This is a genomic window from Teichococcus aerofrigidensis, assembly GCF_054073225.1.
Genome location: NZ_JBSXMU010000007.1, coordinates 1 through 56,922 on the forward strand (window position 1 = coordinate 1; position 56,922 = coordinate 56,922).

Genomic DNA, 56,922 nt, shown 5'->3' on the forward strand with positions numbered 1-56,922 from the left:
GGCCGGTGCTGCCCTTCGCGCCCGGCGAGGCGGCGCGCGCGGCGCTGGTGGTGGATGCCGTGCTCGGCGCCGGCCTGACGCGCGATCTGCCGGCGGAGGTCGCGGCGGTCCTGGGCGCGGCCGGCGGGCCGGTGGTCGCGGTGGATGTGCCCTCGGGCCTGGATGGCGCCACCGGCCAGCCACGCGGCCCCGTGACGCCGGCCGTGCTCACCGTCACCTTCTTCCGCCGCAAGCCGGGCCACCTGCTGCTGCCGGGGCGCGACCTCTGCGGCGAGACGGTGCTGGCGCCGATCGGCCTGCCAGAGGCGGTGCTGCCGGGCCTGGGCGTGCATTGCTTCCACAACGGGCCCTGGCTGTGGACGCTGCCGCGCCGCACATCGGGGAGCCACAAGTTCGCCCAGGGCCATCTGACGATTCCCGCCGGGGCGGAGATGCCGGGGGCGGCGCGGCTGGCGGCGGCGGCGGCGCGGCGCGCGGGGGCCGGGCTGGTCAGCCTCGCCACCGCGGATGCCACCACCGCCGCGCTGTTCCGCGCCGATGAGCCGGGCCATCTGGTAACGGAGTCGCCGCTCCAGGCGCTGTTGGCGGACACGCGGCGCCATGCCTGGCTGGTCGGGCCCGGCCTGCCGCCCTCGGCGGAGACGCTGGCGGTGCTGGCGCGTCTCCTGGCGGCCGGGCGCGCCGTGGTGGCGGATGGCGGGGCGCTCAGCGCGGCCGCCGGCGCGCCGGACCGGCTGCGTGGCGCCGCCATTCTCACGCCGCATGCGGGCGAGTTCGCCCGGGTCTTCGGCCCGCCCGGCGCGGATCGCCTGTCCGCCGCCCGTGGCGCGGCGGCGGCGACCGGCGCCGTGATGGTCCTGAAGGGCTCCGACAGCATCATCGCAGCCCCCGACGGCCGCGCCGCCATCAACGACAACGCCCCGCCCGCCCTGGCCACCGCCGGCAGCGGCGACGTGCTGGCCGGTCTCGCGGCGGGGCTGTCGGCACAGGGCCTGCCGGCCTTCGAGGCCGCCTGCGCCGCCGTCTGGCTGCACGGCGAGGCGGCCCGCCGCGCGCTCGGGGGGCGCTCTCCGGGGAGCCCGCTGATCGCCGAGGACCTGCTGCCCCACATCGCCGAGAGCTTCGCCTTCGCGCTTTCCCGGCGGGCTGGGATAGGGCAACCTCCTCACCATATATTTCGTTGAATTACAAAGCCCGGCCTGCCGCCGGGCCCGCTACCGAGGAACCCCCCATGTCCGATGTCGCCGTCGCGGAACCAGGCCTTTTTGACCGGGCGCTGAAGCGTGTCGCCCTGCTCTGGCGTGACATGGCCTCCTCCGTCTCGGCCCCGGCGGAGGATGCCTCCTGGGAGACGCGCCTGCGCGCCAGCCTGGAGGCGCCGGGCGGCGAGATCTCGGCGCGGAACCGCGCGGCGAGCCTGGCGCAATCCTACCTGGCCCTCGACCCGGCCGGGCGCATGGCCTTCTTCCGAGCGCTGGCGGGCTTCGATTCCGATCCGGTGGCGGTCGAGGCGGCGATGCGCGAGGTCAGCGCCGCCCGCGACGGCGCCGCGCGGGCGGCCGCCAAGGCGAAGCTGCGCCGCGTGCTGGAGCCGCCGCGCCTGCGCCTGCTGACCCAGTTCACCACCATCCCCGACGGCATGAAGTTCCTGGTCGATCTGCGGGCCGATCTGCTGCGGGTCATGGGCCAGGACCCGATGCTGCTGGCGCTGGACGCCGACCTGCGCGGCCTCTTCGCCAGCTGGTTCGACCTCGGCTTCCTGGAGCTGCGCAGCATCGACTGGCACTCGCCCGCCGCGCTGCTGGAGAAGCTGGTGGGCTATGAGGCGGTGCATCGCATCCGCACCTGGCGCGACCTCAAGAACCGGCTGGATTCCGACCGCCGCTGCTACGCCTTCTTCCACCCCCGCATGCCCGAGGAGCCGCTGATCTTCGTCGAGGTGGCGCTGGTGCAGGGCCTGTCCGGCTCGGTGCAGAAGCTGCTGGACGAGAAGGCGCCGGTGCAGGACCCGCGCAAGGCGGATACCGCGATCTTCTACTCGATCAACAACTGCCAGCGCGGGCTGGACGGCATTTCCTTCGGCAATTTCCTGATCAAGCGGGTGGTCGCGCTGCTGTCCCAGGACCTGCCGAACATCAAGGCCTTCTCGACCCTCTCGCCGATCCCGGGCTTCCGGCGCTGGCTGGAGGAGAGGCTGGCGGCGGAGGAGCCGAAGCTGCTCAGCGAGGAGGAAGCCCGGCAACTGGCGGAGGTTTCCGGCCTGGAGAGCGGCGAGGCCGCGCTGCGCGCCCTGCTGGCCTCGCCGAGGACGCTGCCGGCGCGCTGGGCGCCGAAGGCGGAGGCCATCCTCACCCGGCTCTGCGCCCGCTACCTGGTGCTGGAGACGGGACGGGGCGGCCGCCGGGCGCGCGATCCGGTCGGGCACTTCCATCTCTCGAACGGCGCGCGGGTCGAGCGCATCTGCTGGCGCGGCGACACCTCCGAGAAGGGCATGCGTGAAAGCCTCGGCTTCATGGTGAACTATCTCTACGACCCGGCGAAGATCGAGGACTATCACGAGGCCTATGTCGGCGAGGGCAGCCGGGCGGCGGCGACCAGTCTGCGCAAGCTGGCGCGCAGCGTCTGAGCCGACCCCGCCCCCGTCAGGCCGCCAGGCCGGGCAGGTGCTCGAAGCCGGGGCGGCCGAAGTAGTAGCCCTGGAAGAGCTGGATGCCGAGGTCGCGCAGGGCCTCGAATTCCGGCCGGGTCTCCACCCCTTCGGCAACCACGGCGATGCCGAGCTCGGCGCACATGGCGGCGAGGTGGCGCAGGATGACGCGGCGCGCCGGATCGGCGTCCACGCCGCGCAGCAGTTCCATGTCGAGCTTCACGATGTCGGGGCGGAAGCGGGTCAGCAGCACCAGGCCCGAGTAGCCGGCGCCGAAATCGTCGATGGCGATGCGGAAGCCCAGGGCGCGGCAGCCGTCCATCAGGGCCTGCAGCTGGGCCGGATGCAGCATCGCCTCCTGCTCGGTCATCTCCAGGATCAGGTGCCGCCGGGACAGGCCGGCGCGCCGCGCGGCGGCCAGGGTGGCGCGGATGCAGGCCTCGGACGCCGTCGCGGCGCCGGGCAGGATGTTCAGCGACAGGGCCGCCCCGGTCCCCGCCAGGCCGAGTTCCGCCGCCAGCTCGATGGCGCGGAGGCGGCAGCACCGGTCGAAGGCGAAGCGGTTGCGGTGGTTCACCTGTGCCATGACGCTGCCGGCGCCCTCCCCGGCGGGGCCGCGCACCAGCGCCTCGAAGCCGAAAAGTTCCCGTCCCGCGCCGCTCCAGCGCAGGATCGGCTGGAAGGCCATGGACAGCGGCGGCAGGGCCGGGCGCGGCTTCTGGCCGCCCCGGCAGGCGAGGGAGAGGTGGTCGGGCACGGGGACGGTCCCTTGGCGCAGGCAGGAGGGAAGTCTGCCTCCACCCGTCCTGCCGGGGAGTTAATGCCGCGACGCTTGGTGGATCGCCGGCCCGTCTGTAGCCTGTTCCGACAAGGTCCCAGGAAGGACGGAAGGGGAGATCCATGAACGCCACGCCCGACCCCCGCGCGCTGCGCCCCGAGCAGGACCCTTCCCGGCGGCTGAAGCTGCTGCAGGCGCTGGAGCGCAAGCTGCTCTGGCTCTCGGCCTGGACCATCCACAACGCCAATCACATCCGCCCCAACCGGGACGGGCTGAAGGTCGGCGGCCACCAGGCCTCCTCGGCCTCGGTCGCCGCCATCATGACGGCGCTCTACTTCGACATCCTGCGGCCGCAGGACCGCATCGCGGTGAAGCCGCATGCCGGGCCGGTGTTTCACGCCGTCAACTATCTGCTCGGCCGGCAGGAGCGGGAGAAGCTCGCGACGCTGCGGCAGTTCGGCGGCATCCAGCCCTATCCGAGCCGGGTGAAGGACGGGGCGGAGGTGGACTTCTCCACCGGCTCGGTCGGGCTCGGCGTGGCGCTGACCAGCTTCGCCGCGCTGGTGCAGGACTATGTCCACCTGCACGGCCTGGCGCGGCCGGGCATGCCCAAGGGCCGCCATGTCGCCATCGTGGGTGATGCGGAGCTGGACGAGGGCAATATCTACGAGGCCCTGCTGGAAGGCTGGAAGCACGACGTCCGCGATGTCTGGTGGGTGATCGACTACAACCGGCAAAGCCTCGATTCCGTGGTGCCGGACCGGCTCTTCGGGCGTATCGAGGGGCTGTTCCGCGACATGGGCTGGAACGTCGTCACGCTGAAATACGGGCGCAGGCTGGAGGCCGCCTTCGCCCGCGAGGAGGGCGAGCATCTCCGCCGCTGGATCGACGACTGCCCGAACAGCCTCTATGCCGCGCTCACCTTCCAGGGCGGCGCCGCCTGGCGCGCCGCCATCCTGGCCGAGCTCGGCCGCCTCCCCGGCATCCGCGCCATCATCGACCCCCTCACCGATGAGGAGCTGGGCGCGCTGATGACCAATCTCGGCGGGCACGACATCGAGACCCTGACCGAGGCCTTCCGCGCGCAGGAGGCGGCGGGCGACCAGCCGACCTGCTTCATCGCCTATACCGTCAAGGGCATGGGCCTGCCCTTCGCCGGGCACAAGGACAACCACGCCGGGCTGATGACCCGGGAGCAGATGCTCGCCTTCCGCGACGGGATGGGCATTCGGCCGGGCCATGAATGGGACCGCTTCGAGGGGCTCGACATCCCGGAGGCCGAGCTGGAGGCCTTCCTGGCCTCGGTGCCCTTCGCCGGGCCCCTGGCGGAGGAGGGGCGCAGCCTGACGGCGCCCGAGGTTCCGGTGCCGGCGGCGCTGGCGCCGCCGCGCCTGCCGCCCAACCGCATGCTCTCGACCCAGGCGGGCTTCGGCGAGATGATGGCCGAGATCGGCCGTGGCGGGCGGGAACTGGCGCCGATGGCGTCGCGCATCGTCACCACCAGCCCGGACGTCACCGTCTCCACCAGCCTCGGCCCCTGGGTGAACCGGCGCGGCATCTTCGACCGCCACCTGAAGAACGATGTCTTCCGCGACTCCAAGCTGGCCTCGGCGCAGCGCTGGGGGATGTCGCCCAAGGGGCAGCACGTGGAACTCGGCATCGCCGAGCAGAACCTCTTCCTCGTGCTGGGCGCGCTGGGCCTGGCGGACCGGATGCACGGGGCGCGGCTGCTGCCGGTGGGCACGGTCTACGATCCCTTCGTCAACCGCGGCCTCGATGCGCTGATCTATGCCTGCTACCAGGATGCCCGCTTCCTGCTGGTCTCCACCCCCTCGGGCCTGACCCTGGCGCCGGAGGGCGGGCAGCACCAGAGCATCAACACGCCGCTGATCGGCATGGCGCAGGACCGGCTGGCCGCCTACGAGCCGGCGCATACCGACGAGCTGGCCATCCTGCTGCGACATGCCTTCCACCACATGCAGCAGCCGGAGGGCTCGGCGGTCTGGCTGCGGCTCTCCACCCGCGGCATCGTCCAGCCGCAGCGCGACCTCGACCCGGCGGCGGTGATCGCCGGCGGCCACTGGGCCGTGCCGCCGGCGGAGGGGGCGGGGATCGCCATCGCCTATCAGGGGCCGGTGGCGCCGGAGGCGCTCGCCGCCTTCGAGGCGCTGCGCGAGGAGGAGCCGGGGGCCGGGCTGCTCGCCATCACCAGCCCCGACCGGCTGCATGCCGGCTGGCTGGCGGCCCGGCGCGCCGCGCGCCGCGCGCCGGGCGCGGCACCCTCGCATGTGGAACGGCTGCTGGCGCCGCTGGCGCCGGACGCGGCCCTGGTCACGGTGCTGGATGGCCATCCCTCCGCCCATGCCTGGCTGGGCGCGGTGCGCGGGCAGCGGGTGGTGCCGCTCGGCGTCGACCATTTCGGGCAGGCGGGCGACATCCCGGACCTCTACCGGGAGTATGGGCTCGACACCGATGCCATCCTGGACGCCTGCGCCCAGGCATTGCTCGGCTGAGGGCTTCAGCCCCGCGCGGGATGCGCGGCGAGGATGGCGTCGAACCGTTCGCGCCGCAGCCGCTCGTAATGCCGGCGGTGATGCGCGTCCACCGCCTCCAGCCGCGCCGGGTCCAGCGGATGGAAGGCGAAGGCCTCCGCCGCGACGATGCGGTGGCGGTCGAAGCCCATGGCGCGGAAATGCGCCGGCGAGAAGGAATTGCCGCGCTCCCCGATGTAGCGTCCGAAGCTGACCGTGGTCAGCACGCGGGAGAGGCCGAGCTCCAGGCAGGCGATGCTCTTGGCCGCGTCCTGGGAGGAGGCCTCGCTGGCGATGCTCAGCCCCTCCCACAGGCGGAAGATCCGCCCGTGGTCACGGTCGTTGTAGTCGCGGCCCTCCAGCAGCGCGTAGTAGGGGGCGAGCCAGTCGGCCATGCGCCGCCAGGCCCGGCGGTAGAGGCCGAAGCCCCAATGGTGCTCCAGGGGGATGTACTTCACCTCCGGCCCCGGATAGTCGCGCCGGTGATCGCCATAGGCGCCGAAATAGGCGATGCGCGGCTCGGCCTCGCTGCGGCGACGGAGCTGCTCCAGCGCCCAGAGGTAATGCGGGCCGGGCTCCAGATCGTCCTCGAAGAAGTAGGCCAGGGGCGCGTCGAGCGTCTCGAAGGCCAGGCGCTCGCCGCGCAGGATGTTGTGGGCCACGCCCAGATTGTGCGCGCTGTCCAGCACCTGCCCCGCCGGGAAGGCCTCGCGGAAGACGGCGATGCTGGCCGCGATGGCGGCCGGATCGCCGCGCCGGCGCCCGGTGTGCGGCGAGACGGCGCCGTCCTGCAGCAGCCAGATCCCGGCCGGATCGAGCCGCGCGCCCCGCTGCGCCCGCAGGCCGGCGCAGACCCGCCGCAGATAGTCCGGGCGGTCGAAGGAATAGAGGATGACCGGCGCCGCGACCTCGACGGGCTCGTCCTCCGGGCGGATCGCGCGCATGACACCTCCAGACTCGCGACTTCCGGCTGCGGAGGGGCCAGGATAGACAATCGCCGGCCCGGCGCCAGGGAACTCAGCGGCGGCGGAAGAACCCGTCCAGGCGGCGCATCGCCTCCCGCGCCAGCTCGGCATCGATGGCGAAGCAGAGGCGCAGCCGGCCCTGGCCGGCGGGGCCGAAGGCGGTGCCGGGCGCCAGCCCCACCTTGGCCTCGGTCAGCACCCGGCGCGCCAGGGCGCGGGCATCCGCCTCCCCGTCGACGCCGAACATCAGGTAGAAGGCCCCCTCCGGCGGCTGCAGCCGGATGCCGGGGAGGGCGCCCAGCCCCTCGCAGAAGATGCGCCGGCTCTCGGCGCAGCGGCCGACCATGGTGCGGATGAAGTCGTCGCCCTGCTCGAGCGCGGCGATGCAGGCATGCTGCACGAAGGTCGGGATCGAGGTGGTGTTGTACTGGCCGAGATTGTCGAAGACGGGGGCTAGCCCCTCGGGGAAGATCAGCCAGCCGGCGCGCCAGCCGGTCATCGCCCAGTTCTTCGAGAAGGTGTTGCTGACCAGCAGCTTGTCCGTGCCGTCGCAGATCTCCAAGAAGGACGGGGCGATGGCGTTGCCATAGGTGTAGTGGTTGTAGACCTCGTCCGAGAGCAGCCAGAGGTCCTTCTCCCGCGCCAGGTCGCGCAGCGCCACCATCTCCGCCTTCGGCATCACCCAGCCGGTCGGGTTGGAGGGGGAGTTGATGGCGATGAGGCGGGTGCGCGGGGTGAGGGCGGCGGCGATGTCCTCGAGCGCCAGGGTGAAGCCGCCGCCCTCGCGCTCGCGCAGCGGCACGTCCACCGGCACGCCGCCCAGCAGCTTCACGGTCTCGCCCAAGTTGGGCCAGTGCGGGCCCGGGATGATGACCTCGTCGCCAGGGCGCAGGATGGCCTGCAGCCCCTGCATGATGGCGTTCATGCCGCCGGCGGTGACGGTGAAGCGCCCGGCCGGCACCTCCACCCCCCAGTGGCGGCGGTGATAGTCGGACAGCGCCTGGCGCAGCCGCGGCAGGCCGAGGGCGTAGGTATAGCGGGTCTGGCCGGCCCGCATGGCGGCGGCGGCGGCCTCGGTGACGAAGGCGGGGGTCGGCAGGTCGCCCTCGCCGATCCAGAGCTTGATGACCTCGGGATCCTCCCGCGCCAGATCGGCGATCTCGGCGATCTGGTTGATCTCGATGCCCCGCACGCGCTCCGGGAGGCTTTCCAGGGGCGGGAGGGTGGCGGTGCTGGCCAGGCTCATACGGGTTCTCCGCGTCGTCGCCCTACTCTCTGCCGCCCCGGCGGGCGGGGCGCAAGCCGGCCTCCGGCGGGCGCCGCGACGGCCGCCCTTTCAATAAGGGCGCCGCTGCGCTAAACGCGCCGGCTCATGACAACGCCGGCCTTTGCGTCCGCGGGCGTGGTGGAATTGGCAGACACGCTGGATTTAGGTTCCAGTGGCGCAAGCCGTGGGGGTTCAAGTCCCTCCGCCCGCACCACCGGACCGCCGGCACGGAACTGATCTCAGGAGCGGGTAGAGCGACGATGCAGGTGACCGAGCTGGCAGCCGACGGGCTGAAGCGGGCCTTTACGGTGGTGGTTCCGGCGGCGGATATCGCCGCGGCGCGGGACCAGCGCCTGGCGTCGCTGGCCAAGGACATCCGCCTTCCGGGCTTCCGCCCGGGCAAGGTGCCCCTTGGCGTGGTGAAGCAGCGCTATGGCTCCGCCGTCATGGGCGAGGTGCTGGAGGAGCAGGTGCAGTCCGTCACCAAGACGGTGGTGGACGAGCGCGGCCTGCGCCCGGCCATGCAGCCCAGGATCGAGCTGGTGAAGTTCGAGGACGGCGCCGATCTGGAGTTCAAGATCGAGCTGGAGCAGCTGCCCGAGATCCCGCTGCCCGACTTCTCCGGCATCAGCCTGGAGAAGCCCGTCGCCAAGGTCGGCGACGAGGAGGTGACCAAGGCGCTGGAGGGCATCGCCGCCCGCAACCGCAGCCTGGAGGATGTCACTGAGGAGCGTCCGGCCGCCCAGGGCGACGTGGTGGTGACGGATTTCGTCGGCCGCCTGGTCGAGGGCGACACGGCGGGCGAACCCTTCCAGGGTGGCTCGGGCCAGGACATGCCGGTCGAGATCGGCGGCGCCGGCTTCATCCCGGGCTTCGCCGAGGGCCTCGAGGGCATCAAGGTCGGCGAGACCCGGAATGTCGACGTGACCTTCCCGGCCGAGTACGGGGCGGCCGAGCTGGCCGGCAAGCCGGCGCGCTTCGAGATCACCGCCAAGGCGCTGAAGAAGCCGGTCAGCCCCGCGCTCGACGAGGACTTCGCCAAGAAGCTCGGCCTGGAGAGCCTGGACGAGCTGAAGACGCGGATCACGGAGAGCCTCCAGGGCGAGTACGACCAGCTCTCCCGCCTCAACGTGAAGCGCAAGCTGCTCGACGCCCTGTCGGAGCAGGCCAGCTTCGAGGTGCCGCCCTCCATGGTCGAGGCCGAGTTCGCCCAGATCTGGCAGCGCGTCGAGACCGACCTGAAGGCGGGCCGCCTGGACGACGAGGACAAGGGCAAGGACGAGGAGACGCTCAAGGCCGACTACCGGGCCATCGCCGAGCGCCGCATCCGCCTCGGCCTGCTGCTCTCCGAGATCGGCCGCAGCAACAACATCCAGGTCTCCAATGACGAGCTGACCCGCGCCATGCGCACCGAGGCCCAGCGTTACCCGGGCCAGGAGCGGCAGGTGCTGGAGTTCTTTCAGAAGAATCCGCAGGCGATCGAGAATCTGCGGGCGCCCCTCTTCGAGGAGAAGGTGGTCGATTTCATGCTGGAACTGGCCCAGGTCAGCGAGAAGGAAGTTCCGGCGGGCGAGCTCTCGGCCGATCCGACGGCCTGATTAACGACTGTTTTTGCTGCTGTTCGGCGGAAATGCGGGGGCTGGGCGCGGGGAGGGTTCCCCGCCCCGGCCCCTGGCCGTTTCGGGCGCCGGGGGGACCCCCTCTTTCCCGCCGCCGCCGGCTGCCCCATGTTAACCTGGAAGCTTTAGGGTGACGGCGGCGGCCAGCAGCCGGAAGGCCATGGACAGGGGGTCCATGGCAGGTCCGGCCGGCTCCGCCACCGCGAGAGGATGCACAATGCGGGACCGCGATCCGGTCGAAATCTACAACAACCTCGTCCCGATGGTCGTCGAGCAGACCGCCCGGGGCGAGCGCGCCTTCGATATCTATTCGCGCCTGCTGAAGGAGCGGATCATCTTCCTGACGGGGCCGATCTACGATCAGATGTCCTCGCTGATCTGCGCCCAGTTGCTGTTCCTGGAGAGCGAGAACCCGAACAAGGACATCGCCTTCTACATCAACAGCCCGGGCGGGGTGGTGACGGCGGGCCTCGCCATGTACGACACCATGCAGTACATCCGCGCCCCCGTCTCGACGGTCTGCCTCGGAATCGCCGCCTCGGCGGGCTCGCTGCTGCTGATGGCGGGCGAGAAGGGCAAGCGCTTCGCGTTGCCGAACAGCCAGGTGATGATCCACCAGCCGTCCGGCGGCGCCCAGGGCCAGGCCACGGACATCGCCATCCAGGCGCGCGAGATCCTCAAAACGCGCGAGCGGCTGAACAAGATCTATGCCCATCACACCGGCCAGTCTCTCGAGGAGATCGAGCGGAAGATGGAGCGCGACACCTATCTGACCGCCGAGGAGGCCCGCGAGTTCGGCCTGATCGACCAGGTGGTGGAGCAGCGCCCGGCCGCGCCGACCGAGGCGCCCAAGGGGTGATCCCCAGCGGGGAGGGCCCGTTCCCGCGGCACCGCCCGGCCCTGGCCGGTGCCGGCTGTGGGAATGTTTCCCGGGTCGTCTCCCGAATGGCGGGGAAGGAGGAGGGTCAAGCCGCTCCTTTTCCGTTCCGCTTCCCCCTGGATGACAGGGGGGCTACAGTCCCGAAAGATCCGCCGGCCCGATGCCGGGGGGTCCAGGAGCGCTCATGAGCAAGTCCGGCGACTCGAAGAACACCCTTTACTGCTCGTTCTGCGGCAAGTCCCAGCACGAGGTCCGCAAACTCATCGCCGGCCCGACGGTCTTCATCTGCGACGAGTGCGTCGAACTCTGCATGGATATTATCCGCGAGGAGCACAAGACGCATCTGGTGAAGTCCCGCGACGGGGTGCCGACCCCCCGCGAGATCTGCAAGGTGCTGGATGATTACGTGATCGGGCAGGAGCACGCCAAGAAGGTGCTCTCCGTCGCGGTGCACAATCATTACAAGCGCCTGGCCCATGGCGCGAAGGGCGGCGAGGTCGAGATCGCCAAGTCCAACATCATGCTGGTGGGGCCGACCGGCTCGGGCAAGACCCTGCTGGCCCAGACGCTCGCCCGCATCCTGGACGTGCCCTTCACCATGGCCGACGCCACGACGCTGACCGAGGCGGGCTATGTCGGCGAGGATGTGGAGAACATCATCCTCAAGCTGCTGCAGGCGGCCGACTACAACGTCGAGCGGGCGCAGCGCGGCATCGTCTATATCGACGAGGTCGACAAGATCAGCCGCAAGTCCGACAACCCCTCGATCACGCGCGACGTGAGCGGCGAGGGCGTGCAGCAGGCGCTGCTGAAGATCATGGAGGGCACGGTGGCCTCCGTCCCGCCCCAGGGCGGCCGGAAGCATCCGCAGCAGGAATTCCTCCAGGTCGACACCTCCAATATCCTGTTCATCTGCGGCGGTGCCTTCGCCGGGCTGGACAAGATCATCGCCGCCAAGGGCAAGGGCTCCGGCATGGGCTTCGGCGCCGAGGTGCGCGGCCCCGACGAGCGGCGGATGGGGGCCATCCTGCGCGAGGTCGAGCCGGAGGATCTGCTGAAGTTCGGCCTGATCCCCGAGTTCATCGGCCGCCTGCCGGTCGTCGCCACCCTGGAGGATCTGGACGAGAAGGCCCTGGTCGAGATCCTGACCAAGCCGAAGAACGCCCTGGTCAAGCAGTACCAGCGCCTGTTCGAGATGGAGGCCACCAAGCTGACCTTCACCGACGACGCGCTGAAGTCGGTGGCCAACCGCGCCATCCAGCGCAAGACCGGCGCCCGCGGATTGCGCTCCATCATGGAGGGCATCCTGCTCGGCACCATGTTCGATCTTCCCGGCCTCGAGGAGGTCGAGGAGGTCGTGGTCAACAAGGAAGTGGCGGAAGGCCGCGCCGCCCCGCTCTTCATCTATGGTGAACGGGCGGCGGAGCAGTCTTCCGCATGAGGGGGCCGGCCTGGAGTCGGGGCGGCCCCACGGCTTGCCCCGCGACCAGGCCGGCACCATCTCATGGGAGAACCCCGTGGCGTGGGTCCGTGCCGATACGCGGGCGGGCCAGCGCCGACTGTCCTGAGTGAGGTCCCCGATGGCGGATGAGAAACCCGAATTGCTGACTGGCGAACTGCTCCCCGTACTGCCGCTGCGGGACATCGTCGTTTTCCCCCATATGATCGTTCCCCTCTTCGTGGGGCGCGAGAAGAGCGTCCGCGCGCTTGAGGCGGTGATGCGGGAGGACAAGCAGATCCTGCTCGTCGCCCAGCGCAATGCCGCCCAGGACGATCCCGGCGCGGAGGATCTCTATGATGTCGGCACCGTCTCGACGGTGCTGCAGCTGCTGAAGCTCCCCGACGGCACGGTGAAGGTGCTGGTCGAGGGCGGCAAGCGCGCTCGCGTGCTCGGCTTCAAGGAGACCGACCAGTATTTCGAGGCCTATACCGCCCCGATCGAGGAGGCGCCCGCCGAGGCGCCCGAGGTCGAGGCCCTGGCCCGCACGGTCGTTTCCCAGTTCGAGCAGTACATCAAGCTCAACAAGAAGATCGCGCCCGAGGTCCTGGTTTCGATCAACCAGATCGAGGACCCGGCGAAGCTCGCCGACACGGTCGCCAGCCACCTCAACCTGAAGATCAGCGAGAAGCAGGAGCTGCTCGAGATCGCCGGGGTGGCGCAGCGGCTGGAACGGGTCTTCGCTCACATGGAGAGCGAGATCGGCGTCCTGCAGGTGGAGAAGCGCATCCGCAACCGCGTCAAGCGGCAGATGGAGAAGACCCAGCGCGAGTACTACCTGAACGAGCAGCTCAAGGCGATCCAGAAGGAACTGGGTGAGGGCGAGGACGGCAAGGACGAATCCGCCGAGCTGGAGGCCAAGATCAAGGCCACCAAGCTCTCCCCCGAGGCGCGCGACAAGGCCATGGCCGAGCTGAAGAAGCTCCGTTCCATGTCGCCGATGAGCGCCGAGGCGACGGTGGTCCGCAACTACCTCGACTGGATCCTCTCCATCCCCTGGAAGAAGAAGTCCAAGATCCGCAACGACCTGGCCAAGGCCGAGGAGGTTCTGGACGCGGACCATTACGGGCTGGAGAAGATCAAGGAGCGGATCCTCGAATACCTGGCGGTGCAGTCGCGCAGCCCGAAGATCCGCGGCCCGATCCTCTGCCTCGTCGGGCCGCCGGGTGTCGGCAAGACCTCGCTGGGCAAGTCCATCGCCCGGGCGACCAACCGCAACTTCGTCCGCATGTCGCTGGGTGGCGTGCGGGACGAGGCCGAGATCCGTGGCCACCGGCGGACCTATATCGGCTCCATGCCGGGCAAGGTCATCCAGGGCATGAAGAAGGCCAAGACCAGCAATCCGCTGTTCCTGCTGGACGAGATCGACAAGCTCGGCGCCGACTGGCGCGGCGATCCCTCCTCGGCGCTGCTCGAGGTGCTGGACCCCGAGCAGAACGCGACCTTCGCCGATCACTATCTGGAGGTGGACTACGACCTCTCGGACGTGATGTTCGTCACCACCGCCAACAGCCTGCGGATGCCGCAGCCGCTGCTGGATCGCATGGAGATCATCCGCATCCCCGGCTACACCGAGGATGAGAAGGTGCAGATCGCCAAGCGCCACCTGATGCCGAAGGTCACCGAGGCCAACGGGCTGAAGGAGGGCGAGTGGAGCGTGACGGACGAGGCTCTGCTGGACCTGATCCGCTACTACACGCGCGAGGCCGGCGTCCGGAACCTCGAGCGTGAGGTGGGGGGCCTGGCGCGCAAGGCGGTGAAGGAGATCGTCTCCAAGAAGGCCCGGAAGGTCACGATCAACCGGAAGAACCTGGACAAGTACGCCGGCGTCCGGAAGTTCCGCTATGGCGAGGCCGAGGCCGAGGACATGGTGGGTGTCGTCACCGGCCTGGCCTGGACCGAGGTGGGTGGCGAGATCCTGACCATCGAATCCGTCATGGTGCCCGGCAAGGGCAAGGTCCAGACCACCGGCAAGCTCGGCGATGTCATGCAGGAGAGCGTCTCGGCGGCGATCTCCTATGTGCGGAGCCGCTCGGCCAGCTTCGGCATCAAGCCGACCCTGTACGAGCGGCGGGACATCCATGTGCACGTGCCGGAGGGCGCGACGCCGAAGGATGGCCCCTCGGCCGGTATCGCCATGGCGACCAGCATTGTCTCGATCCTGACCGGTATCCCGGTGCGCAAGGATGTCGCCATGACCGGCGAAGTCACGCTGCGCGGCCGTGTGCTGCCGATCGGCGGGCTGAAGGAGAAGCTGCTGGCGGCGCTGCGCGCCGGCATCAAGACGGTCTTCATCCCGAAGGACAACGAGAAGGATCTGGCGGAGATCCCGGACAACGTGAAGCGGGGGCTGAGCATCATCCCCGTGGCGCATGTGGACGAGGTCATCGCCCAGGCCCTGGTGCGCAAGCCCGAGCCGATCGACTGGTCCGAGGAGGAGCCGCCGCCGGCCCCGGACGGCAAGGCGTCGCAGCCCGCCACCCTGCCGCACTGAGACTTTCCACGGCCGGGACCCGCGGGTTCCGGCCGTGGCCTTCCGGCATCACTCCGGCAAATAGCCGCCGCCGGGGAAGCTGGCCTGGGCGTAACATTGACGCCGGGATCCCCCCTTGTCTTAGTGTCCTTCCGATGGAGCCGCCGCCGGCGGCTTCCTCGTTCCAGGAACCGGGGGCTTAACCACGTGAATAAGCAAGATCTCGTGACGATTGTCGCGGAGTCCGGCGAACTCTCCAAGGCCAAGGCGGGAGAGGTGCTCGACGCCGTGTTCGATGCCATCAGCCAGTCGCTGAAGAACAAGCAGGAAGTCCGCCTGGTCGGCTTTGGAACCTTCTCCACCTCCCGCCGCAAGGCCGGCAAGGGACGCAATCCGCGCACCGGGGAGGAGATCGAGATCGCCGCCACCACGACCGTCCGCTTCAAGGCCGGCAAGGCGCTGCGCGACGACCTGAACTGACCGCGTGCCGAGGAGAGGGGGTCCATCCGGGTCCCCCGACGCTCCTGGCCGGCTTTCCCCTCCAGTCTCCTTTTGCCGCTGGTCCGGGCGTCGGGGGCGGGGTAAGTCCCGTTGCGACGGGCACTTAGCTCAGCGGTAGAGCGCCTCGCTTACACCGAGGATGCCGGCGGTTCGAATCCGTCAGTGCCCATGTCCCCCTTCAAGACTGTCCATCCGACCAGCGTCATCTGCCGGCCTTCCGGGCGTGTTCGGTGCGAGGCCGAATCTATCTCGCGGGAGGCGATTTTCGTCGATTGACAGGGGGCGGCCCGGGCCCTATTTCCCCGCCCACGCCGCAAGCGGGTGTAGCTCAGTTGGTTAGAGCGCCGGCCTGTCACGCCGGAGGTCGCGGGTTCGAGCCCCGTCACTCGCGCCAAGCGCGCTGTCCGAAAACGCCGCCCGGGAGCTTCCCGTGCGGCGTTTTGGCTTTCTGACCTTTTGGTTTTTCAATCTCCTTACGCGGCATCCGGCCTATGGCGATCCTCGGCCCGCGGGGGTAATGTCCGGCCCAGCGTTGCGCTGCGGTAGTTTCGCGGCGTGACGATCCACGCGCTCCCCTGTGCGTGGCGGTGTAGGGCCTTGGGCCCCAAGGGACGGATGCATCATGACCCAGCCCCTGCTGGCGGACTATTTCCCGATCCTGGTCTTCCTGGCCATCGCGGGTGGCATTGCCATCGCCATGGTGGGGGGGAGTGTACTGGCGGCCCGTCAGAAGCCCTATGCGGAGAAGATCTCCGCCTATGAATGCGGCTTCGAGCCCTTCGACGACACGCGGCGGCGCTTCGATGTGCGATTCTACCTGGTCGCCATCCTGTTCATCATCTTCGACCTCGAGGTCGCCTTCCTCTTCCCCTGGGCGGTGGCGCTGGGCGACATCGGCTGGCTGGGCTTCCTCTCGATGATGGCCTTCCTCGCCGTGCTGACGGTCGGCTTCATCTATGAATGGCGCAAGGGCGCCCTGGACTGGGAGTGAGCGGCGAATGAGCGCGAGCAACCAACTGGCCTGGAACAAGCAGGCCCTGCCGCCGGGCGCCGAGCAGGACGCCGTGATGAAGGGCGTGAACGGCGAGATCGAGGACAAGGGCTTCGTCGTCGCCAATCTCGACAAGGTGGTGAACTGGGCGCGCACGGGCAGCCTCTGGCCGATGACCTTCGGTCTCGCCTGCTGCGCGGTGCCGATGATTCACGCCTACATGCCGCGCTACGACCTGGACCGCTTCGGCGTCATCCCGCGCGGCTCGCCGCGGCAGTCGGATGTGATGATCGTCGCCGGCACCCTGACCAACAAGATGGCGCCGGCGCTGCGCAAGGTCTACGACCAGATGGCCGAGCCGCGCTACGTCGTCAGCATGGGCAGCTGCGCCAATGGGGGCGGCTACTACCATTACAGCTATAGCGTGGTGCGCGGCTGCGACCGTGTCGTGCCCGTGGACATCTATGTTCCCGGCTGTCCGCCGACGGCGGAGGCGCTGGTCTACGGTATCCTGCAACTGCAGAAGAAGATCCGCCGGACGGGGAGCATCCTCCGTGGCTGACACGACCCCGACCGAACTGACCGCCGAGGCGCCGCGCGAGCCCACGCCGCAGGAGGCGCTCCTCTCCGCCGTGCTGTCCGGCCTGCCCGCCGGCGTGTCGCTCGAATCCCGTGTGGCGCGCGGCGTCGAGGTGGAGATCCGGGTGCGGCGCGAGGCGCTGCATGCCGTGATGCTGATGCTGCGGGACGATCCGCGCTTCGCCTTCGAGCAGTGCATGGACATCTGCGGTGTCGACTGGCCGGGACGTGCCGAGCGCTTCGACGTGGTCTACAACCTGCTGTCGCTGACGCAGAACCATCGCATCCGCGTCATCATCGCGACCGACGCCGAGCGGCCGGTCGCCAGCGTGCACGACATCTGGCCGAGCGCCACCTGGTTCGAGCGCGAGACCTGGGACATGTACGGCGTCGTCTTCGAGAACCAGCCGGATCTGCGCCGCATCCTGACGGATTACGGCTTCCAGGGGCATCCGCTGCGCAAGGACTTCCCGCTGACCGGCTTCGTCGAGGTCCGTTACGACGCCGAGCGGCAGGCGGTTGTCTACGAGCCGGTGCAGCTGACGCAGGAATTCCGCAACTTCGACTTCCTCTCGCCCTGGGAAGGCATGACCACCCTGCCGGGCGACGAGAAGGTGCACCTCAACCGGATTGGCCGCGAATGAGCCTCAGCACCGAAGACACCCCGGCCGCCGGCGGCACGCGCACGGTCGAGATCGACAGCCACACCATCAACTTCGGCCCGCAGCATCCGGCGGCGCATGGCGTGCTCCGCCTCATCCTGGAGATGCAGGGCGAGGTGGTGGAGCGCGCCGATCCGCATATCGGCCTGCTGCATCGCGGCACCGAGAAGCTGATCGAGTACAAGACCTATCTCCAGGCGCTGCCCTATTTCGACCGCCTGGACTATGTGGCGCCGATGGCGCAGGAGCACGCCTTCGCCCTGGCCACCGAGCGGCTGCTCGGCATCCAGGCGCCGCTGCGCGCCCAGTACATCCGCGTGATGTTCGCCGAGATCAGCCGCGTGCTGAACCACATCCTCAACATCACCACCTACGCGCTCGATGTCGGCGCGACGACGCCCTCTCTCTGGGGCTTCGAGCAGCGCGAGGTGCTGCTGGAGTTCTACGAGGCGGCCTCGGGCTCGCATTACCATGCCAACTACGTGCGGCCGGGCGGCGTCGCCAAGGACATTCCGGCCGGGCTGACCGACCGCATCGCGGCCTGGGCCGAACAGTTCCCGAAATTCGTCGACGATATCGAGCGGCTGCTGACCGGCAACCGCATCTTCAAGCAGCGGACCGTCGACATCGGCATCATGACCGCCGAGGAGGCGATGGCCTGGGGCTTCAGCGGCCCCTGCATCCGCGCCTCGGGCTGTGCCTGGGATCTGCGGCGCAGCCAGCCCTACGACATCTACGACCAGCTCGATTTCGAGATCCCGGTCGGCAGCCATGGCGACTGCTACGAGCGCTACCTCGTCCGCATCGCCGAGATGCGCGAGAGCCTCAAGATCATCAAGCAGTGCCTGGCGGCGATGCCGGGCGGCCCGATCAAGGTGCAGGACAGCAAGATCGCGCCGCCGAAGCGGGGCGAGATGAAGCGCTCGATGGAAGCGCTGATCCACCATTTCAAGCTCTATTCCGAGGGCTATCACGTGCCGGCCGGCGCGACCTATACGGCGGTCGAGGCGCCCAAGGGCGAGTTCGGCGTCTATCTCGTGGCCGATGGCGGCAACAAGCCCTATCGCTGCAAGATCCGCGCGCCGGGCTTCGCGCATCTGCAGGCGATGGAGAAGCTGTCCAAGGGCCACATGCTGGCCGATGCGGTGTCCGTCATCGGCAGCCTGGATATCGTGTTCGGAGAGATCGACCGGTGAGCGCGCATCATCACGAGGAGCCGTCGAGCTTCGCCTTCGACGCCGAGAGCGAGGCGCAGATCGCGAAGATCCTGGCGCGGTATCCCGAAGGGAAGCAGGCGAGCGGCGTGATCCCGCTGCTCTATGTCGTGCAGAAGCAGATGGGCCGGCAGACCGGCAGCGCCTGGGTGCCGCGCGTGGCGATGGATCAGGTGGCGCTGCGCCTTAGCATGGCGCCGATCCGCGTCTACGAGGTCGCCACCTTCTACTTCATGTTCAACACCAAACCGATCGGACGCTTCCACCTGCAGGTCTGCGGCACCACGCCCTGCTGGCTGCGTGGCTCGGACGAGGTGTTGCGCGCCTGCAAGGATGCCGGGCACCTGGCGGGCTATGGCGAAACCAGCGAGGACGGGCTGTTCACGCTGAGCGAGGTCGAGTGCCTGGGCGGCTGCGTCAACGCGCCGATCCTGCAGGTCGATGACGACTACTACGAGGATCTCGACTACGACAGCACCGTCCGGTTGATCGAGGCGCTGAAGCGTGGCGAGCGGCCGCGGCCGGGCAGCGCCAAGGGGCGGCTGTGCAGCGCGCCGGAGGGCGGGCCCGAGACCCTGCTCGACATCCCGCTGGTGGAGGAGAAGTGACGCCATGGCGCTGAGCGACAAGGACCGCATCTTCACCAACCTCTACGGCCTGCATCCCTGGGGCCTCAAGGAGGCGCGGCGGCGCGGCAACTGGGACGGCACGGCAGCGATCATCGCCAAGGGGCGCGACTGGATCATCGAGGAGATGAAGCAGTCCGGCCTGCGCGGCCGCGGCGGCGCCGGCTTCCCGACCGGCATGAAGTGGAGCTTCATGCCGAAGGAGAGCCCGGACGGGCGCCCGTCCTATCTCGTGGTCAACTGCGACGAGTCCGAGCCGGGCACCTGCAAGGACCGCGACATCATTCGCAACGATCCGCACACGCTGATCGAGGGCTGCCTGATCGCCGGTGTCGGCATGGGCGCGCATGCGGGCTACATCTACGTGCGCGGCGAGTACTACAACGAGCACGTCGTCCTGCAGGCGGCCATCGACGAGGCCTATGAGGCCGGGCTGCTGGGAAGGAACGCGGCGGGCTCGGGCTGGGACTTCGATCTCTACGTGCATCGCGGCGCGGGTGCCTATATCTGCGGCGAAGAGACGGCGCTGATCGAGAGCCTCGAGGGCAAGAAGGGCATGCCCCGCCTGAAGCCGCCCTTCCCGGCGGCGGTGGGCCTCTATGGCTGCCCGACGACGGTCAACAACGTCGAGACGATCGCGGTGGTGCCGACGATCCTGCGGCGCGGCGCGGCGTGGTTCGCCAGCTTCGGCCGGCCGCGCAATTCCGGCACCAAGGTCTTCTGCATCCAGGGCCATGTGAACAAGCCCTGCAATGTCGAGGCCGAGATGAGCATCCCGATGCGGGAGCTGATCGAGCGCTATGCCGGCGGCGTGCGCGGCGGCTGGGACAATCTTCTCGCCGTCATTCCCGGCGGCTCGTCGACGCCGCTGCTGCCCAAGCACATCTGCGACGACGTGCTGATGGATTTCGACGCGCTGCGCGAGCACAAGTCCGGCCTGGGCACGGCGGGCGTGATCGTGATGGACAAGTCCACCGACATCATCAAGGCGATCGCGCGGCTCGCGGCCTTCTACAAGCATGAGAGCTGCGGCCAGTGCACCCCCTGCCGCGAGGGCATGGGCTGGCAGAAGCGCCTGATGGACCGCATGGTCGAGGGGCGCGCCGAGATCGCCGAGATCGATGTGCTGGAAAGCGTCACGCGGCAGATCGAGGGGCATACCATCTGCGCCCTCGCCGATGGCGGCGTCTGGCCGGTGCAGGGGCTGATCCGGCACTTCCGTCCGCTGATGGAAGAGCGCATCGCGGCCTACAAGCAGAAGAAGAGCGGCGGCGCGATGCCGCTGGCGGCGGAGTAAGACGCCATGGCGAAGGTCACGGTTGACGGGATCGAGGTCGAAGTCCCGAACGGCGCCACCGTGCTGCAGGCCTGCGAGGCCGCGGCCAAGGAAATTCCGCGCTTCTGCTACCACGAGCGGCTGAGCGTGGCCGGCAATTGCCGCATGTGCCTGGTCGAGGTGGAGAAGGCGCCGAAGCCGGTGGCCTCCTGCGCCTATCCGGTCGCGGACGGTATGAAGGTGTTCACGGACAGCACCATGGTCCGCAACGCCCGCCGCAACGTCATGGAATTCCTGCTGATCAACCATCCGCTGGACTGCCCGATCTGCGACCAGGGCGGCGAGTGCGATCTGCAGGACCAGGCCACCGCCTATGGCGGCCAGGGCGGCCGCTACGTAGAGGAGAAGCGGGCGGTCAAGGACAAGTACATGGGGCCGCTGGTCAAGACGATCATGACCCGCTGCATCCAGTGCACCCGCTGCATCCGCTTCGCGACCGAGGTGGCCGGTGTGCCGGAGCTCGGCGCCACCGGACGCGGCGAGAACATGCAGATCGGCACCTATGTCGAGAAGGCGCTGACCACCGAGCTTTCCGGCAACCTGATCGACATCTGCCCGGTCGGCGCGCTGACCAGCCGGCCCTATGCCTATGTCTCGCGCCCCTGGGAGCTGCGGAAGACCGACAGCGTCGACGTGCTGGACGCCGTCGGCGCCGCCATCCGCATCGACACGCGCGGGCCCGAGGTGCTGCGCATCCTGCCGCGCGTCAATGAGGACGTGAACGAGGAGTGGATGGCCGATCGCGGTCGCTTCTCCTTCGACGGGCTGAAGCGCAAGCGGCTCGACCGCCCCTGGGTGCGGAAGGACGGCAAGCTGCGCCAGGCCTCCTGGGAGGAGGCGCTGGCCGTGGTGACCGACCGCCTGAAGGCCATCCCCGGTGGCCGCATCGGCGCGGTTGCCGGAGACCTGGTCGATGCGGAGAGCGCCTTCGCCCTGCGCGAGCTGATGATCGGCCTCGGCTCGGCCAATCTCGATTGCCGCCAGGATGGCGCGCGGCTCGATCTGTCGCGGCGCGACTACTACCTGTTCAATTCCGGCATCGCCGGGATCGACGAGGCCGACGCGCTGCTGATCATCGGCAGCGATCCGCGCCGCGAGGCGCCGGTGCTGAACGCCCGCATCCGCAAGCGCTGGTCGAGCGGGGCGCTGAAGGTGGCGACGATCGGCCCCGCCGGGCTGGATCTCACCTACAATGCCGAGCATCTGGGGGAGGGGGCCTCCCTCATCGCCGATCTGGCGGCCGGGCGCGGCGATTTCGCCGAAGTGCTCAAGGCGGCGAAGAAGCCGATGATCCTGCTCGGGCGCGCGGCGACGGCCCGGGCGGATGGCGCGGCCGTGCTGGCCGCGGCCTGGGATCTGGCCCGCTCGGTCGGCGCGCTGACCCCGGAATGGCATGGTTTCAACCTGCTGCACCTCTATGGCGGACAGGTCGGCGCCCTGGATGCCGGCTTCTTCCCCGGGCCCGGCGGGCTCGACCTGGCGGCGATGCTGGGCGGCGGGGTGGACGCGCTCTGGCTGCTGGGCGCGGATGGCTTCGAGCCGGGGCTGATCCCGGCCGGCACCTTCGTCATCTACCAGGGCCACCACGGCGACCGCGCCGCATCCCGGGCCGATGTCATCCTGCCGGGCGCCGCCTATCCCGAGAAGGACGGCACCTACGTCAACACCGAGGGGCGGGTGCAGCGCGGCTACAAGGCGATCTTCCCGCCGGGCGAGGCGAAGGAGGACTGGCGCATCATCCGCGCCGCCGGCGCCGCGCTTGAGGTGCCGATGGCCTTCGACACGCTGGAGGCGCTGCGCGCCCGCATGGTCGAGGCCAACCCGGTCTTCGGGCTGGTCGAGGGCCGTGTCGAGGGCGGCTGCGGCGACACCGCCGGCCCCGCCGCCGGCGAGGTGGCGCTGGCCGGCGAGGGCTTCACCCTGCCGATCACCAACTACTGGCAGGCGGACACGATCAGCCGGGCCTCGGACACCATGGCCGAATGCGCCCGGATCTACCTGGGCGACACCACGCCCAAGCTGGCGGCGGAGTAACCGGGGATGGAAGCCTTTCTCACCTCGCCGCTCGGCGTGCTGATCATCACGGTGGCGCAGACCCTGGCGATCCTGGTGCCGCTGCTGATCGCGGTCGCCTACATGACCTATGCCGAGCGCAAGATCATGGCCGCCATGCAGATGCGTGTCGGCCCCAACATGGTCGGGCCGCTCGGCCTGCTGCAGCCCTTCGCCGACGCGGCGAAGATGCTGTTGAAGGAGACCATCATCCCGGCCGGCGCCAACCGGGCGTTGTTCATCGTCGGGCCGGTGCTGACCTTCATCCTGGCGATGATCGCCTGGGCGGTGATCCCGGTGAACGAGGGCTGGGCGATCGCCGACATCAATGTGGGCGTGCTGTACCTGCTGGCGATCAGCTCGCTCGGCGTCTATGGCATCGTCATCGCCGGCTGGGCCTCCAACTCCAAGTACGCCTTCCTGGGCGCGCTCCGCTCGGCGGCGCAGATGGTCTCCTACGAGGTCTCGATGGGCCTTGTGATCGTGACCGTGCTGCTCTGCGTCGGCAGCCTGAACCTGACCCAGATCGTTCTGGCGCAGAAGACGGTGTGGTTCTTCATCCCGCTCTTCCCGATGTTCGTCATCTTCTTCATCTCGACCCTGGCCGAGACGAACCGCCCGCCCTTCGATCTGGCGGAGGGCGAGTCGGAACTGGTGGCGGGCTTCATGGTGGAATACTCCTCCATGACCTACGCCCTGTTCTTCCTGGGCGAATACGCCAACATGTTCCTGATGTCGGCGATGACCTCCCTGCTCTTCCTGGGAGGGTGGCTGCCGCCGATGGATATCGCGCCCTTCAACTGGGTGCCGGGGCCGCTCTGGTTCATCCTGAAGATCTGCCTGGTCATGTTCACCTTCGTCTGGGTGCGCGCGACCTTTCCCCGCTACCGCTATGACCAGCTGATGCGGCTGGGCTGGAAGGTCTTCCTGCCCTTCAGCCTGGGCTGGCTGATCCTGACGGCTTTCGTGCTCAAGGTGATGGGATGGCTGCCGGCATGAGCGGGCTTGTCGAAATGTTCGGCGCGGGCTACCCCCGCGCGGCGAGGTGAGAGATGGCGACGCTGGACCGCATGGCGCGCACCTTCCTGCTGGCCGAGCTGGCCTCGGGCATGGCGCTGACGCTGAAGTACTTCTTCAGTCCGAAGAGCACGATCAGCTATCCCTTTGAGAAGACCGCGCTCTCGCCGCGCTTCAAGGGCGAGCACGCGCTGCGCCGCTATCCGAACGGCGAGGAGCGCTGCATCGCCTGCAAGCTCTGCGAGGCGGTCTGCCCGGCGCTGGCCATCACCATCGAGGCCGAGCCGCGCGAGGACGGGTCGCGGCGCACCACGCGCTACGACATCGACATGACCAAGTGCATCTATTGCGGCATGTGCGAGGAAGCCTGCCCGGTGGATGCCATCGTCGAGGGGCCGAACTTCGAGTTCGCCACCGAAACGCATGAGGAACTGATCTACGACAAGGCCCGGCTGCTCTCGAATGGCGACCGCTGGGAGCCGGAGATCGCCAAGCGCCTCGAACTCGACGCGCCCTACCGTTGACGACCGCCGCGGGGATGGATCTGGCCGTGACCTCCCCGCTGCCTGACCCTCACGGCCCCGCCCTCCTGCCAGGGCGGCTCTCCCGGAACGGTGCCATGACGCTGCATCAGCACGAGGGCGGGCTGCGATGATCGCCGCACTCGCCTTCTACGTCTTCGCGGCCATCCTGATCGCCTCGGCGGCCATGGTGGTGACCAGCCGCAACCCCGTGCACAGCGTGCTGTTCCTGATCCTGGCGTTCTTCAACGCCGCGGCGCTGTTCCTGATCGCGGGGGCCGAGTTCCTGGCGATGATCCTGGTCATCGTCTATGTGGGCGCGGTCGCGGTCCTGTTCCTGTTCATCGTGATGATGCTGGACATCGACTTCACCCAGCTGCGCGAGGGCTTCCAGCGCTACGCGCCGGTGGGCGCGGTGATCGGCGGCATCCTCTTTCTGGAGCTGCTCTTCGTCTTCGGCAGCTGGCAGTTCGCGCCCGAGGCGACGGCGCTGCGGATCAACCCGATGCCGGCCGATCCGACGCTGACCAACACCGAGGCGCTGGGGCGGCTGCTCTACACGGATTATATCCTGCTCTTCCAGATCGCCGGGCTGATCCTGCTCGTCGCCATGATCGGCGCCATCGTGCTGACGCTGCGCGACAAGCAGCCGAACAGCCGGCGGCAGGACATCGCCGTTCAGGTGGCCCGCGCCGAGGCGGTCAGCCTGACCTCGGTGCCGCCGCGCACCGGCCTCGGCGTGCTGGGCATCCAGCGCCGCAAGCTGCCGGAGCCGCCGAAGCCCAAGTCGCTCGGCCATGCCGGGCATGGCCACGGCCATGACGAGGACGGCCATCATGGCGGGGGGCACCACTGAGATGCTGACCATCGGTCTCGGCCACTACCTGACGGTGGGGGCCATCCTGTTCCTGCTGGGCGTGCTCGGCATCTTCCTGAACCGGAAGAACGTCATCGTCATCCTGATGTCGATCGAGCTGATCCTGCTCTCGGTGAACCTGAACATGGTGGCCTTCTCCGCCGCGTTGCAGGACCTCACCGGCCAGATCTTCACCCTCTTCATCCTGACCGTGGCGGCGGCCGAGGCCGCCATCGGCCTGGCCATCGTCGTCATCTACTTCCGCAACCGCGGCAGCATTGAGGTGGAGGATATCTCCACCCTGAAGGGCTGAACCCATGTATGTCGGTGCGGTTTTCTTCCCCCTGCTCGGAGCCTGCATCTCCGGCTTCTTCGGCCGCTGGATCGGCGACAAGGCGGCGCAGTGGTCGACCGTGGCCTGCATGGCGCTGGCCGCGGCCTGCGGCCTGACCGCCTTCGTCCAGGTGGCGCTGGGCCATGTGCCCGTCACCCTCGAGATCGTCACCTGGCTCGATGTCGGCGGCCTGCAGCTCTCCTGGGCGCTGCGCTACGACACGCTGGCGGCGATGATGGTCGGCATGGTCACGCTGATCTCGACCATGATCCACCTCTACAGCGTCGGCTACATGTCGCATGACGAGACGCAGCCGCGCTTCTTCGCCTATCTCTCGCTCTTCACCTTCATGATGCTGATGCTGGTGACCGCGGACAACCTGCTCCAGCTCTTCTTCGGCTGGGAAGGCGTCGGCCTCGCGAGCTATCTGCTGATCGGCTACTGGTACGAGCGCGAGAGCGCCAACCGCGCCGCGATGAAGGCCTTCATCGTCAATCGCGTGGGCGACCTCTTCTTCATGCTCGGCATGGCGCTGACCTTCTGGACCTTCGGCAGCATCGAGTTCAACACCATCTTCCAGGGTGTCGAGGCGGCGCGTCAGCTCACCTTCGCCGGCCTGCCGGTGCTCGAGGTCATCGCGCTGCTGTTCTTCCTGGGCGCGATGGGCAAGTCGGCGCAGATCGGCCTGCACACCTGGCTGCCGGACGCGATGGAGGGCCCGACCCCGGTCTCGGCCCTGATCCACGCGGCCACCATGGTCACCGCCGGCGTCTTCCTGATGGCGCGCATGTCGCCCCTGGTGGAATACGCGCCGAACGTGCTGGGCTTCGTCACCGTGATCGGCGCGACGACGGCGCTCTTCGCCGCCTCGGTCGGCATGGTGCAGAACGACATCAAGCGGGTCATCGCCTATTCGACCTGCTCGCAGCTCGGCTACATGTTCTTCGCGGTCGGCGTCGGCGCCTATCAGGCGGCGGTGTTCCACCTCTTCACCCATGCCTTCTTCAAGGCGCTGCTCTTCCTGGGCGCGGGCTCGGTGATCCACGCCATGTCGGACGAGCAGGATATCCGCCGGATGGGCGGGATCTGGAAGAAGATCCCGGTGACCTACGCGATGTTCTGGATCGGCTCCCTGGCGCTGGCGGGCGTGCCCTACTTCGCCGGCTACTACTCCAAGGACATGATCCTCGAGGCGGCCTTCGCCGGTCATGGCTGGACCGCGACCTATGCCTTCGTCTGCGGCATCCTGGCCGCCTTCCTGACCGCCTTCTACTCCTGGCGCCTGATCATCCTGACCTTCCACGGCACGCCGCGCGCGGACCATCACACGATGGAGCATGTGCACGAGAGCCCGCTGGTCATGCTGGTGCCGCTCCTCGTCCTGGCGCTGGGCGCGCTGTTCACCGGCGCCTATTTCTACGACGACTTCGTCGGCCACCACTGGGCCGAGTTCTGGAACGGCGCCATCGTCAACGCGCCGCACAACCACATCATGCACGAGGCGCACGAGGTTCCCTCCTGGGTGCCGCTGGCGCCGACGGTGGTGGGTCTGGCCGGCATCGCCCTGGCCTATGCCTTCTATATGTTCATGCCGCAGATGCCGGGGCGGATCGCCGCCGCGGTGCCGGGCCTGTACCGCTTCCTGCTCAACAAGTGGTATTTCGACGAGCTCTATGACCGGATCTTCGTGCGGCCGGCGCGCCGCCTCGCCGTCATGCTGTGGAAGGTCGGGGACGTGAAGATCATCGATGGCATGCCGAACGGCGCGGCGGCGTTGACCGCCCAGGCGTCCGGTCGCGTGGTGCGGCTGCAGTCCGGGCGGGTGGCGAGCTACGCCTTCGCCATGATCATCGGGCTTGTCCTCTTCGTCAGTATCTTCCTGTTCGGGATCGGCCGATGAACGCCGCGGGCTTCCCCCTGCTCTCGCTGCTCACCTTCCTGCCGCTGGTGGGCGCGGGCATCATCCTCTTCATCCGTGGCGAGGAGGCGGTCGTCGCCTCCAACGCCCGCTGGACGGCGCTCTGGACCAGCCTGATCGTCTTCGGCCTGTCGCTGATCCTGTGGTTCCAGTTCGACAAGACGACGGCGGATTTCCAGTTCGTCGAGCAGATCGAGTGGATGCCCGAGTTCGGCCTCGGATACCGCATGGGCGTGGACGGCATCTCCGTCCTCTTCGTCCTGCTCTCCGCCGTGCTGACCCCGCTCTGCATCCTCGCCTCCTGGGAGGCGGTGGAGAAGCGGGTGCGGGAGTACATGATCGCCTTCCTGGTCCTCGAGACCATGATGATCGGCATGTTCTCCGCCCTCGACATCGTCATCTTCTACGTCTTCTTCGAAGGCGTGCTGATCCCGATGTTCCTCATCATCGGCATCTGGGGTGGCGCGCGCCGGGTCTACGCCGCCTACAAGCTCTTCCTCTACACCCTGCTCGGCTCGCTGCTGATGCTGCTGGCGGTCTTCACCCTGTGGTTCGAGGCCGGCACCTCCAGCATCCCGGCGCTGTTCGAGCTGACCATCGCGCCCAATGTCCAGGTCTGGCTGTTCCTGGCCTTCTTCGCCTCCTTCGCGGTGAAGGTGCCGATGTGGCCGGTGCACACCTGGCTGCCGGACGCCCATGTCGAGGCGCCCACGGCGGGCTCGGTCATCCTGGCCGGCGTGCTGCTCAAGATGGGCGCCTATGGCTTCCTGCGCTTCTCCCTGCCGCTGCTGCCGCAGGCGACCGAGTGGTTCGCGCCGCTGATCTTCGCGCTCTCCGTCATCGCCGTGGTCTACACCTCGCTGGTGGCGCTGGCGCAGGAGGACATGAAGAAGCTGATCGCCTATTCCTCGGTCGCCCATATGGGCATCGTGACGATCGGCATCTTCACCCTGAACCACCAGGGCATCTCGGGCGCCATCTTCCAGATGCTGAGCCATGGCGTGGTCTCGGGCGCGCTCTTCCTCTGCGTCGGCGTGCTCTACGACCGGGTGCATTCCCGCGAGATCGCCCGCTATGGCGGCGTCGCCAAGATCATGCCGAGCTACGCCATGGTCTTCATGCTCTTCACCATGGGCTCGATCGCGCTGCCCGGCACCGCGGGTTTCCCTGGCGAGTTCCTGGTGATCGTCGGCGCCTGGCACGCCAACCCCTGGGTCGCCTTCGGGGCCGGCCTCGGCATGATCCTGGGCGCGGGCTACATGCTCTACCTCTATCGCCGCGTCGTCTTCAGCAAGATCACGCGCGAGGACCTGCGGGCGCTGCTCGACCTCAGCCCGCGCGAGTACATCACCTTCGCGCCGCTGATCCTGCTGACCCTCTGGATGGGCGTCTATCCTTCCTCCTTCCTTTCCTTCTTCGAGGCCAGCGTCGCGGCCCTCGTCACGCGGCATGAAGCCGCGATGGCGCTGCCGCGCATGGCCGGGATGTGACCGGCATGAACTGGACCCTCATCCTCCCCGAGCTGGTGCTGGCCCTGGTGGGCCTCGCCGCCCTGGCCGGCGGCGTGCTGCCGAAGCGCGACACGCATTTCGCCGTCAACATGGCGGTGCTGGGCGGGCTTCTACTCACCGCCGTCCTGGTCGTGGCGCAGCCGGAGGGCGACGCCTTCAACGGGCAGTACGTCGCCGATGCCTTCACCCGCTTCATGAAGCTGCTGGTCCTGGCTGGCGCCGCGCTCGGCCTCCTCCTGGCGATGGACTGGAACGAGAAGGAGGGGCTGGGCAAGTTCGAGTTCCCGGTGCTGCTGCTGTTCAGCAGCCTCGGCATGATGGTCATGGTCTCGGCCAACGACCTCATCGCGCTCTATCTCGGCCTCGAGCTGCTCTCCCTCTCGCTCTATGTCATCGCCGCCTTCAACCGCGACAGCGAGCGCTCGGCCGAGGCCGGGCTGAAGTACTTCATCCTGGGCTCGCTGGCCTCGGGCCTGCTGCTCTACGGCTCCAGCCTGATCTATGGCTTCAGCGGCTCGACCAATTTCGACGCCATCGCCGATGCCCTGACCGGGATGGAGAGCGTTCCTTTCGGCGTGGTGGTGGGTCTGGTCTTCGTGCTCGCGGCCCTGGTCTTCAAGGTCTCGGCCGTGCCCTTCCACATGTGGACGCCGGATGTCTACGAGGGGGCGCCCACCCCGGTGACGGCCTTCTTCGCCTCGGCGCCGAAGGTCGCCGCCGTCGCCCTTCTGACCCGTGTGGCCGCGGGCCCCTTCGGCGACCTGGTCGGCCAGTGGCAGCAGGTGATCATCCTCTGCTCGCTGGGCTCGATGATCCTTGGCGCGCTCGCCGCCATCGGGCAGAAGAACATCAAGCGCCTGATGGCCTATTCCTCGATCGGCCATGTCGGCTATGCCCTGCTGGGCCTCGCCGCCGGCACCGAGTTCGGCGTTCGCGCGCTGCTGCTCTATATGGCGATCTACCTCTTCACCAATGTCGGCGCCTTCGCCGTGCTGGTGGCGATGCGCCGCAACGGCCGCGCGCTGGAGGGGGTGGACGACCTCGCGGGCCTGGGCAAGGCAGACCCGGCCATGGCGCTCGCCATGACCTGCTTCATGCTCTCCATGGCGGGCATTCCGCCGCTGGCCGGCTTCTTCGGCAAGCTCTACGCCATCGGCGCGGTGTGGCAGGAAGGCTTCGTCACCCTCGGCGTGGTCGCGGTGCTCAGCTCCGCCGTCTCGGCCTACTACTACCTGCGCGTCATCAAGGTCATGTACTTCGATGCCGGAGAGGCGCTCGATCCACGCCCGACGAGCCTGTCGGTGGTGCTGACCGGGACCGGCCTCTTCACCGTCTTCTTCTTCGCCTTCCCGGCGCCCTTCATGGCGGCGGCGCAGGCGGCGGTGCTGGCCCTGCTGGGGTGAACCGTCCCGACGCCTCGTGGCGCCTCGCCGTCCATGAGGAACTGGCCAGCACGCAGGATATCGTGCTGGCCGCCGCGGCGGCGGGCGAGCCGGCGGGGTTCGCCGTCCTCGCCCGGCGGCAGACCGCCGGTCGCGGCACCCAGGGGCGCATCTGGAACTCCTCCGAGGGCAATCTCCACCTCTCCCTGCTGCTGCGCCCCGATGGGCCGCTGCGGAGCGTGCCGCACTGGTCGCTGCTGGCCGCGGTCGCCCTGGCCGAAGCCGTGGCCGCCCATCTGCCCGAGCCGGCGGCGCTGCGGCTGAAATGGCCGAACGACCTGCTGCTGGATGGGGCGAAATGCGCCGGTATCCTGACCCAGGCGGCGCCGGACGGGGCGGGGGGCGCCGGCTGGGTGGTCGTCGGGATAGGGGTGAATCTCCGCCACGCCCCGCATCTTGGGGACCGTGCCGCCACCAGCCTCGCGGCGCGGGGCGGCGCGGTGCCGGAGCCGGTTTCCTTCGCCTGGGAACTTCTCGGCAGGCTTGATCTCTGGCGTGCGCGGTATGCCGCCGAGGGCTTCGGTCCGGTGCGGCGGGCCTGGATGGCGAGGGGCCCGCGGCCCGGCAGCACCTTGCGGCTGCGCCAAGCCGGCCGGCTGGTCGAGGGACGCTATGGCGGCCTGGATGGCGACGGGCGGTTGCTGCTGGAACGGGAGGAAGGGCCGCTGGCAATCTCCTCGGGCGAGATCGAGACGCAGGACTTGTCGCCCGTCCGCAATCCGTGATCGCGGGCGGTCTCGTTCCGTCGGTGCAATCGGCTGGCAAGTAAGGCTATGTGGACGGTGTGAGAGGGTATGACGTCCGACTCCGCGCGGGACGGCGCGGCGACATCCAGCGATTCCCGCTGCCTGGGGCCGCGCCGCGGTGGCCCGTGGGCACTGGCGATATTGGCACGGGCCCGTGCCACCCCATCTTTCTTCCACGGAATTCGCCTGACGCGCGCCACGCTCCCGCTGGAGCGGCGCTGACGAAGGCTCTCGAATCTGCCCCCGGATCACCCCTGGGCGTATGACTGAATGAACATCACGACTGGTCAGGATACATGAATCTTTACAATAGCGATCTGGCCTTCATCCCGCTCGGCGGGACGGGGGAGATCGGCCTCAACCTGAATGTCTACCGCTGCGACGGGCAGTTGCTGGCTGTCGACTGCGGCATCGGCTTCGGCGGCGCCGAGCAGCCCGAGGCCGAGGTGATGGTGCCGGACCCGGCCTGGCTGGCCGAGCGGCGCGACAAGCTGCTGGGCCTGGTGATCACCCATGCGCATGAGGACCATATCGGCGCGGTGGCGCCGCTGTGGCCGCAGCTGCGCTGCCCGGTCTATGCCAGCCCCTTCGCCGCCTCCGTGCTCCGGCGCAAGCTGGGTGAGGCCGGCCTGCTCAGCCAGGTGAAGATCGTCACCGTCCCGCTCGGGGGCAGCCTGGAGCTTGGCCCTTTCCAGCTGCGCTTCATCCGCGTCACGCATTCGGTGCCGGAGCCGCAGTCCCTGGCCATCCGCACCCCCTACGGCACCGTGCTTCACACCGGGGACTGGAAGCTCGACCCCGATCCGCTGATCGGCGAGCCGGCCGATGAGGCGGCCTTCGCCGAGCTCGGCCGGGAAGGGGTGCTGGCCATGGTCTGCGACAGCACCAATGCGCTGGTCGAGGGGCATTCCGGCAGCGAGGCGGAGGTGCGGCGCAATCTCACCGCGCTGATCCGCCAGCTGAAGGGCCGCGTCGCCGTGACCTGCTTCGCCACCAATGTGGCGCGGGTCGAATCCATCGCCCTGGCGGCCCGGGCGGCGGGGCGTCAGGTGGCGCTGTTCGGGCGCAGCCTGCGCAACGCGGAGGCCTCGGCGCGGGAATGCGGCTATCTCCAGGAGGTGCCGCCCTTCATCCATGAGGACGACGCCGACGACGTGCCGGACGATCAGCTGCTGATCATCTGCACCGGCAGCCAGGGCGAGCCGCGCTCGGCCATGGCCAAGATCGCCGCCGATACCCATCCGCGCATCTCGCTGGGCGAGGGGGACACGGTCATCTTCTCCTCCCGCATGATCCCGGGCAACGAGCGGGCCATCCTGCGGCTGCAGGACGATCTGGCGCGCGGCGGCTGCCGGGTGATGACGGCGGATGACCACATGGTGCATGTCTCCGGCCATCCGGCGCGGGACGAGCTGAAGCGCCTCTATTCCCTGGTGAGGCCGCGCTTCGCCGTGCCGGTGCATGGCGAGTGGCGCCACCTCCAGGAGCACGCCGCCCTGGCGCGGGAGATGGGCTCGACCCCCGTTCTGGTCGAGGATGGCGATGTCCTGCGCCTCGGGCCGCTGTCGGGCAACGCCGTCCCCGACGTGGTGGAAGGCGTGCCGACCGGCCAACTGGTGCTCGATGGCGACAGGCTGCTTCCCCTGGAGGGCGGCGTGCTGGGCGCCCGGCGCAGGATGCTGTTCAACGGCATCGTCGTGGCGTCGCTGGCGGTGGACCGGGGCGGACGCGTGCTCGGCACGCCCCAGGTTTCGGCGCCGGGCCTCTTCGACATGGCCGACGTCGCTCCGGGACAGATCGCCGAGGAACTGGCGCGCGCGGTGGGCGACCTGCCACCGGCCCTGAAGCAGGAGGACGACATGCTGCGGGACGCCGCCCGCACGGTGCTGCGCAAGGCGCTCGGCCGGCGCCTGCGCAAGCGGCCGAGCGTCGAGGTGCATCTGCTGCGCGTCTGAGAGCGGCGGCGTCCGGCCGGTGTCTTATCCCGGTCGGGTCCGCAGGGCCCCGCTGCGCGGTGGCGGAAGCGTGCGGGCCAGCCGGTGCGCCGGCTGTTCCACGCCATGGTGCAGCGCCAGGGCGAGCGGGAAGGAGAGCGGAACGGCGAGGGCGGCAATGGCCAGCGGCCCCGCCTGATCCCGCAGCGCATGCGTCAGGGTCAGCAGCACCGGCATGTGCGCCAGATACAGGCTGAAGGAGATGCGGCCGAGCCGGAGCAGGCCTGGCCACCTCAGGATCCGCGCCAGCGCGCCCTCGTGCTGCGCCAGCAGGATGAGCAGAACCGAGCCGGCGATGACACCATAGTCATGCGCCGCCGCCGCCATGACGACCACGGCGATGCCGGCGGCGAGGCGTTGCGTGCCGTCCAGCGAGAGAGGGGGCCGGAGCGCCAGGGCGGCGCCGGCGGCGAAGGCCGGCAGGAAGCCGGCGGAGGCCGCGAAGGTGCGCCCCAGGCTCTCGCCGAGGGAAATATGGCCTTCCGGCATCCCGGCCATTCGCGCCACCGCCGCGCCGAGCATCGCGAGGGCCATCAGCAGGGCGAGCCTGCCGTGGAACAGCAGGGCGAGCGGCAGCAGGAGGGCGATGCGCCACTCATGCACCAGGGACCAGAGGACGGGGTTGAGCTGGAAGCCATCGCCGTGGCTGAGCAGCATCCCCTGCTCCAGGAGGCCGCCCCAGGACCAGGGGGCGCTCCAGGCGGCACCGGCCAGGAGATGCGGCGCCCCCTCCGGCAGCGGGCCATGCCAGACCAGCCTTTGCAACAGTGCCGAGAGGAGCAGCGAGGCCATCACCGGCAGGCCGAGGCGGAAGGCCCGCTGCAAGGCGAAATGCCACCAGCCGGCGACGCTCAGCACCGAGCCGGGCTGTCGCGCCTCCTGCGCGGCCAGCGCCCGGGTGAGGACAAAGCCGCTGAGCACGAAGAAGAACACCACCGCCTGCCGCCCCGTGGCGAGGGGCCGCAAGGGCGTCTCGGCCAGCAGCCAGGCCAGGGCAGGGGGCACCGAGGGGAGGGTCAGATAGGCATGGTGCAGGACCACAACGAGCGCGGCGAGGCCGCGCAGGGAGTCGAGTTCAACCAGTCTTGCGTTGGAAGCCGTCATGCGTGTCCCGGTTCAGGAGAAGGCCGGGACGCCGGGGCGGAGCCGGGCCATGGACCGCGCCGTGACGCGGATCCGAGGAGGGGCGAAGCGCGGAAGCGGCGCCGGCGCAGGCAAGCGCCAGGATGTGGCAGGCTTGTGGCAGGCGTTTCACAAGGCCGTGGGCCCGCTCCGTCCTGGCCCCTGGTCCCGGCCCCTGGCCGGCGCGCGGCGGCTGGCCTATGTCCCGCGCCAGGTGCCAGCCCACGGCGGCGCCCGGAGGAGGAGTGGCTGGCATGAACCTGTTCACCGGCTTCGTGGTCTATTTCCTGGTCTGGTGGACGGTGCTGTTCGCGGTGCTGCCCATCGGAGTCCGGCCCGAGCCCGAGGGCGATCCCGCCATCGGTGGGTGGCGCGGCACCCCCCGATCGCCAGGGCTGCTGAAGAAGGCTTTGCTGACGACCCTGCTGGCGACCCTCATCTGGCTGGGGATCGAGCTGCTGGTGAGCAGCTCCTGGCTCAGCTTCCGCGAGGGATGGCTGGCGATGCCTACGGAATAGGCTTCTTGGCGGGATTTGAGCAGAAAAAGCTCATCATTCGAGCGCATACGCCTCGGACGCCCGTTTTTTCAACAGGCATCCGAGGTTTTTGCATTGCAGCGTGAAGCCTGGCCAGACACCATGGGTTCAGGAAGAGAGCTGGTTCTCTTCCTGCCGTGTGACTGGCGTTTCCTCCCTAAACTCGGGCCGCACTTCGGTGTGGCCCTTTTTTTTCGTTGTATCCGGCGACACTGCGGGAGTGAAGGAGGTTTGTTCGTCATTCGATGGGGAATTGACGTATTATTTCTATTTCTTGCAGTGCAGCATAATTTTATTGCGGCGCATCATGGCTGGCGGCGGCCTCTGGCATAACGCGCCGCCGGCCCTTACCTTCCGCCGGCCTGATGCTCCGGAGTTCCGACCTTGCGCCTGTCCCGCGCCTTCCTGCCGACCCTGAAGGAAATTCCCGCCGAGGCGGCGATCGCCTCGCACAAGCTGATGCTGCGCGCCGGGATGATCCGGCAGACCAGTGCCGGCCTCTACGCCTGGTTGCCGCTCGGCCTGCGCGTCCTGCAGAAGGTCAGCCAGATCGTGCGCGAGGAGCAGGATGCCGCCGGGGCGCAGGAGATCCTGATGCCGACGATCCAGAGCGCCGACCTCTGGAAGCAGTCCGGCCGCTACGAGGATTACGGCAAGGAGATGCTGCGCATCACCGATCGCCACGAGCGGGAGATGCTCTACGGCCCGACCAATGAGGAGATGGTGACCGACATCTTCCGGTCCTATGCGCGCTCCTACCGCGATCTGCCGCGCAATCTCTATCAGATCCAGTGGAAGTTCCGCGACGAAATCCGCCCCCGCTTCGGCGTCATGCGCGGCCGCGAGTTCCTGATGAAGGACGCCTATTCCTTCGACCTCGACCAGGAGGCGGCGCGGCTCTCCTACAGGAAGATGTTCGTGGCCTATCTGCGCACCTTCGCGCGGATGGGGCTCAAGGCCATCCCGATGCGCGCCGACACCGGCCCGATCGGCGGCGATCTCAGCCATGAGTTCATCATCCTGGCCGAGACCGGCGAGAGCCAGGTCTATCTGCACCGCGACCTGCTGGAGTTCGACGTGCTGGCGCAGACGCCGGACTACGACGGCGACCTCAGCCCGATCGTCGACTTCTGGACCAGCCGCTACGCCGCGACCGAGGAGATGCACGACGAGGCCGCCTGGAACGCCGTGGAGGGCGATGCCCAGGTTTCGGCCCGCGGCATCGAGGTCGGCCACATCTTCTATTTCGGCGAGAAGTACGCGAAGCCCATGGGCCTGACCGTGGCCGGGCCGGACGGCCAGCCGGTGGTGCCGCATATGGGCAGCTACGGCATCGGCGTCTCCCGCCTGCTCGGCGCCATCATCGAGGCCAATCACGATGAGGCCGGCATCAAGTGGCCCGAGCCGGTGGCGCCCTTCCGCTGCGCCATCCTCAACCTCAAGCCTGGCGATCTGGCGACCGACGCGCTCTCCGAGAAGCTCTTTGCCTCGCTGCCGGGCGACGCCGTCTATGACGACCGCAACGAGCGGGCGGGCGTCAAGTTCAACGACGCCGACCTGGCCGGCTACCCCTGGCAGGCCATCATCGGCCCGCGCGGCGCGGCCAATGGCGTCATCGAGCTGAAGCGCCGCGCGACCGGAGAGCGGCAGGAGGTCTCGATCGAGGCGGCCCTGGCGCAGATCCTCGGCCGCTGAGCCGCCACGTGTTCGGAGCCTTCGAGCGCAAGGTCGCGTTCCGCTATCTGCGGGCGCGCAAGGGCGAGCGCTTCGTCTCGGTGATCGCCACCTTCTCCCTGGTCGGCATCGCGCTCGGCGTCGCCACGCTGATCATCGTGATGAGCGTGATGAACGGCTTCCGGCAGGAACTGCTGGGCCGCATCCTCGGGCTGAACGGGCATCTCGGGGTCTATGCCGCCGGGCCGGGCGGCCTGCGCGACTACGACGACATCACCGCGCGCATCCGCCAGCTCGCCGGCATCGATTCCGCCGCGCCCATCGTCGAGGGGCAGGTGCTGCTGACCAGCGAGGCCGGCGGCGCCACCGGTGGCCTGGCGCGCGGCATCCGGCCCGAGGACCTGCGCGCCCGGCCGCTGCTCGCCGGCAATATCCGCGCCGGCAGCCTGGAGGCCTTCCAGGGCGAGGACGCCATCCTGATCGGCACCCGGCTGGCGCAGAAGCTCGGGGTCGGCATCGGCGACAGGGTCACGCTGGTCTCGCCGCAGGGCCGCACCACCGTCATCGGCACCGTGCCGCGACTGCGGGCCTATACGGTGGTGGCGATGTTCGAGGCGGGGATGAACGAATACGATTCGTCCTATGTCTTCCTGCCTCTGCCGGCGGCCCAGATCTACTTCCAGATGCGCGACGCCGCCTCGCAGATCGAGGTCTTCGTGCGCGACCCCGACCGGGTACGGCAGGCGAGCCGGGAGATCGTCGACGCGCTCTCGCCCCGCCCGGTGCGGGTGCTGGACTGGCAGGCCAGCAACAGCAGCTTCTTCGCCGCCGTCCAGGTCGAGCGCAACGTGATGTTCCTGATCCTGACGCTGATCATCATCGTCGCCGCCTTCAACATCGTCTCCTCGCTGATCATGCTGGTGAAGGATAAGGGACGGGATATCGCCATCCTGCGCACCATGGGCGCGACGCGCGGCGCGGTGATGCGGGTCTTCCTGATCTGCGGCACCTCGATCGGCGTGCTCGGCACCGGCATCGGCTTCGCCCTCGGCCTGGTCTTCTGCCTGAACATCGAGAGCATCCGCCAGGCGCTGCAGGCGCTGACCGGCACGCAGCTGTTCAGCCCGGAGGTCTATTTCCTGACCCGGCTGCCGGCGGTGGTGAACCCGCATGAGGTGGCGCAGGTGGTGCTGATGGGCCTCGGCCTGTCGCTGCTGGCGACGCTCTACCCGTCCTGGCGCGCCGCGCGCACCGATCCGGTGGAGGCCCTGCGCAATGAGTGAGGTCCGCCTGCGCCTCGAGCGCGTCGAGCGCCGCTTCCGCACCGAGGCGGGTGAGCTGCCCGTGCTGCGCGGCGCCGAGCTGACCCTGCATGCGGGGGAGATCGTCGCCCTGGTCGCGCCCTCGGGCACCGGCAAGTCCACCCTGCTGCACCTGGCCGGGCTGCTGGAGCGGCCCGATGCGGGGGAGGTGGTGATCGGCGGCCGGCCGGCCGGCACCCTGTCCGACGACGCGCGCAGCGCGCTGCGCGGCCGGGCCATCGGCTTCGTCTACCAGTTCCACCACCTGCTGCCGGAATTCACCGCGCTGGAGAATGTCGTGCTGCCGCAGATGGCGATCGGGACCGGCGAGAAGGAGGCCGCCCGCCGGGCGCGCGAGCTGCTGGCGGGCTTCGGGCTGGAAGGGCGGGAGGCGCACCGGCCCGGTCGCCTCTCGGGCGGCGAGCAGCAGCGCGTGGCCATCGCCCGGGCCCTGGCCAACCGGCCCGGCCTGCTGCTGGCCGATGAACCCACCGGCAACCTCGATGTCGCCACCGCCGAGCAGGTCTTCGCGCAGCTTCTGGCGGCGGTGCGGGGCGCCGGGCTGGCGGCGCTGATCGCGACGCACAATCCCGAGCTGGCGGCGCGGATGGACCGGGTGGTCACCTTGCGGGACGGACAGGTGGTGGTGGCCTGACCGCGCCGACTCCGCGGCGCGGCCTGCCTTCGGCGGCGGCTTCTGCTAAACTGCCGGGATGACCGCCAGCTTCGTCCATCTCCACGCCCACTCCGCCTATTCCCTCGCCGAGGGGGCGATCAAGACGGAGAAGCTGGCCGAGCTGGCCAGGGCACAGGACATGCCGGCCCTGGCGCTGACCGACACCGCCAACATGTTCGGCGCGCTGGAATTCGCCAAGGCCTGCTCGGGCAAGGGCGTGCAGCCCATCATGGGCTGCCAGCTCTTCCTCTCGCGCGGCGCGGCGGACGAGCGGCCCGAGGTGCTGCGCCTGCCGCCCGATCCGGTGGTGGCGCTGGCCATGAACGCGGAAGGGCTGGAGAACGTGCAGCGGCTCTCCTCCCAGGGCTTCCTGCGCGACGATCCCAGCGGCCGGCCGGCGGTCACGCTCGAGCTGCTGAAGCAGCATGCCGCGGGCGTCATCCTGCTCACCGGGCCCAGCACCACCGGTCCGCTGGGCCGTCTCCTGCAGGAAGGGCGGCGGGACGCGGCGCTGCGGCTGCTGCATGCCCTGCGGGAGAGCTTCACGGACGACCGCCTGGTGGTGGAGATGACGCGCCATGGGCTGGAGATCGAGCGCGTTCTCGACCCCGCCCTGCTGGCGCTCGCCGATGCCGCGGACCTGCCGGTCGCCGCCGCCAACGACATCTACTTCGCCCGGCCCGAGATGTACGAGGCGCATGACGCGCTGCTCTGCATCGCCGAGGGGCGCACCCTGGCCGAGACGGACCGCCGCCGCGTGACGCCGGAGCATCACTTCAAGTCCGCCGAGGCGATGCGGGCCCTGTTTCGCGACCTGCCCGAGGCCTGTGACAACACCCTGGCGATCGCGCGGCGCTGCACGGTCATGGCGGAGACGCGCAAGCCCGAGCTGCCGGTCTGCCCCAAGGTCCAGCCCGGCATGACCGAGGCCGAGACGGTGCGCGACATGGCGCGGCGCGGCCTGGAGGTGCGGCTCGATGCGCAGGGCACGCCGCCGGGGGAAAAGGACCGCGCCGCCTATCGCGAGCGGCTGAACTTCGAACTCGACGTCATCGAGAAGATGGGCTTCTCGGGGTATTTCCTGATCGTCGCCGACTTCATCCAGTGGGCCAAGCAGAACGACATTCCGGTCGGGCCGGGGCGTGGCTCGGGCGCCGGCTCGGTGGCCGCCTGGGCGCTGCTGATCACCGACCTCGACCCGCTGCGCTTCGGCCTGCTCTTCGAGCGCTTCCTGAACCCCGAGCGCGTCTCGATGCCGGATTTCGACATCGACTTCTGCCAGGACCGCCGCGACGAGGTGATCCAGTACGTCCGCCGCGAGTATGGCGAGGACCGGGTGGCGCAGATCATCACCTTCGGCCGGTTGCAGGCCAAGGCGGTGGTGCGGGATGTCGGCCGGGTCATGGGGATGCCCTACGGGCAGGTCAACAAGATCGCCGAGCTGATCCCCTTCAACCCGGCCAAGCCGGTGACGCTGCAGCAGGCCATCGACGGCGAGCCGCGCCTGCAGGAGATGCGCGAGGCGGACGAGACGGTCGCCCGTCTGATGGAGACCGCCCTGGTGCTGGAGGGGCTGTACCGCAACGCCTCCACCCACGCGGCGGGCGTCGTCATCGGGCGCAAGCCGCTGATCGACACCGTGGCGCTCTACCGCGATCCGCGGTCGGACATGCTGGTGACGCAGTACTCGATGAAGTACGTCGAGAATGCGAGCCTGGTGAAGTTCGACTTCCTCGGCCTCAAGACGCTGACGGTGCTCGAGCGCGCGGTGGGGATCCTGCGCGAGGAGGGCGAGACGATCGACCTCGCGAAGATCCCGCTCGACGACCGGAAGACCTACGAGATGCTGGCGCGGGGCGATTCCGCCGGCGTGTTCCAGTTCGAGGGCCAGGGCATGCGCGACTGCCTCCGCATGATGCGCCCCGACCGCTTCGAGGACCTGATCGCCGCCGTCTCGCTCTATCGGCCGGGCCCGATGGCCAATATCCCGGCCTATTGCGCCCGCAAGCATGGCGAGCCCTGGGAGCCGGTGCACCCCTCCATGCGCCATCTGGTGGAGGAGACTTACGGCATCCTGGTCTATCAGGAGCAGGTCATGCAGATCAGCCAGGACGTGGCCGGCTATTCGCTGGGCGGCGCCGACCTGCTGCGCCGCGCCATGGGCAAGAAGATCCGCTCCGAGATGGAGGCCCAGCGCAGGATCTTCGTCGAGGGCGCGGTGCGGAACGGCGTGCCGGAAGGCAAGGCCGGCGAGATCTTCGACCTGATGGAGAAGTTCGCGGAATACGGCTTCAACAAGTCGCACGCGGCCGCCTATGCGCTGGTCGCCTACCAGACCGCCTGGCTGAAGGCGAATTATCCGGTCGCCTTCCTGGCCGCCTCCATGACGCTCGACATGGACAAGACCGAGAAGCTCGCCAACCACATGCAGGAGGCCTCGCGGCTCGGCATCCCCGTGCTGCCGCCGGACGTGAACCGCTCGGCGGCCGAGTTCCGCGTCGAGCGCCGGGAGGATGGCGGGCAGGCGATCCGCTTCGCGCTCGCCGCCGTCAAGCGCGTCGGGCTGCAGGCGATGCGGGATCTGGTGCGGGCGCGCGACGCTCGGGGGCCCTTCGCCTCGGTGGCGGAGTTCGCCGGCCGGGTCGATCCCAAGCTGCTCAACAAGATGCAGCTGGAGAATCTGGCGCGGGCCGGCGCCTTCGACAGTCTGGAGAAGAACCGGGCGCGGATGGCGGCCAGCGCCGAGGTCATCCTGCGCCGCGCCCAGGCCAGCGCCGAGGAGCGGGTCTCGAGCCAGATCGGCCTGTTCGGCGGCGGCGACTCCCGGCCCGAGCCGCTGCGCCTGCCGGAGGTGCAGGACTGGCCGGAGCTGGAACGGCTCAGCCAGGAGGCCGAGGCGGTCGGCTTCCACCTCTCGGCCCATCCGCTCGACACCTACCGGGATGTGCTGAGGAAGCTGCGTGCCGTGCCGATCGCCCAGCTGCAGCAGCGCGCCGAGGCGGGGGCGGGGGTCCTCAGGATCGCCGGCACCGTGGTCAACAGCAAGGAGCGCACCACCCGGACCGGCAGCCGCATGGCCTGGCTGCGCCTCTCGGATGCCAGCGGCAGCACCGAGGTGACGCTCTTCTCCGAGGTGCTGCTGAAGAACCGGGCGCTGCTCTTCGAGGGCAACGCCCTTCTGGTCACCGCCGAGGCGCGCATGGAGGGCGAGACGCTGCGCCTGACCGCCCAGGGCCTCGAATCCCTAGACAAGGCGGCGGCGGGGGTGGGGCAGATGCTGCGCCTCAGGATCGAGGCGGCCGAGGCCGTGGCGCCGATCCGCGCCATGCTGGAGAAGGAGGGGCCCGGCCGGGGCCGCGTCGTGCTGGTGCCGCGCCTGGGCCCGGCGCAGGAGGTCGAGGTCGCCCTGCCGGGGCACTGGAACGTCTCGCCCCGCCTGGCCCAGGCGATGAAGGTGGTCCCCGGCGTCGAGGTGCTGCCGGCCTGACGCCGCTATCCGCTGGCGCCCGCGGGCCAGGGATTTCTTGCCAGCGGCGGCCCATCCGCCTATATCGCCCCCGCCGGCGCGGGACGTCCCCGCGCCGGCAAATCCGCACGCGGCGCGCCCTTCCACCCGCAGGTGACAGGGTCCGGTCCCCGAAAGGGGCGAAGCGCCGCGGAGGCTCAACCGGACGTGACCTGAAGGAAGGACCGCCACCATGGCGATGCCAGAAGTTTCCCTGCGCCAGCTGCTCGAGGCCGGTGTCCATTTCGGCCACCACACCCGCCGCTGGAACCCGCGCATGGCGCCCTACATCTTCGGCGTGCGCAACCAGGTGCATATCCTGGACCTGCAGCAGACCGTGCCGATGCTGGACCGCGCGCTGCGCACGATCCGCGACGTGGTGGCGGGCGGCGGCCGCGTGCTCTTCGTCGGCACCAAGAAGGCGGCGGCGGAGTATGTGGCGGACGCGGCGACCCGCTGCGGCCAGTACTACGTCAACCACCGCTGGCTCGGCGGCATGCTGACCAACTGGAAGACCATCACCGGCTCCATCAAGCGCCTGAAGCAGATGGACGAGCAGCTCGCCGGCAACACCCAGGGCCTGACCAAGAAGGAGGTCCTGATGCTGACCCGCGAGCGCGAGAAGCTCGACCGCGCGCTGGGCGGCATCCGCGAGATGGGCGGCCTGCCGGACATCATCTTCGTCATCGACGTGGTGAAGGAGAAGCTGGCGATCGAGGAGGCCAACAAGCTCGGCATCCCCGTCGTGGCCGTGGTCGACTCCAACGCCGATCCCGAGGGCGTGGCCTTCCCGATCCCGGGCAATGACGACGCCATCCGCGCCATCAACCTGTATTGCGACCTGGTCGCCGGCGCCGTCTTCGACGGCATCAGCGCCGAGCTGCAGGCCTCCGGCGTCGATCTCGGCGCGTCCGAGGACCTGGGTGCCGAGGAGCTGCCGGTGGTCGAGGGCGTCGAGGGTGCCGCCGTGGCGGAGGCCGAGGCCGCCGTGGGCGGTCCCGATGCCCCGGTCGCGCCGCAGGCCTGACTGATCGATCCGTCCGACAGGAGCGAGTGATATGGCTGAAGTGACGGCCCTGATGGTCCGCGACCTGCGCGAGAAGACCGGCGCGGGCATGATGGACTGCAAGAAGGCCCTGGTCGAGAACAACGGCGACGCCGAGGCGGCCATCGACTGGCTGCGCAAGAAGGGCCTCGCCGCCGCGGCGAAGAAGTCCGGCCGCGTGGCCGCCGAGGGGCTGATCGGCACCGCGACGGGCCCGCAGGTGGCGGGCATGGTCGAGGTCAATGCCGAGACCGACTTCGTGGCGCGCAACGAGATGTTCCAGAACTTCGTCGCCGAGGTGGCCGGGCTGGTCCTCTCGGTGGGCGAGGATGTCGAGCAGCTCAAGGCGGCGACCTATCCCGGCACCACCCATTCGGTGCAGGACGAGCTGACCCGGCTGATCGCCACCATCGGCGAGAACATGTCCATCCGCCGCGCCCGGCGCCTGACGGTGCCCTCGGGCACGGTGGCGACCTATGTCCACTCGGCGGTGAAGCCGGGCCTGGGCAAGATCGGCGTGGTCGTGGCGCTGGAGGCCGCCTCCGAGCTGGAGGCGCTGGAGACGCTGGGTCGCCAGATCGGCATGCATGTCGCGGCCGCCCGCCCCGACGCGCTCGACGTCTCGGCGGTCGATCCCTCGGCGCTGGAGCGAGAGAAGGCGGTGCTGACCGAGCAGGCGCGCGCCTCCGGCAAGCCCGACAACATCATCGAGAAGATGGTCGAGGGCCGGGTCCGCAAGTACTACGAGGAAGTGGTGCTGCTGGAGCAGGTCTGGGTGCATGATGGCGAGAGCCGCGTGAAGTCCATCGTCCAGAAGGCCGGCGCCAAGCTGACGGGCTTCGCCCGCTTCCAGCTCGGTGAGGGCATCGAGAAGGAAAGCAGCGACTTCGCCGCCGAGGTCGCCGCCGCGGCCGGGACCGCTGGCTGAAATGTGAAGGGCGGGAGGGTTCGCCCTCCCGCGCCTCGTCTTATTCGCGTCATATTGTCTGATTTTAAAGGCTGTACCTCCGCCGGGCCGGTTCATGGCCTTGCTGCGGGAGTAGCGGCTGCCTATCGTGCCGCGCCCCTTCATGACTCTTGTGCCCGGAACCAGACCCATGTCCGCCCCGACCTACAAGCGCGTCCTCCTCAAGCTGTCGGGTGAGGCTCTGATGGGAGGGCGGGATTACGGGCTGGACACCGGCACCGTCCGGGCGATCGCCGGGGACATCAAGGACGTGGTCGATCTCGGCGTCGAGGTCTGCGTCGTGGTGGGCGGCGGCAATATCTTCCGGGGCGTCGCCGGCGCCTCCTCCGGGATGGACCGCACCCAGGCCGACAGCATGGGCATGCTGGCCACCGTGATGAACGCCCTGGCCATGCAGAACGCGCTGGAGAAGATCGGCGTGCCGACGCGGGTGCAGTCGGCGATTCCGATGAGCAGCGTCTGCGAGCCCTTCATCCGCCGCCGCGCCGAGCGGCACATGGAGAAGGGGCGGGTGGTGATCTTCGCCGCCGGCACCGGCAATCCCTTCTTCACGACCGACACCGCCGCCGCCCTCCGCGCCGCCGAGATGGGCTGCCAGGCGCTGCTGAAGGGCACGCAGGTGGACGGGGTCTATTCCGCCGATCCGCGCAAGAATCCGCAGGCCGAGCGCTACACCACCCTGACCTATCTCGACATGCTGGCGCGCGATCTCGCGGTGATGGATGCCGCGGCCATCAGCCTGGCGCGCGAGAACAAGCTGCCGATCGTCGTCTTCAACATCCACGAGCCGGGCGCCTTCACCGCCGTGATGCAGGGCGAGGGCCGCTTCACCACGGTGGTGGACCAATAAGAGCAGAGAGAAGGAGGCACTGGCCATGGCCGCACCTGCCGATCTGAACACGCTGAAGCAGGATCTGACCCGCCGCATGGAGGGTGCCCTGGAGTCGCTGCGCAAGGAGTTCTCCGGCCTGCGCACCGGCCGCGCCTCCCCGGCGCTGCTGGAGCCGATCCGGGTCGAGGTCTATGGCGCCAACCAGCCGCTGGCCCAGGTGGCGAATGTCTCGGTCTCGGGGCCGAGCATGTTGTCCGTCCAGGTCTGGGACCGTTCGGCGGTGAAGGCGGTCGAGATCGCCATTCGTGACTCGGGCCTCGGCCTCAACCCCCAGGCCGAGGGCCAGACCATCCGCGTGCCGCTGCCGCCGCTGAGCCAGGAGCGCCGCAACGATCTCGCCAAGCAGGCGGCGAAGTACGCCGAGGCCGCCAAGGTGGCCGTGCGGGGCGTCCGCCGCGATGGCATGGAACAGATCAAGGGCTGGGAGAAGAAGTCCGAGATCGGCAAGGATGACGCCAAGACCTGGTCCGACGAGGTGCAGAAGCTGACCGACCTGAACATCAAGAAGGTCGATGAGCTGCTCGCCGAGAAGGAAAAGGACATCAAGGCGGTCTGACCAGCAGAATGAGCGCCGCGCCCCTCAATGCCGGCGTCGCCCTGGCGGCGCTGCCGGTGCCGGCGGAGCCTCAGCAGGGCCCGCTGCATATCGGCCTGATCATGGACGGCAACCGCCGCTGGGCGAAGGCCCGCGGCCTGCCGCGCGCGATCGGCCACAAGGCCGGGGTGGACGCGGTGCGCCGGGCCATCCAGGCCACGGCCGATGCCGGCATCCCCTGGCTGACGCTCTTCGCCTTCTCCTCGGAGAACTGGCGCCGCTCGGCCGACGAGGTGCGCGACCTCACCGGCCTGCTGCGCGTCTATCTGCGGCGGGAAGTGGGATCGCTGGCGAAGAATGGCGTGCGCCTTCGGGTCATCGGCGAGCGTGACCGCTTCGGGCCGGAGACGGTCTCGGCGATCGAGGCGGCCGAGGCCGCGACGGCGCACAACACCCGCCTCAACCTCACGGTCGCGCTCTCCTACGGCGCCCGGGCGGAAATCGCCGCCGCCGCCCGCGCCCTGGCGCGCGAGGTCGCCGCCGGGCGGCTCGATCCGGACCAGGTGGACGAGGGGGGCCTGGCGCGGCATCTGGCGACGCGCGACATGCCGGACCCCGACCTGATCATCCGCACCTCGGGCGAGCAGCGCCTGTCCAACTTCCTGCTCTGGCAGGCGGCCTATGCCGAGTTCGTGTTCCTCGACGTGCTCTGGCCGGATTTCGACGCCCCGCATCTGCAACAGGCCCTGGCGGAGTATCGCAGCCGCAACCGCCGCTTCGGCGTCGGCGCCGGCTGAGGCATGACGCCGGAAAGTCCCGCCGCGGCAAAGCGGTGGCGCGACCTGCGCAAGCGCGCCCTCTCGGCCCTGGTGCTCGGCCCCGGGGCCCTGCTCTGCATCTGGCTCGGCGCGCTGGCCTGGACCGGGCTGATGACCATCGCGGTGGCGGTGCTCACCTGGGAATGGGTGCGGCTCTGCGGATTACGGAGCCATCTCTGGCCCGGCATGGCGGTGCCGGCGGTGGTCTTTCTCGCCTGCGCGCTGGCGGTGTTCCAGTTCAGCCACCTGGCCCTGGCGGTGCTCGTCCTCGGCTCCCTGGCGGTCTGGCTGACGGCGCCGCGGCTTCGCCGCCGGACGGGGCCGCCGCCGCCGGCGAGCTGGCTGGCGCTGGGTGTCCTGTATATCGGCCTAGCCGGCATCGCGCTGATCGAGCTGCGGCACGACAACGAGGCCGGGCGCGGCAATGTCTTCTTCCTCTTCCTGGTGGTCTGGGCGAGCGACATCGGCGCCTATCTCGTTGGCCGGCTTCTCGGGGGGCCGAAGCTCGCCCCGGCGATCTCGCCCGGCAAGACCTGGTCCGGCGCCGCCGGCGGGCTGGCCTCGTCGATGGCGGTCGGCTGGCTGGCGGCCGACTGGCTGGCGCCGGGCAATCCGGATGCCGTCAAGGTGCTGGCCGTGGCCGCCCTGCTCGGCGTCGCGACCCAGTTGGGCGACCTGCTGGAAAGCGCGGTGAAGCGCCGCTTCAAGGTGAAGGATTCCTCGATGCTGATCCCTGGGCATGGCGGGCTGCTCGACCGGCTGGACGGGTTGCTGGCCGCGGCGCCGGTCGCCGCCCTGCTGGCCTTCGGGGTCGGCTATGGCGTGCCGCTGTGGCGATGAGCCCGCGTAGCGTCACCATCCTGGGCAGCACGGGCTCGGTGGGGCGCAGCACCGTCGCCCTGCTCGATGCCGCCGCGCCGGGCCGCTTCACCGTCACCGCCCTGGTCGCCGGCCGTGATGCCGCCGGCCTGGCGGAGCAGGCCCTGCGGCTGCGCCCGCGCCTGGCCGTGCTGGCCGATCCGGCCGCCGGGGCCGAGCTGGCCGAGCGGCTGAAGGGCAGCGGCATCGCGCATGACTGCGGCCCCGCCGCCGTGGCCGCCGCCGCCTCCCTGCCGGCGGACTGGACCATGGCGGCCATCGTGGGCGCCGCCGGATTGCAGCCGGCCCTGGCGGCGCTGCGGCGTGGCGGCACCCTGGCCCTGGCCAACAAGGAGGCGCTGGTCTGCGCCGGCGATCTGGTGCTGGCCGCCGCGCGGCAGGCCGGCGCCACGCTGCTGCCGGTGGATTCGGAGCACAACGCGATCTTCCAGGCCTTCGACGCCGCCCGGCCCGGCGCGGTGGAGAAGATCATCCTGACCGCCTCGGGCGGCCCCTTCCGCGAGATGGCGCCGGAGCAGATGGCGCGGGTCACGCCGGAGCAGGCGGTCCGGCACCCGGTCTGGTCGATGGGCGCCAAGATCAGCGTCGATTCCGCCAGCATGATGAACAAGGGCCTCGAGCTGATCGAGGCGGCACGGCTCTTCCCCATCCCGGAGCCGCGCATCGAGGTGCTGGTGCATCCGCAATCGGCGGTGCACGGCCTGGTGCAGTACACGGACGGCTCGCTGCTGGCCCAGCTCGGTACGCCGGACATGCGGACACCGATCGCCCATGCCCTGGCCTGGCCGGAGCGCATGGCGGTGGAGGTGCCCCGGCTGGACCTGGCGGCCCTGGCGCGGCTCGATTTCTTCCCGCCCGATCCCGGGCGCTTCCCCTGCCTGCGCCTGGCGCGCGAGGCCTTGCGGGCGGGGGCAGGGGCCACCACCATTCTGAATGCCGCGAACGAGGTCGCCGTCGGCCTTTTCCTGCAGCGTCGGCTCGGCTTCCTCGACATCGCCGTGGTGGTCGAGGAGGCGCTGGAGGCGCTGGGCGCGCCGCAGACACCGGATCTCGATGCCGTGCTGGCGCTGGACGGGCTGGCGCGGCAGGATGCCCTGGCGCGTGCGGCCCGACGCGCCGCCTGAACAGACGCCCGCCGGAGCTTGCCGCGGGCCGGAGACGTGACCTTGGACTTCCTGCCTGAGCCGCTGCGCTCGATCCTCGCCTTCATCGTGGTGCTGGGCGTGCTCGTCTTCATCCATGAGCTCGGCCACTACCTGGCCGCCCGCTGGCGCGGGGTGCATGTGGAGGTCTTCTCGGTCGGCTTCGGCAGGCGCATCCGCAGCTGGACCGACCGTTACGGCACGGAGTGGCGGGTCTCCTGGCTGCCGCTCGGCGGCTTCGTGAAGCTGCACGGGCAGGAAGGGCCGGACGAAGCGACGCCGGAGCAGCGCGCCGGATGGAAGCCCGGCCGCACCTTCCACGACAAGCCGGTGAAGGACCGGGCGATCGTCGTCGCCGCCGGGCCCGTGGCCAACTTCCTGCTCGCCGCCGTGCTGTTCGGCGGCCTCTACATGACGGTCGGGCAGCCGCAGCCCAGCGCCATCGTGGGCACGGTGGTCGCCGGCAGCGCCGCCGAGCGGGCTGGCCTCCTGCCGGGCGACCGCATCCTCAGCCTGGACGGCGCGCCGGTGCGCCGCTTCGAGGAGTTGCAGCGCCACATCCAACCGCGCCCGGGGCAGCCGGTGGCGGTGCGAATCCAGCGTGGGGACGAGGAGCGCACCCTGACCGCCATCCCGGAACCGCGGGAGGTGAATGGCGCCAGTGTCGGGATGCTCGGTGTCTCGGGCGGGGCGGCGGAGTTCCGCCGCCTGAACCCGTTCAGCGCCATGGCGGCCGGCGTGACCCAGACCTGGGACGTGACGGTGCAGACCCTGGCGGGGCTCTGGCAGATGATCGCGGGCCAGCGCGGCACGGAGGAGTTGGGCGGCCCCCTGCGCATCGCCCAGCTCTCCGGTCAGGTGGCCGAGCTGGGCCTGCCCAGCCTGATCTCCTTCATGGCCGTGCTGTCGGTGAACCTGGCGCTGATCAACCTCTTCCCAATCCCCATGCTGGATGGCGGCCATCTGCTGTTCTACGCCGCCGAGGCGATCCGCGGCCGGCCCCTGCCGCCGCGCGCCATCGAGTACGGCTTCCGCGCCGGATTCGCCCTGCTGATCGCGTTGTTCATCTTCGCCACCTGGAACGACCTCTCGGGCATGGGCGTGGTCCGCTGGGTCAGCAGCCTGGGCGGCTAGCGGCGCGCCTGGTGGGATATTCAACCCCCGCGCGAGCGGCGGCGGGCCGGATCGTGGCAACCGATCAGGCGGGGGTGGCGGGCCACGGTTTTCCCCGCTAGTCTCCCGCCGCCCGAGACGCCTTGTTTTCGGTTGTTTTCCCTTCGCCTATCCGGGGGCCTTTCCATGGGCTCCCATCCACCGGCTCCGGATTCGACCTTTGAACGCTACCCGCGCTCTTCTGCTTGCCGCCACCTGCCTGGTGCCCGCCCTGCTGCCGCCGACGGCCATGGCCCAGCCACGCCGGCCCGGTCCGCCCGCGGCCCAGCCCGCTGGCGGCGTGATCAGCCAGATCGAGATCCAGGGCAATCAGCGCATCGAGGCGGACACGATCCGCTCCTATATGCTGCTGCAACCGGGCGATGCCTTCGACGGCGAGCGCCAGGATCGCAGCCTGCGCACCCTCTTCGCCACCGGCCTGTTCCGCGACGTGCAGATCAGCCGCGAGGGGGGCCGCATGATCGTGCGGGTTCAGGAGAATCCGAGCGTCAATCAGGTGGCCTTCGAGGGGAACAGCAAGCTCTCCGACGACACGCTGCGCGGCGAGATCCAGCTGCGGCCGCGCGCCGTCTTCACCCCCGCCGCCGCCCAGGCCGACCGGCAGAAGCTGCTCGACCTCTATGCGCGCCGGGGCCGTTTCGCCGCCCGGGTCGAGCCGAAGATCATCGAGCGGGACCAGAACCGCGTCGATGTGGTCTTCGAGATCACCGAGGGCGATGTGGCCCTGATCAGCCGCATCAACTTCGTCGGCAACGAATCCTTTTCGGACAGCCGCCTGAAGGAAGTCGTCTCCTCGCGCGAAGCGGCCTGGTACCGGCCCTTTTCCTCCTCCGACACCTATGAGCCGGAGCGGCTGAACTTCGATCGCGAATTGCTGCGCCGCTATTATGAGCGGCAGGGCTATGCCGACGTGAACGTCACCGGCGCCGCCGCCGAGCTCGCGCCCGACCGCAGCGGCTTCTTCGTCACCTTCACCCTGACCGAGGGGCCGCGCTACCGCTTCGGCAAGGTGGAGATCCAGTCCAGCCTGCGCAACGTGACCGCCGAGCGGCTGCAGCGCGTGCTGGAGATCTATTCCGGCGACTGGTACGACGGCAGCGCCGTCGAGCGCATGCAGCAGACGCTGATCGACGAGGCCAACCTGGCCGGCGCGCCTTTCGTCGACGTCGAGCCCCGGATCACCCGCGACCGTGCCGCCAACACCATCGACGTGGTGTTCGACGTCACCGAGGGGCAGCGGGCCTATGTCGAGCGGATCGACATCACCGGCAACACCCGCACCCAGGACCGCGTGATCCGCCGCGAGATGCGCCTCGCCGAGGGCGACGCCTTCAACGCCGCGCAGGTCCGGCGCTCGCGCCAGCGCATCCAGGATCTGGGCTACTTCTCGGCCGTCACCATCACCCCCGTCCCCTCCGGACAGGACCGGGTGGTTCTCGACACCAGGATCGCCGAGCGCGCCACCGGCGAGATCTCGCTGGGCGGCGGCTATTCGACGGATGCCGGCGCGCTGGCCGATGTCGGGTTGCGCGAGCGCAACCTGATGGGCACCGGCATCGACGCGCGGATCAACACCACCATCGCCCAGCGCCGCAGCCAGGTCGACCTCTCGGTCACCGACCCGTCCTTCCTGGACCGCAATCTCTCGGTCGGCGGGGATGTCTTCTTCATCCAGCGCGATCTGACCGACTATTCGGGCTATGAGGAGCGCCGCGCCGGCTTCAGCGTGCGCGCCGGCTACGAGTTCAATGAGCGGCTGCGCCAGTCCTGGGCCTATACCCTGTCGCGCCGCAACGTCTTCAACGTGAACGATGACGCCTCGATCTACATCAAGGAGCAGCGGGGCGTCACCTGGCTGTCGCAGATCAGCCAGACGCTGACCTATGACACGCGCGACTCCCGCCTCGATCCGCGCAGCGGCTACGTCGTCCGCCTCGCGACCGATCTCGCCGGTCTTGGCGGCGACGTGAACTATGTCCGCGGCCGCCTGGACGGCACCTATTACATCCCCTTCGAGCGGCTGCTGGGCGATCCCGACTATGTCCTGGCGGTGTCCGGCGGCGTCGCCGGCATGGCCAGCTATGGCGGCAAGGATGAGCGCATCATCGACCGCTTCTTCCTGGGCGGCGAGAACCTGCGCGGCTTCTCCGTCGCGGGCGTCGGCCCGCGCGACATCAACACGCGCGATTCGCTCGGCGGCCGCACCATGTGGACGCAGAGCACGGAGATGCGCTTCCCGCTGCCCGTGCCCTCCGAGCTGGGCCTGATCGGCCGGGCTTTCGTCGATGTCGGCGCGCTGACCGGCATCGACTCCGCTCCCAACATCGTCGACGATTCCGCGCCCCGCGTCGGCGCCGGCGTCGGCATTTCCTGGCGCAGCCCCTTCGGGCTGATCAACATCGACGTGGCCCAGGCCGTGGTGAAGAAGTCCTACGACGAGACGCAGGTCTTCCGCTTCGGCTTCGGGACGCGCTTCTGAGCTTCCACGGAGTTTCCACCATGGCGCGACGCGCATCCTCGGCGCTGGCCGCGGTCCTGTTCTCCTCGAGCCTGATGGCCGGCGGCTCGGCCGTGGCGCAGCAGCAGCAGGAGTGGTTCGTTCCCAACCAGCAGCAGCAACAGCGCCCGGCCCAGGCGCAGCCGCAGCAGCAGCAGCAACGTCCGCCGCAGCAGCGCCCGGCGCAGCCGCCGCGCGCCGTGCAGGCCAATCCCGCGCCGCTGCCTCCGGGCGAGCCGCCGCCGGCCGCCGTCATCGGCATCGTCGATGTGCCGGAGGTGCAGCGCAACTCGACCGCCTTCAACCAGGTGCGGGAGGAGATCGAGAAGCGGCGGCAGAAGCTGAACGACGATCTGCAGCGCGAGCAGAACCGCTGGCGCGAGGAGCAGCAGCAGCTCGCCAATCAGCGCAGCACGCTCTCGCCCGAGGAGCTGCGCAACAAGGAGCGTGACCTGCAGGAGCGGGTGACGGACGCGCAGCGCGTCTTCCGCGACCGCAGCCGCAACATCGAGCAGGCGGCGCAGCAGAGCCTGCAGGAGATCGAGCAGGCGCTGGCCATCGTCATCCGGCAGGTCTCGGCCAGCCGCAAGGTCAACCTGGTGCTGCCGCGCCCGCTGGTGATCTTCAACGAGCCGCCCTTCGATCTGACCGGCGAGGTGTCGGCCCAGCTCAACAAGGTCATCAAGAGCGTCAATATCGCGCCGGAGGAGCCGACCCCGGCGTCCACGCCCGCGGCCCGCCAGGGCCAGCCGCAGCGCCGGAACTGACCGCGTGACGGCGGATCCGCGCTTCCACCCGGCAACGGGGCCCCAGCCGCTGTCGCGGCTGGCGGAGGTCGCGGGTCTGCGGTTCGAGGGCGATGGCGGGCGCCTGTTCCAGGGCGTCGCGCCGCTCGCCGAGGCGGGGCCGCGGGATGTCGCCTTCCTGGACGGCCGCCGCCATCTGGATGCCCTGCGGGCGAGCGGGGCGGGGGCGGTGATCCTGCCCCAGGATCTCGCCGGCGCCGTGCCCGCGGGCATGGTGGCTCTTGTCACCCCGGCGCCGCATCTGGCCTTCGCCCGAATCGCGGCGCTGTTCCATCCCCGCCCCGCCCCGGCCCCCGGGATCCACCCGACCGCAACCGTGGCGGCCGATGCGGTGCTGGAGGAGGGGTGCGAGGTCGGCCCCTATGCCGTGATCGGTGCCGGCGCCCGGCTCGGGCCGGGCTGCGTGGTCGGTCCGCATGCGGTGATCGGGCCGGGCTGTGTCTTCGGCGCGGGCGGGCGCATCGGCGCTCATGCCAGCGCCTATTATTGCCTGGCGGGGGATCGGGTGACCCTGCACCAGGGCGCGCGGGTCGGCCAGGAGGGCTTCGGCTTCACGCCGACGCCCGAGGGCCGCTTCGTGACCATCCCGCAGCTGGGCCGCGTGGTCCTGGAGGATGAGGTGGAGATCGGCGCCAATGCCTGCGTCGATCGCGGCGCCATGGGCGACACCGTGCTGGGGCGCGGTACGCGGCTCGACAACCTGGTGCAGATCGGACACAACGTCGTGACCGGGCGGGGCTGCGTGATCGTCGCCCAGGTGGGCATCTCCGGCTCCACGCGGCTGGGCGACTATGTCACCATCGCCGGCCAAGCCGGCTTGACCGGGCATCTGAAGATTGGCAGCAAGGCCCGCATCGGCGCCCAGGCCGGGGTGCAAAGCGACATCCCCGCCGGACAGGACGTGACGGGATCGCCGGCCATGCCGGTCAAGGATGCCTTGCGGGCCGCCCTGTATCTGCGGAAGCTCGGCGCCCGGAAACGGAAGGACGCCGAGGGGAGTTGAGACGTGCGGCGGGGGCGTGCCCGCCGTCAGGTTTCCAGGAGACTCGGAGTGACCGGGATGGCGACGCCATCCCGCGATTTTGGCTTTTGGCAGAACAGAAGGGGCCGCGGATCGCGGCCGGGACAACGGACTGATCGGCATGGACCAGCAAGAACAGGCGGCCCGGGAACAGGGCGTCCCTGGTGACGGTGAGGCGCGGACCGTGATGGAAAGCTGCGACATCGCCCGCATCATGCGGGCCATCCCGCACCGCTATCCCTTCCTGCTGGTCGACCGCATGGTGGACATGGTGCTGGGCGAGAGCGCCATCGGCATCAAGAACGTGACGATCAACGAGCCATTCTTCCAGGGCCATTTCCCCAGTCATCCGGTCATGCCGGGGGTGCTGATCATCGAGGCGATGGCGCAGACCGCCGCTGTCCTCGTGGTGGAGACGCTGGGCCCGAGCGCGCATGGCAAGATCGTCTACTTCATGAGCGTCGAGAACGCCAAGTTCCGCCGCCCCGTTGGCCCGGGGGATCAGCTCCGCATCCACATCGTCAAGGAGCGCCAGCGCGGCGCGGTCTGGAAGTTCAAGGCCGTCGCCCGTGTGGACGGTGTCGCGGTGGCCGAGGCGAGCTATGCCGCCATGATCATGGACCATTGAGCGGGATGCTCGATCGCGTGTTGCAGAAAACCGGCCGGATCGATCCGGCAGCCGAAATCCACCCCACCGCCCTCGTCGCGGAAGGCGCCAGCATCGGGCCGGGCTGCCGCATCGGGCCCTGGTGCCTGGTTGGCGCCGATGCGGTGCTGGGCGAAGGGGTCGTGCTGGCCTCGCATGTCGTGGTCGAGGGCCATGCCGAGATCGGTGACGGCGTGCAGGTCAGCCCCTTCGCCACCATCGGGCTAGCCCCGCAGGACCTGAAGTACAAGGGCGAGCCGACCCGCGTCGTCATCGGGCCGCGGACGTTGATCCGCGAGCATGCCACCATCCACCGCGGCAGCGTCGGCGGCCATGGCGTGACCACCGTGGGTGCCGACTGCCTCATCATGTGCACCGCCCATGTCGGTCATGACTGCACGTTGGATCACCACGTCATCCTGGCCAACAACGTCATGCTCGGCGGCCATGTGCAGATCGCCGACACGGTGTTCGTCGGCGGCGGCGTGGCGATCCACCAGTTCGTCCGCATCGGGCGGCAGGTGGTGATCGGCGGCATGAGCGGCGTCGAGGCGGACGTGATCCCCTTCGGTGCCGTTCTGGGCAACCGCGCGCGGCTGACCGGGCTGAACCTGATCGGGCTGAAGCGGCGCGGCTTCCAGCGGTCGCAGATCCATACGCTGCGCGCCGCCTATCGCAGCCTGTTCCGCACGGCGGGCGTCTTCCAGGACCGTGTCGCGGCCACCGAGAAGGCCTTCGGCGCGGAGCCGGCGGTGCGCGAGATCCTGGCCTTCATCCGGGCCGACAGCCGTCGCGGCCTGTGCCGGGCCGGGCGCGAGCTGCTGGAGGATGAGGACAGCGAGGCCAATTGAGCCGATGGCCGGCCGGATGAACGAAGGCGTGCCGGCGGGCCTCGCGGCCCCGTCACCGCTGATGGCGCCGGGCCAGGGGCCGATCGGCATGATCGTGGGCGGCGGCCAGATGCCGCAGCGCGCCGCGGCTTCCGCCGCCGCGGCGGGGCGCCCGCCGCATGTCGTGGTGCTGGAGGGCTTCGCCCGGCCGGACGACTACGCGACCTATCCGCATATCGTCTGCCGCCTGGGGGCCGCCGGGCGCATGCTGGACTGGCTGAGGGCCGCCGGGGTGCGCGATCTGGTGCTGGCGGGGCAGGTGACGCGCCCGAGCCTGCTTTCCCTGCGCCCCGATTCCGGTGCCGCCCGCCTGCTGCCCCGGATCGGCATGCGGGCCTTCAGCGGGGATGATTCCCTGCTGCGCGCCGTGCTTCAGGTCCTGGTGGAGGAGGGGTTCCGGCCCATGGCGGCGCAAAGCGTGCTCGGCGCCCTGCTGGTGCCGGAACCGGCGGTGCTCACCCACGTGCAGCCGGATGAGGTGGCGCGCCGGGATATCCGCCGCGGGATCGCCGTGGTCCGCGCCCTGGGTGCCGTCGATGTCGGCCAGGGCTGCGTCGTGCAGCAGGGTCTGGTGCTGGCGGTCGAGGCCATCGAGGGCACCGACGCCATGCTGGCCCGGGCCGGGGCCCTGCGGCGCGAGGGGGAGGCCGGGGTCCTGGTCAAGATCCTCAAGCCGGGCCAGGACCGGCGGATCGACCTGCCGACCATCGGCCCCTCCACCGTCGCCGCCGCCGCCGCCGCCGGCCTGCGCGGCATCGCCATCGAGGCCAATGGCACCATCGTGGTGGACCGCGCCGAAACCGTCTCCGCCGCCGACGCCGCCGGACTTTTCATGTTGGCGATCGATGTCAACGATCCCATTTGGACCGCGCCGCAACCCTGAAGGACATCCGCGCATGAGCAGCTTCCTGCACACCATGATCCGTGTCGGCGACCTGGAGCGCAGCGTCGATTTCTACACCCGCCTGCTGGGCATGAAGGAGTTGCGCCGCAACGACGTGCCGGAGGGCAAGTACACGCTGGTCTTCGTGGGCTATGCGCCGGAGAGCAGCGGCGCCGGCGTGATCGAGCTGACCTACAACTACGGCGTTAATAACTATGAGTTGGGCAACGCTTTTGGCCATTTGGCCATTGGCGTGCCCGATGTTTATGCAACCTGCGAAGCCCTCCGCGCCGCCGGCGCCCGCATCACGCGCGAGCCGGGGCCGGTGAAGTTCGGCACCACCGTGATCGCCTTCGTGGAGGACCCGGACGGCTACAAGATCGAGCTGATCGAGCGCAAGAGCGCCGAGGCCGGCACGCGCGGCTGAGGCGGGCGGCGCCTCAACGCGCGCTTTCCTCGATCAGCACCTGGGCGGTGTGGCAGAGCAGCCCGTCCGGGGCGCAGAGGCTGTCGAGCAGCCCTTCCTGATCGGTGCCCGGCAGGGCGAGCAGCGGGCCGACCCCGCCCTCCGCCCGCCGCCGGGCATGGAAGGCGCGCGACTGCCGCCGCGCCGCCGCCGGCTCCTCCTCGCCATAGGCGATGGCGAAGGGCTTGCGGACCACCGGCCGGTGCTGCGGCGACAGCACGGCCATTTCCAGCCCGTCCAGTTGCAGCGTCTCTTCCAGCCGCGGGTCGCCCATCGCCGTCAGGTCATAGAGGCCGGAGAGGCCGAGGCCCGCCACCACGCGCGGATGTTCGAGCAGCAGCGCCGCCAGATGCGCGCCGGACCCCCAGCCGCACACCAGCACCGGCCCCGAGATGCCGTGCTGCGGGCCCTGTGCCATCAGCCAGTCCAGCGCCCGCTGGCCCTGCCGCACGATGCGCGCCAGGCTGGCCTGGGGTGCCGGCGTGTGGCC

At 69.5% G+C, this 56,922-nt stretch carries 49 protein-coding genes and 3 tRNA genes (1 of these 52 only partly in view); 47 read left to right on the plus strand and 5 right to left on the minus strand.

Features of this window, described 5'->3' with window-relative positions:
* The coding region (locus tag ACVMLK_RS03215; RefSeq protein WP_457485615.1) for an NAD(P)H-hydrate dehydratase at window positions 1–1,184 on the plus strand (1,184 nt) is incomplete at its 5' end.
* A gap of 47 nt (window positions 1,185–1,231) precedes the next feature.
* Entirely contained in the window at window positions 1,232–2,626 is a 1,395-nt protein-coding gene (locus tag ACVMLK_RS03220) for a malonyl-CoA decarboxylase (protein WP_422924617.1), read from the plus strand.
* 16 nt (window positions 2,627–2,642) lie between these two features.
* On the opposite strand, the gene ACVMLK_RS03225 is transcribed toward ACVMLK_RS03220, so the two are convergent.
* Window positions 2,643–3,404, minus strand: coding sequence for an EAL domain-containing protein (locus ACVMLK_RS03225; protein WP_422924615.1), 762 nt, complete (start codon window positions 3,402–3,404; stop codon window positions 2,643–2,645).
* A 143-nt stretch (window positions 3,405–3,547) separates the two neighbouring features.
* On the opposite strand from ACVMLK_RS03225, the gene ACVMLK_RS03230 reads away from it, so the two are divergent.
* Complete coding sequence (locus ACVMLK_RS03230) at window positions 3,548–5,938, plus strand: 1-deoxy-D-xylulose-5-phosphate synthase N-terminal domain-containing protein (protein WP_457485616.1); 2,391 nt, start codon at window positions 3,548–3,550, stop codon at window positions 5,936–5,938.
* Between the two features lie 5 nt (window positions 5,939–5,943).
* On the opposite strand, the gene ACVMLK_RS03235 is transcribed toward ACVMLK_RS03230, so the two are convergent.
* Together ACVMLK_RS03235 and ACVMLK_RS03240 are read right to left on the minus strand one after the other, a co-directional pair.
* A complete protein-coding gene (locus ACVMLK_RS03235) occupies window positions 5,944–6,900 on the minus strand; it encodes a hypothetical protein (protein WP_457485617.1) in 957 nt (318 codons plus the stop codon).
* Between the two features lie 73 nt (window positions 6,901–6,973).
* Window positions 6,974–8,167: a pyridoxal phosphate-dependent aminotransferase gene (locus ACVMLK_RS03240; RefSeq protein ID WP_198364581.1), complete on the minus strand. Its 1,194-nt coding sequence runs from the start codon at window positions 8,165–8,167 to the stop codon at window positions 6,974–6,976.
* A gap of 150 nt (window positions 8,168–8,317) precedes the next feature.
* Here ACVMLK_RS03240 and ACVMLK_RS03245 point away from each other — a divergent pair.
* The 24 genes from ACVMLK_RS03245 (at window position 8,318) to ACVMLK_RS03360 (ending at window position 32,919) form a co-directional block, all read left to right on the plus strand.
* Window positions 8,318–8,402: transfer RNA gene (locus ACVMLK_RS03245), tRNA-Leu, on the plus strand.
* A gap of 46 nt (window positions 8,403–8,448) precedes the next feature.
* Window positions 8,449–9,786: a trigger factor gene (gene tig / locus ACVMLK_RS03250; protein WP_457485618.1), complete on the plus strand. Its 1,338-nt coding sequence runs from the start codon at window positions 8,449–8,451 to the stop codon at window positions 9,784–9,786.
* Between the two features lie 238 nt (window positions 9,787–10,024).
* On the plus strand, window positions 10,025–10,666 hold the full coding sequence (gene clpP, locus ACVMLK_RS03255; protein WP_198364583.1) for an ATP-dependent Clp endopeptidase proteolytic subunit ClpP: 642 nt from the start codon (window positions 10,025–10,027) through the stop codon (window positions 10,664–10,666).
* 205 nt (window positions 10,667–10,871) lie between these two features.
* The gene (gene clpX / locus ACVMLK_RS03260; RefSeq protein WP_198364584.1) at window positions 10,872–12,128 is read left to right on the plus strand and encodes an ATP-dependent Clp protease ATP-binding subunit ClpX; all 1,257 of its coding nucleotides are present in this window, start codon (window positions 10,872–10,874) and stop codon (window positions 12,126–12,128) included.
* Between the two features lie 139 nt (window positions 12,129–12,267).
* Complete coding sequence (gene lon, locus ACVMLK_RS03265) at window positions 12,268–14,679, plus strand: endopeptidase La (protein WP_457485619.1); 2,412 nt, start codon at window positions 12,268–12,270, stop codon at window positions 14,677–14,679.
* A gap of 186 nt (window positions 14,680–14,865) precedes the next feature.
* Entirely contained in the window at window positions 14,866–15,138 is a 273-nt protein-coding gene (locus ACVMLK_RS03270; protein WP_198364586.1) for an HU family DNA-binding protein, read from the plus strand.
* Window positions 15,139–15,256: 118 nt separating this feature from the next.
* Window positions 15,257–15,328, plus strand: a tRNA-Val gene (locus ACVMLK_RS03275).
* A 148-nt stretch (window positions 15,329–15,476) separates the two neighbouring features.
* Window positions 15,477–15,553: transfer RNA gene (locus tag ACVMLK_RS03280), tRNA-Asp, on the plus strand.
* A 228-nt stretch (window positions 15,554–15,781) separates the two neighbouring features.
* Complete coding sequence (locus ACVMLK_RS03285) at window positions 15,782–16,150, plus strand: NADH-quinone oxidoreductase subunit A (RefSeq protein WP_198364587.1); 369 nt, start codon at window positions 15,782–15,784, stop codon at window positions 16,148–16,150.
* 7 nt (window positions 16,151–16,157) lie between these two features.
* Window positions 16,158–16,712 (plus strand): NuoB/complex I 20 kDa subunit family protein, encoded by a 555-nt coding sequence (locus ACVMLK_RS03290; RefSeq protein WP_422924607.1) that lies wholly within the window; start codon window positions 16,158–16,160, stop codon window positions 16,710–16,712.
* Window positions 16,705–17,373, plus strand: a complete 669-nt coding sequence (locus tag ACVMLK_RS03295; protein ID WP_198364589.1) for an NADH-quinone oxidoreductase subunit C — start codon at window positions 16,705–16,707, stop codon at window positions 17,371–17,373. The genes ACVMLK_RS03290 and ACVMLK_RS03295 overlap by 8 nt, the downstream gene beginning before the upstream one ends.
* The gene (locus tag ACVMLK_RS03300) at window positions 17,370–18,587 is read left to right on the plus strand and encodes an NADH-quinone oxidoreductase subunit D (RefSeq protein ID WP_457485620.1); all 1,218 of its coding nucleotides are present in this window, start codon (window positions 17,370–17,372) and stop codon (window positions 18,585–18,587) included. The genes ACVMLK_RS03295 and ACVMLK_RS03300 overlap by 4 nt, the downstream gene beginning before the upstream one ends.
* A complete protein-coding gene (locus ACVMLK_RS03305; protein WP_457485621.1) occupies window positions 18,584–19,213 on the plus strand; it encodes a complex I 24 kDa subunit family protein in 630 nt (209 codons plus the stop codon). The genes ACVMLK_RS03300 and ACVMLK_RS03305 overlap by 4 nt, the downstream gene beginning before the upstream one ends.
* 4 nt (window positions 19,214–19,217) lie before the next feature.
* On the plus strand, window positions 19,218–20,528 hold the full coding sequence (gene nuoF, locus ACVMLK_RS03310) for an NADH-quinone oxidoreductase subunit NuoF (protein WP_422924602.1): 1,311 nt from the start codon (window positions 19,218–19,220) through the stop codon (window positions 20,526–20,528).
* A 6-nt stretch (window positions 20,529–20,534) separates the two neighbouring features.
* Window positions 20,535–22,601, plus strand: coding sequence for an NADH-quinone oxidoreductase subunit NuoG (gene nuoG, locus ACVMLK_RS03315; RefSeq protein WP_457485622.1), 2,067 nt, complete (start codon window positions 20,535–20,537; stop codon window positions 22,599–22,601).
* A gap of 6 nt (window positions 22,602–22,607) precedes the next feature.
* Window positions 22,608–23,618 carry an NADH-quinone oxidoreductase subunit NuoH gene (nuoH, locus tag ACVMLK_RS03320; RefSeq protein WP_198364594.1) on the plus strand — a complete coding sequence of 337 codons (1,011 nt, stop codon included), beginning with the start codon at window positions 22,608–22,610 and terminating at the stop codon, window positions 23,616–23,618.
* Window positions 23,619–23,671: 53 nt separating this feature from the next.
* Window positions 23,672–24,160 carry an NADH-quinone oxidoreductase subunit NuoI gene (gene nuoI / locus ACVMLK_RS03325; RefSeq protein WP_198364595.1) on the plus strand — a complete coding sequence of 163 codons (489 nt, stop codon included), beginning with the start codon at window positions 23,672–23,674 and terminating at the stop codon, window positions 24,158–24,160.
* 127 nt (window positions 24,161–24,287) lie between these two features.
* Window positions 24,288–25,013 (plus strand): NADH-quinone oxidoreductase subunit J, encoded by a 726-nt coding sequence (locus ACVMLK_RS03330; protein WP_422924599.1) that lies wholly within the window; start codon window positions 24,288–24,290, stop codon window positions 25,011–25,013.
* A 1-nt stretch (window position 25,014) separates the two neighbouring features.
* On the plus strand, window positions 25,015–25,326 hold the full coding sequence (gene nuoK / locus ACVMLK_RS03335; RefSeq protein WP_198364997.1) for an NADH-quinone oxidoreductase subunit NuoK: 312 nt from the start codon (window positions 25,015–25,017) through the stop codon (window positions 25,324–25,326).
* A gap of 4 nt (window positions 25,327–25,330) precedes the next feature.
* Window positions 25,331–27,247, plus strand: a complete 1,917-nt coding sequence (gene nuoL / locus ACVMLK_RS03340; protein WP_457485623.1) for an NADH-quinone oxidoreductase subunit L — start codon at window positions 25,331–25,333, stop codon at window positions 27,245–27,247.
* Window positions 27,244–28,755, plus strand: coding sequence for an NADH-quinone oxidoreductase subunit M (locus ACVMLK_RS03345; protein WP_198364598.1), 1,512 nt, complete (start codon window positions 27,244–27,246; stop codon window positions 28,753–28,755). Before nuoL ends, ACVMLK_RS03345 begins: the two co-directional genes overlap by 4 nt.
* A 5-nt stretch (window positions 28,756–28,760) precedes the next feature.
* Window positions 28,761–30,179 (plus strand): NADH-quinone oxidoreductase subunit NuoN, encoded by a 1,419-nt coding sequence (gene nuoN / locus ACVMLK_RS03350; RefSeq protein WP_198364599.1) that lies wholly within the window; start codon window positions 28,761–28,763, stop codon window positions 30,177–30,179.
* Window positions 30,176–30,943 carry a biotin--[acetyl-CoA-carboxylase] ligase gene (locus tag ACVMLK_RS03355; RefSeq protein WP_457485624.1) on the plus strand — a complete coding sequence of 256 codons (768 nt, stop codon included), beginning with the start codon at window positions 30,176–30,178 and terminating at the stop codon, window positions 30,941–30,943. The genes nuoN and ACVMLK_RS03355 overlap by 4 nt, the downstream gene beginning before the upstream one ends.
* A 317-nt stretch (window positions 30,944–31,260) precedes the next feature.
* Window positions 31,261–32,919 carry a ribonuclease J gene (locus ACVMLK_RS03360; RefSeq protein WP_457485625.1) on the plus strand — a complete coding sequence of 553 codons (1,659 nt, stop codon included), beginning with the start codon at window positions 31,261–31,263 and terminating at the stop codon, window positions 32,917–32,919.
* Window positions 32,920–32,943: 24 nt separating this feature from the next.
* On the opposite strand, the gene ACVMLK_RS03365 is transcribed toward ACVMLK_RS03360, so the two are convergent.
* On the minus strand, window positions 32,944–34,062 hold the full coding sequence (locus tag ACVMLK_RS03365) for an acyltransferase family protein (protein ID WP_457485626.1): 1,119 nt from the start codon (window positions 34,060–34,062) through the stop codon (window positions 32,944–32,946).
* A 272-nt stretch (window positions 34,063–34,334) separates the two neighbouring features.
* Between ACVMLK_RS03365 and ACVMLK_RS03370 the strand changes: the two genes are divergently transcribed.
* The 20 genes from ACVMLK_RS03370 to gloA all read left to right on the plus strand — a co-directional run bounded on the left by ACVMLK_RS03370 (window position 34,335) and on the right by gloA (window position 56,393).
* On the plus strand, window positions 34,335–34,598 hold the full coding sequence (locus ACVMLK_RS03370) for a DUF1467 family protein (protein WP_198364603.1): 264 nt from the start codon (window positions 34,335–34,337) through the stop codon (window positions 34,596–34,598).
* A gap of 402 nt (window positions 34,599–35,000) precedes the next feature.
* Entirely contained in the window at window positions 35,001–36,311 is a 1,311-nt protein-coding gene (proS, locus tag ACVMLK_RS03375) for a proline--tRNA ligase (RefSeq protein WP_422924587.1), read from the plus strand.
* Between the two features lie 8 nt (window positions 36,312–36,319).
* Window positions 36,320–37,573 (plus strand): lipoprotein-releasing ABC transporter permease subunit, encoded by a 1,254-nt coding sequence (locus tag ACVMLK_RS03380; protein ID WP_198364605.1) that lies wholly within the window; start codon window positions 36,320–36,322, stop codon window positions 37,571–37,573.
* Window positions 37,566–38,246: an ABC transporter ATP-binding protein gene (locus ACVMLK_RS03385; protein WP_422924585.1), complete on the plus strand. Its 681-nt coding sequence runs from the start codon at window positions 37,566–37,568 to the stop codon at window positions 38,244–38,246. The genes ACVMLK_RS03380 and ACVMLK_RS03385 overlap by 8 nt, the downstream gene beginning before the upstream one ends.
* A 58-nt stretch (window positions 38,247–38,304) precedes the next feature.
* Window positions 38,305–41,754, plus strand: coding sequence for a DNA polymerase III subunit alpha (gene dnaE, locus ACVMLK_RS03390; RefSeq protein WP_457485627.1), 3,450 nt, complete (start codon window positions 38,305–38,307; stop codon window positions 41,752–41,754).
* A gap of 211 nt (window positions 41,755–41,965) precedes the next feature.
* Window positions 41,966–42,799, plus strand: a complete 834-nt coding sequence (gene rpsB / locus ACVMLK_RS03395) for a 30S ribosomal protein S2 (RefSeq protein WP_198364608.1) — start codon at window positions 41,966–41,968, stop codon at window positions 42,797–42,799.
* A gap of 31 nt (window positions 42,800–42,830) precedes the next feature.
* Window positions 42,831–43,745, plus strand: coding sequence for a translation elongation factor Ts (gene tsf / locus ACVMLK_RS03400; RefSeq protein WP_198364609.1), 915 nt, complete (start codon window positions 42,831–42,833; stop codon window positions 43,743–43,745).
* A gap of 169 nt (window positions 43,746–43,914) precedes the next feature.
* The gene (gene pyrH / locus ACVMLK_RS03405) at window positions 43,915–44,634 is read left to right on the plus strand and encodes a UMP kinase (RefSeq protein ID WP_198364610.1); all 720 of its coding nucleotides are present in this window, start codon (window positions 43,915–43,917) and stop codon (window positions 44,632–44,634) included.
* A gap of 25 nt (window positions 44,635–44,659) precedes the next feature.
* On the plus strand, window positions 44,660–45,232 hold the full coding sequence (gene frr / locus ACVMLK_RS03410) for a ribosome recycling factor (RefSeq protein WP_198364611.1): 573 nt from the start codon (window positions 44,660–44,662) through the stop codon (window positions 45,230–45,232).
* Between the two features lie 8 nt (window positions 45,233–45,240).
* Entirely contained in the window at window positions 45,241–46,008 is a 768-nt protein-coding gene (gene uppS, locus ACVMLK_RS03415; RefSeq protein ID WP_198364612.1) for a polyprenyl diphosphate synthase, read from the plus strand.
* Between the two features lie 3 nt (window positions 46,009–46,011).
* Window positions 46,012–46,869 carry a phosphatidate cytidylyltransferase gene (locus ACVMLK_RS03420; RefSeq protein WP_198364613.1) on the plus strand — a complete coding sequence of 286 codons (858 nt, stop codon included), beginning with the start codon at window positions 46,012–46,014 and terminating at the stop codon, window positions 46,867–46,869.
* Window positions 46,866–48,032 (plus strand): 1-deoxy-D-xylulose-5-phosphate reductoisomerase, encoded by a 1,167-nt coding sequence (gene dxr, locus ACVMLK_RS03425; protein ID WP_457485628.1) that lies wholly within the window; start codon window positions 46,866–46,868, stop codon window positions 48,030–48,032. The genes ACVMLK_RS03420 and dxr overlap by 4 nt, the downstream gene beginning before the upstream one ends.
* 42 nt (window positions 48,033–48,074) lie before the next feature.
* Window positions 48,075–49,184 carry an RIP metalloprotease RseP gene (rseP, locus tag ACVMLK_RS03430; RefSeq protein WP_457485629.1) on the plus strand — a complete coding sequence of 370 codons (1,110 nt, stop codon included), beginning with the start codon at window positions 48,075–48,077 and terminating at the stop codon, window positions 49,182–49,184.
* Between the two features lie 199 nt (window positions 49,185–49,383).
* Complete coding sequence (gene bamA / locus ACVMLK_RS03435; RefSeq protein ID WP_457485630.1) at window positions 49,384–51,702, plus strand: outer membrane protein assembly factor BamA; 2,319 nt, start codon at window positions 49,384–49,386, stop codon at window positions 51,700–51,702.
* Window positions 51,703–51,722: 20 nt separating this feature from the next.
* The gene (locus ACVMLK_RS03440; RefSeq protein WP_198364616.1) at window positions 51,723–52,487 is read left to right on the plus strand and encodes an OmpH family outer membrane protein; all 765 of its coding nucleotides are present in this window, start codon (window positions 51,723–51,725) and stop codon (window positions 52,485–52,487) included.
* Between the two features lie 4 nt (window positions 52,488–52,491).
* Complete coding sequence (lpxD, locus tag ACVMLK_RS03445; RefSeq protein ID WP_457485631.1) at window positions 52,492–53,529, plus strand: UDP-3-O-(3-hydroxymyristoyl)glucosamine N-acyltransferase; 1,038 nt, start codon at window positions 52,492–52,494, stop codon at window positions 53,527–53,529.
* Between the two features lie 139 nt (window positions 53,530–53,668).
* Window positions 53,669–54,175, plus strand: coding sequence for a 3-hydroxyacyl-ACP dehydratase FabZ (fabZ, locus tag ACVMLK_RS03450; RefSeq protein ID WP_370591908.1), 507 nt, complete (start codon window positions 53,669–53,671; stop codon window positions 54,173–54,175).
* Between the two features lie 5 nt (window positions 54,176–54,180).
* The gene (lpxA, locus tag ACVMLK_RS03455; protein WP_198364618.1) at window positions 54,181–55,044 is read left to right on the plus strand and encodes an acyl-ACP--UDP-N-acetylglucosamine O-acyltransferase; all 864 of its coding nucleotides are present in this window, start codon (window positions 54,181–54,183) and stop codon (window positions 55,042–55,044) included.
* A gap of 61 nt (window positions 55,045–55,105) precedes the next feature.
* Window positions 55,106–55,966, plus strand: a complete 861-nt coding sequence (locus tag ACVMLK_RS03460) for an LpxI family protein (RefSeq protein WP_457485646.1) — start codon at window positions 55,106–55,108, stop codon at window positions 55,964–55,966.
* Window positions 55,967–55,979: 13 nt separating this feature from the next.
* Entirely contained in the window at window positions 55,980–56,393 is a 414-nt protein-coding gene (gloA, locus tag ACVMLK_RS03465) for a lactoylglutathione lyase (RefSeq protein WP_198364619.1), read from the plus strand.
* 13 nt (window positions 56,394–56,406) lie between these two features.
* On the opposite strand, the gene ACVMLK_RS03470 is transcribed toward gloA, so the two are convergent.
* A protein-coding gene (locus tag ACVMLK_RS03470; protein WP_457485632.1) for an alpha/beta hydrolase crosses the window boundary here: on the minus strand, window positions 56,407–56,922 show its 3' portion. The gene runs 315 nt beyond the window's last position; the window shows 516 of its 831 coding nt (coding positions 316–831); the start codon falls outside the window, past its right edge — the gene reads right to left on this strand; it ends in the stop codon at window positions 56,407–56,409.

What these genes read in the sequence shown, in the direction of transcription:
- ACVMLK_RS03220 (WP_422924617.1), top strand. Translation starts at nt 1,232, where the DNA reads ATGTCCGATGTCGCCGTCGCGGAACCAGGCCTTTTTGACCGGGCGCTG.
- ACVMLK_RS03230 (WP_457485616.1), top strand. Translation starts at nt 3,548, where the DNA reads ATGAACGCCACGCCCGACCCCCGCGCGCTGCGCCCCGAGCAGGACCCT.
- ACVMLK_RS03235 (WP_457485617.1), bottom strand. Translation starts at nt 6,900, where the DNA reads ATGCGCGCGATCCGCCCGGAGGACGAGCCCGTCGAGGTCGCGGCGCCG.
- ACVMLK_RS03240 (WP_198364581.1), bottom strand. Translation starts at nt 8,167, where the DNA reads ATGAGCCTGGCCAGCACCGCCACCCTCCCGCCCCTGGAAAGCCTCCCG.
- tig (WP_457485618.1), top strand. Translation starts at nt 8,449, where the DNA reads ATGCAGGTGACCGAGCTGGCAGCCGACGGGCTGAAGCGGGCCTTTACG.
- clpP (WP_198364583.1), top strand. Translation starts at nt 10,025, where the DNA reads ATGCGGGACCGCGATCCGGTCGAAATCTACAACAACCTCGTCCCGATG.
- clpX (WP_198364584.1), top strand. Translation starts at nt 10,872, where the DNA reads ATGAGCAAGTCCGGCGACTCGAAGAACACCCTTTACTGCTCGTTCTGC.
- lon (WP_457485619.1), top strand. Translation starts at nt 12,268, where the DNA reads ATGGCGGATGAGAAACCCGAATTGCTGACTGGCGAACTGCTCCCCGTA.
- ACVMLK_RS03285 (WP_198364587.1), top strand. Translation starts at nt 15,782, where the DNA reads ATGACCCAGCCCCTGCTGGCGGACTATTTCCCGATCCTGGTCTTCCTG.
- ACVMLK_RS03290 (WP_422924607.1), top strand. Translation starts at nt 16,158, where the DNA reads ATGAGCGCGAGCAACCAACTGGCCTGGAACAAGCAGGCCCTGCCGCCG.
- ACVMLK_RS03300 (WP_457485620.1), top strand. Translation starts at nt 17,370, where the DNA reads ATGAGCCTCAGCACCGAAGACACCCCGGCCGCCGGCGGCACGCGCACG.
- nuoF (WP_422924602.1), top strand. Translation starts at nt 19,218, where the DNA reads ATGGCGCTGAGCGACAAGGACCGCATCTTCACCAACCTCTACGGCCTG.
- nuoG (WP_457485622.1), top strand. Translation starts at nt 20,535, where the DNA reads ATGGCGAAGGTCACGGTTGACGGGATCGAGGTCGAAGTCCCGAACGGC.
- nuoH (WP_198364594.1), top strand. Translation starts at nt 22,608, where the DNA reads ATGGAAGCCTTTCTCACCTCGCCGCTCGGCGTGCTGATCATCACGGTG.
- nuoI (WP_198364595.1), top strand. Translation starts at nt 23,672, where the DNA reads ATGGCGACGCTGGACCGCATGGCGCGCACCTTCCTGCTGGCCGAGCTG.
- ACVMLK_RS03330 (WP_422924599.1), top strand. Translation starts at nt 24,288, where the DNA reads ATGATCGCCGCACTCGCCTTCTACGTCTTCGCGGCCATCCTGATCGCC.
- nuoK (WP_198364997.1), top strand. Translation starts at nt 25,015, where the DNA reads ATGCTGACCATCGGTCTCGGCCACTACCTGACGGTGGGGGCCATCCTG.
- nuoL (WP_457485623.1), top strand. Translation starts at nt 25,331, where the DNA reads ATGTATGTCGGTGCGGTTTTCTTCCCCCTGCTCGGAGCCTGCATCTCC.
- ACVMLK_RS03345 (WP_198364598.1), top strand. Translation starts at nt 27,244, where the DNA reads ATGAACGCCGCGGGCTTCCCCCTGCTCTCGCTGCTCACCTTCCTGCCG.
- nuoN (WP_198364599.1), top strand. Translation starts at nt 28,761, where the DNA reads ATGAACTGGACCCTCATCCTCCCCGAGCTGGTGCTGGCCCTGGTGGGC.
- ACVMLK_RS03360 (WP_457485625.1), top strand. Translation starts at nt 31,261, where the DNA reads ATGAATCTTTACAATAGCGATCTGGCCTTCATCCCGCTCGGCGGGACG.
- ACVMLK_RS03365 (WP_457485626.1), bottom strand. Translation starts at nt 34,062, where the DNA reads ATGACGGCTTCCAACGCAAGACTGGTTGAACTCGACTCCCTGCGCGGC.
- ACVMLK_RS03370 (WP_198364603.1), top strand. Translation starts at nt 34,335, where the DNA reads ATGAACCTGTTCACCGGCTTCGTGGTCTATTTCCTGGTCTGGTGGACG.
- ACVMLK_RS03385 (WP_422924585.1), top strand. Translation starts at nt 37,566, where the DNA reads ATGAGTGAGGTCCGCCTGCGCCTCGAGCGCGTCGAGCGCCGCTTCCGC.
- dnaE (WP_457485627.1), top strand. Translation starts at nt 38,305, where the DNA reads ATGACCGCCAGCTTCGTCCATCTCCACGCCCACTCCGCCTATTCCCTC.
- rpsB (WP_198364608.1), top strand. Translation starts at nt 41,966, where the DNA reads ATGGCGATGCCAGAAGTTTCCCTGCGCCAGCTGCTCGAGGCCGGTGTC.
- tsf (WP_198364609.1), top strand. Translation starts at nt 42,831, where the DNA reads ATGGCTGAAGTGACGGCCCTGATGGTCCGCGACCTGCGCGAGAAGACC.
- pyrH (WP_198364610.1), top strand. Translation starts at nt 43,915, where the DNA reads ATGTCCGCCCCGACCTACAAGCGCGTCCTCCTCAAGCTGTCGGGTGAG.
- frr (WP_198364611.1), top strand. Translation starts at nt 44,660, where the DNA reads ATGGCCGCACCTGCCGATCTGAACACGCTGAAGCAGGATCTGACCCGC.
- uppS (WP_198364612.1), top strand. Translation starts at nt 45,241, where the DNA reads ATGAGCGCCGCGCCCCTCAATGCCGGCGTCGCCCTGGCGGCGCTGCCG.
- ACVMLK_RS03420 (WP_198364613.1), top strand. Translation starts at nt 46,012, where the DNA reads ATGACGCCGGAAAGTCCCGCCGCGGCAAAGCGGTGGCGCGACCTGCGC.
- dxr (WP_457485628.1), top strand. Translation starts at nt 46,866, where the DNA reads ATGAGCCCGCGTAGCGTCACCATCCTGGGCAGCACGGGCTCGGTGGGG.
- ACVMLK_RS03440 (WP_198364616.1), top strand. Translation starts at nt 51,723, where the DNA reads ATGGCGCGACGCGCATCCTCGGCGCTGGCCGCGGTCCTGTTCTCCTCG.
- fabZ (WP_370591908.1), top strand. Translation starts at nt 53,669, where the DNA reads ATGGACCAGCAAGAACAGGCGGCCCGGGAACAGGGCGTCCCTGGTGAC.
- lpxA (WP_198364618.1), top strand. Translation starts at nt 54,181, where the DNA reads ATGCTCGATCGCGTGTTGCAGAAAACCGGCCGGATCGATCCGGCAGCC.
- ACVMLK_RS03460 (WP_457485646.1), top strand. Translation starts at nt 55,106, where the DNA reads ATGGCGCCGGGCCAGGGGCCGATCGGCATGATCGTGGGCGGCGGCCAG.
- gloA (WP_198364619.1), top strand. Translation starts at nt 55,980, where the DNA reads ATGAGCAGCTTCCTGCACACCATGATCCGTGTCGGCGACCTGGAGCGC.